The organism is Arthrobacter globiformis, from assembly GCF_003261175.1.
GTDB lineage: Bacteria > Actinomycetota > Actinomycetes > Actinomycetales > Micrococcaceae > Arthrobacter > Arthrobacter globiformis_A.
In genome coordinates this window covers 57,672-113,161 of the sequence record NZ_QLNP01000067.1, presented here as the reverse complement: position 1 = coordinate 113,161, position 55,490 = coordinate 57,672, and the positions used below count along the sequence as shown (strand labels likewise).

Genomic DNA, 55,490 nt, shown 5'->3' with positions numbered 1-55,490 from the left:
CTGCTGTGCACAGAAAACGAGCTTTTGTGCACACCCTCAGCCGGAACCATGCCCTGACCTGCGCAAATACTGTGCCCGAGGTGGGACTCGAACCCACACACCTTTCGATACCGCATTTTGAGTGCGGCGCGTCTGCCAATTCCGCCACTCGGGCGCGGAGTACACGGAGTAACAATCGTAGGCTCACAGCGAAGTGTGATCAACGCAGCCACTACCAGTGCGCGGAATTACTCTACATGCAGATAGGCTAAAAGCCAGAATCGCGCCACCGCCGCCGCAACAAGCCATGCCGATCCAAGTACTAGCGCGGGGCACAACTAAGATAGTCATAGTCCCGCCGTACCTTTTCAAGGAGATCCCGTGTCAGAACCGACGGAGTCAAACAAAACGTCCCAGCCGGCGCGCCGCGTAATTGTGGCCGAAGACGAAACCCTCATCCGCCTGGACATCATCGAAATCTTGCGGGGCGAAGGCTACGACGTCATCGGCGAAGCCGACAACGGCGAAAAGGCCGTGCAGCTGGCCGAGGAGCTCAAGCCGGACCTCGTCCTCATGGACGTGAAGATGCCCGTCATGGACGGCATCTCCGCCGCCGAGAAGATCGTCAAGGCACGCATCGCCCCCGTGGTCCTCCTGACGGCGTTCAGCCAGAAGGAACTCGTGGAGCGCGCCCGCGACGCCGGCGCCATGGCCTACGTGGTGAAGCCGTTCACCCCGGCCGACCTGATTCCCGCCCTGGAGATCGCGCTGTCCCGCCACGAGGAGATCAAAGCCCTCGAATCCGAGGTCACCGACCTGCAGGAGCAGTTCGCCACCCGCAAGCTCGTGGAACGCGCCAAGAGCCTGCTGACCACCAAGATGGGCCTGACGGAGCCGGAAGCCTTCCGCTGGATCCAGAAGACCTCGATGGACCGCCGCCTCAGCATGCGCGAAGTGGCCGAGACCATCATCAACCAGGTCAACTAACGCCCCAAGGGAAAACGAACAAGAAGGACCCCGGCAACGCGCCGGGGTCCTTCTACTTTCCCCAAACCCACGGGCCCAGCCCGGGAAACCAAAAAAGGAGGACCCCCGCCACCGACCGGTCACGGTCCAGGCGGGGATCCTCCCTCTCAGAATCTGGCTACTCAGTCGGAGCTGCTGAAGCCTTGTTCTTCTTCTTCTTTTCCGGCCACGGGCCGAGCTTCTCCCGCTTGCCGGCGGCTTCGCCGAGGCGCGTGGTGTCGGCGAGGTCGCCCACCTTGTGGACCTTCAGCGAGTTGGTCGAACCCGCCTTTCCGGGAGGGGAACCGGCAGCGATGACCACGAGGTCGCCGTCTTCCACCAGTCCCATGTCCAGCAGGCTGCGGTCCACCTGTGCGGTCATCTCATCCGTGTGGCCTACCGTGGCAACAAGCTGCGGCTGGATGCCCCAGGTCAGCGCCAGCTGGTTCCACACGTGCTCCACCGGAGTGAACGCGAAGACCGGCTTGATCGGGCGGAGGCGGGACAGGCGGCGTGCCGAATCACCGGACTGCGTGAATGTACAGATGTACTTGGCGTCCAGCTGGTCCGCGATCTCGACGGCTGCACGGGTGATGGCGCCACCACGGGTCTTGGGCTTGGTACCCAGCGGGGGGACGCGCTCCAGGCCATGCTCCTCAGTGGACTCGATGATCCGGGCCATGGTCTTGACCGTCTCGATCGGGAACTTGCCCACGCTGGTCTCGCCGGACAGCATGACCGCGTCGGCGCCGTCGAGCACGGCGTTGGCGCAGTCGGAAGCCTCTGCACGGGTCGGGCGCGGGTTGTCGATCATCGACTCAAGCACCTGGGTGGCCACGATGACCGGCTTGGCCCAGCGGCGTGCCAGTTCAATGGCGCGCTTCTGCACGATCGGCACTTCCTCCAGCGGAAGCTCCACGCCGAGGTCGCCACGGGCCACCATGATCGCGTCGAACGCGTCGATGATTTCGTGGAGCTGCTCCACGGCCTGGGGCTTCTCGATCTTGGCGATCACCGGAACTCGGCGGCCTTCTTCGTCCATGATCTCGTGCACGCGGGTAATGTCCGAGGCGTCACGCACGAAGGACAGGGCAACGAGGTCCACGCCGCGGCGCATGGCCCAGCGCAGGTCGTCCTCGTCCTTTTCGCTCAGAGCTGGGACGTTGACGGCGACGCCGGGAAGGTTGATGCCCTTGTTGTTGGACACGAACCCGCCGACGGTGACCTTGGCGACGACCTTGACGTCGTCTACCTCGATGGCCCGCAGCGCAACCTTGCCATCGTCGATCAACAGGGCATCGCCCGGGTTGACGTCCTCGGTGAGGCTCTTGAGCGTGGTGGAGCAGATCTCCTTGGTGCCGGGAACGTCCTCAGTGGTGATCGTGAAGATGTCCCCCACGGCCAGCTCGTGGGGACCGTCGACGAAGCGGCCCAGGCGGATCTTCGGGCCCTGCAGGTCGGCCATGATGGCCACGGCCTTGCCCAGATCGGACGCAGCCTTACGGACGTTTTCATAGGTGTTGTCATGCACGGAGTAGTCGCCATGGCTCATGTTCATGCGGGCTACGTCAACGCCGGCTTCCAGCACCGCAAGGGTGTTTTCATAGCTGGCAATGGCCGGTCCAAAGGTGGCCACAATTTTTGCGCGTCTCATATACCTACCCTATTTGTCACTTGCATTGGTTAAGTTGTCGCGGAGATGAATTCCCCGGATCGGCGCTAAAGGACAGCTATGGCGCGGTCCGTCGGAGCCACAGGCGCAGGAAGGATGGTGCTTCCCATCAGGTACTTGTCCACGGCGGCAGCGGCCGCACGGCCTTCGGCGATGGCCCACACGATCAGGGACTGTCCGCGGCCGGCGTCACCGGCCACGAAGACGCCCTCAGTGTTGGTCATGTAGTAGCCGTCGCGGGCCACGTTGCCGCGGCCGTCGAACTCAGCGCTGACCTGCTCGGTGATGCCGGCCGGTTCGGGCCCGGTGAAGCCCAGGGACAGGAACACCAGGTCGGCGGGGATGATCCGCTCGGTACCGGCCTTGGGCAGGCGCTTGCCGTCCACGAACTCGGTCTCTGCAACCTTGACGCCGGTCAGCTTACCGTCCTCGCCCACGAATTCAACGGTGGAGGCGAGGTACGTGCGCTCACCGCCTTCCTCGTGGGCACTGGCCACCTCGAAGAGGGTGGGGAACGTCGGCCACGGCTGGTGGCTGGCGCGCTCAACCGGGGGCTGCTTGCCGATAGCCAGGGTGGTCACCGAGGCGGCCTGGTGGCGGTGGGCCGTGCCGATGCAGTCCGCGCCGGTGTCACCGCCGCCGAGGATGACCACGTGCTTGCCGCGGGCGTCGATGTGGTTTTCCGGGGACTCCCCTGCCACCACACGGTTGGAGGGAACCAGGTAATCCATGGCGAAGTGCACGCCATCCAGGTCGCGGCCCGGGATGGGCAGGTCACGCGGCACGGTGGCGCCGGTGGCGATGACCACGGCGTCGTAGCGGCGGCGCAGCTGCTCCCAGGTGACATCCGTACCGACGGCGACGCCGGTGCGGAAGCGGGTGCCTTCAGCCTTCATCTGCTCCAGCCGGCGGTCCACCTGCTCTTTTTCCATCTTGAAGTCGGGGATGCCATAACGCAGCAGGCCGCCGATCTTGTCATCCCGTTCGTAGACGGCCACGGTGTGGCCCACGCGGGTAAGCTGCTGTGCGGCCGCCAGGCCGGCAGGGCCGGAACCGACGACGGCGACCGTCTTGCCGGTGAGGCGGTGCGGCGGCAGCGGGTTGACCCAGCCGTTGTCGAAGGCCTCATCGATGATGGACACCTCGACCTGCTTGATGGTCACGGCGGGCTGGTTGATGCCCAGCACACAGGACGCCTCGCACGGGGCGGGGCAGAGCCGGCCGGTCCATTCGGGGAAGTTGTTGGTGGCGTGCAGCCGCTCAATCGCTTCCTCGCCCTTGTCCCGCCACATGAGGTCGTTCCACTCGGGAATCAGGTTCCCCAGGGGGCAGCCCTGGTGGCAGAAGGGCACGCCACAGTCCATGCACCGGCCGGCCTGGCTCTTCAGGACACCCTTTTCCTGGGCCTCGTAAACTTCCTTCCAGTCCATGATGCGGACGGGAACGGGACGGCGCGGCTGGGTTTCACGCTGACGTACTTTCAGAAATCCGCGTGGATCAGCCACCGGTCACCTCCAGGATTCGAGACCAAACTTCTTCGCCGTCGGGGTCAAGGCCCTCTTCGATGGCGTCAAGACGGGTTTGCAGCACTGCGGCGTAGTCACGCGGCAGCACCTTGGTTATGCGGGCAGCGGTGTCGTCGAAGTTTTCGAGCAGACGCGCGGCCAGCTGGGATTCGGTTTCCTCCACGTGCTTGACCAGCAGGCCGTGGACGATGTCGCGGTCCTCGGCATCCAGTTCCAGGAGTTGGAGTTCGCCGGACTCGAGGGCCTGCTTGTTGACGCGTTCAGTCCGCAGGTCCAGCACGTAGGCCGTACCGCCGGACATGCCGGCGCCGAAGTTCCGGCCGGTGCGGCCGATGATCAGCGTCTGGCCGCCGGTCATGTACTCGCAGCCGTGGTCGCCGATGCCTTCAACAACCGCAGTAGCGCCCGAGTTGCGGACCAGGAAGCGTTCGCCCACCTGGCCGCGCAGGAACAGCTCACCGCTGGTTGCGCCGTAGCCGATCACGTTGCCGGCAACGACGTTTCGTTCGGCCTGGAACACGTTGGTGCGGTCCGGGCGGACGATGATCCGGCCGCCGGAGAGCCCCTTGCCGACGTAGTCGTTGGAGTCGCCGTACAGGCGCAGCGTGATGCCGGCAGGCAGGAAGGCGCCCAGCGACTGCCCGGCGGTGCCGTTCAGCGTGATGTCGATCGTGTCCGTGGCCAGCACGTCCGTGCCGAACGTCTTGGTCACGACGTGGCCCAGCATGGTGCCCACCGAGCGGTCGGTGTTGATGACGTCCACCGTGATCTTCACCGGTGCACGGTCGGTCAGAGCCTCGGCGGCCATGGTGATGAGCCGCTGGTCGAAGTGCTTGTCCAGCTCGTGGTTCTGGCCGGTCAGGTTCCGCAGCGGGGCGTCATCGTCGAACTCGAGGCCGTGCAGGATCGGATCCAGGTCCAGCCCTTCGGCCTTCCAGTGGCTGATGGCGTCCTGGGTGTCCAGCATTTCGGCGTGGCCGATCGCTTCCTCAATGCTCCGGAAACCGAGTTCCGCGAGGATCTCACGGACTTCCTCGGCGAGGAACTCGAAGAAGTTGACCACGAACTCCGGCTTGCCGCTGAAGCGGGCGCGCAGTTCGGGGTTCTGGGTGGCAACGCCCACCGGGCAGGTGTCAAGGTGGCAGACACGCATCATGATGCAGCCCTCAACCACCAGCGGTGCGGTGGCGAAGCCGAATTCCTCGCCGCCGAGCAGCGCGGCGATGACGACGTCGCGGCCGGTCTTGAGCTGGCCGTCCACCTGAACCACCACGCGGTCACGCAGGCCGTTAAGCATGAGGGTCTGCTGGGTCTCTGCGAGACCCAGTTCCCACGGAACACCAGCGTGCTTGAGCGAGTTCAGCGGCGAGGCGCCGGTTCCGCCGTCGTGCCCGGAAACAAGCACGACGTCGGCCTTCGCCTTGGTGACGCCGGCGGCAACTGTGCCGATTCCCACTTCGGAGACGAGCTTGACATGCACCCGGGCCGAGGGGTTGGCGCGCTTCGCATCGTAGATGAGCTGCGCGAGGTCCTCGATCGAGTAGATGTCGTGGTGCGGGGGCGGGGAGATGAGTCCGACGCCGGGCGTCGAGTGGCGCGTCCGGGCAACCCAGGGGTAGACCTTCTGGGCCATCAGCTGGCCGCCTTCGCCGGGCTTGGCGCCCTGGGCCATCTTGATCTGGATGTCGTCCGCGTTGCTCAGGTAGAGGCTCGTGACGCCGAAGCGGCCCGAGGCAATCTGCTTGACGGCGGAACGGCGCTCGGGATCGAGCAGGCGGTCCACATCCTCGCCGCCTTCACCGGTGTTGGACTTGCCGCCCAGCCGGTTCATGGCGATCGCGAGGGTCTCGTGAGCTTCCTTGGAGATGGAGCCATAGCTCATGGCACCCGTGGAGAAGCGCTTGACGATGCTGGAGACCGGCTCGACTTCCTCGAGCGGCACGGCCGGGCGCACGCCGTCCTTGAACTTGAGCAAACCGCGCAGGGTCATCAGGTTCTCGGACTGGTCGTCCACGCCCTTGGTGTAGGCCTTAAAGATGTCGTAGCGGCGCTCACGCGTCGCATGCTGCAACCGGAAGACGGTCTCCGGGTTGAAGAGGTGCGGCTCACCGTCGCGGCGCCACTGGTACTCGCCGCCGCCCAACAGGGGACGGTGCGGCTGCTCAATGCCGCCCTCGGGGTAAGCCATCTGGTGCCGCGCGGAAACCTCTGCCGCGATGACGTCCAGCCCCACGCCGCCCAGCTGGGAGTGCGTGCCGGCGAAGAATTCGTCCACCAGTTCCTGGCCCAGGCCAAGCGCCTCGAAGGTCTGGGCGCCGGTGTAGGACGCGACAGTGGAGATGCCCATCTTGGACATGATCTTCAGGACGCCCTTGCCGAGGCCCTTGATCAGGTTGTGGACGCCGTCCTGCGGGGTTACTCCCACAACGTCGCCGGCAGCGATGAGCTGTTCAACGGATTCCATGGCCAGGTACGGGTTTACGGCCGAAGCGCCGTAGCCCACGAGGACTGCCACATGGTGCGTCTCGCGGACGTCACCGGCCTCGACCACCAAGGCGGTCTTGGTGCGGTTGGCGCTGCGGAGCAGGTGGTGGTGCACGGCGCTGACCAGAAGCAGCGACGGGATCGGGGCCCACTGCGCGTTGGAGTCGCGGTCGGAGAGGACCACGTACTGCACGCCGCGGTTAATGGCCCCGGACACCTGCTCACAGATCTCGGTGAGCCGGGCACGCAGCGCATTCTCGCCGCCCTCGGGGCGGTAGAGGCCGCGGACCTTCATCGCGACGCGGTTGCCCTCCGCGTCCTCGATGTTGGCGATCTTCGCGAGTTGGTCGTTGTTGATCACCGGGAACGGCAGGGAGACCTGCGGCTGGCGCACCTGCTTGGTGTCCAGGAGGTTGCCGTTGGGTCCGATGGCGCAGGTCAGGGAGGTAACCAGCTCTTCACGGATGGCGTCCAGCGGCGGGTTGGTCACCTGAGCGAACGACTGCACGAAGTAGTCGAAGAGCAGGCGGGGGCGCTTGGACAGCACAGCCACCGGGGTGTCGGAGCCCATGGCGCCCAGCGGCTCGGCGCCGGTGCGGGCCATCGGGCCCAGCAGGATCTTGAGCTCTTCGGTGGTGTACCCGAAGGTGCGCTGGCGGATGTTCACGGACGCGGCGGTGTGCACCACGTGCTCGCGTTCCGGCAGCTCGTTGAGGTCGATCAGGTTGTCCTTGACCCACTCGGCCCAGGGGTTCGCAGCGGCGACCTCGGCCTTGACCTCGTCGTCGCCGATAATCCGGCCGGCCTCGGTGTCCACCAGGAACATCTTGCCGGGCGAGACACGGCCCTTCTTGACCACCTTGGAGGGTTCGACGTCGATCACGCCCACCTCGGAGGCGAAAACGACCAGGCCGTCCTCGGTGATCCAGTACCGGCCGGGGCGAAGGCCGTTGCGGTCCAGGGTGGCGCCCACGACGGCGCCGTCGGTGAACGACACGGCGGCGGGGCCGTCCCACGGCTCCATCAGGAGCGAGTGGTACTCGTAGAACGCCTTGCGCGCCGGATCCATCGTGGCGTGGTTTTCCCAGGCCTCGGGGATCATCATCATGATCGAATGCGTGATGGGGCGGCCGGACAGCCACAGCAGTTCAGCCACTTCATCGAAGGACGCGGAGTCGGATGCGCCCGGGGTGCAGATCGGGAACAGCTCTTCCGGCGAGTCGCCCAGCAGCGGGTTGGCAAGCTGGGACTGGCGGGCGCGCATCCAGTTCCGGTTGCCCTTGACGGTGTTGATTTCCCCGTTGTGCGCGATGGTGCGGAACGGCTGGGCCAGCGGCCAGGACGGGAACGTGTTGGTGGAGAACCGCGAGTGGACGATCGCCAGCTTGGTCTTGAAGCGCTTGTCCGAAAGGTCCGGGTAGAACGGCTCCAGCTGGGCAGTGGTCAGCATGCCCTTGTAGACGATGGTCCGCGAGGACAGCGACGGGAAGTAGACGCCGAACTTGTTCTGCGCGCGCTTGCGGATGCGCCAGGCGCGGCCGTCCAGGTCGTTGCGCTCCAGCTGCTCGCCGGTTGCCGAGGCGAAGAACGGCTGGGAGAAGTACGGCATGCAGGCGCGCGCCATGGCACCGACAAGATCGGCGACGACGGGAACCTCGCGCCAGCCAAGGACCGTCAGTCCCTCGTCGGCGGCCAGGCCCTCGATGCCGGCCTTGGCGGCGCTGGCCTCGCGCTGCTCAGCAGGCAGGAAGGCGGTACCCACCACATACTGGCCGGGGGCCGGAAGTTCGAATTCAGTGACGGCACGGAAGAACTCGTCCGGCACCTGCATCAGGAGGCCTGCGCCGTCACCGGTGCCCTCGTCTGCGCCGACGGCACCGCGGTGCTCGAGGTTGCGCAGGGCGGTAAGGGCGGCGTCGACGATGTCGTAGCCGGGCTCGCCGCGCAGGGTGGCGATAATCGCAAGACCGCAGGCGTCCTTCTCCTGCTCAGGGTTGTAGAGCCCGGCTGCCTCGGGGAGCGCTGCGAACCGCTTGAACGGCGACATGGCAGCGTCCGGCTGGTTCGGTTCGGACCAGCTGGGGCTTGAAAGAGTTTGGGTCATGGGAGACGTCCTTCCTCCTGATCGTGCGTATGGAAGGGACAACGTTGGCCCCACTCAGAGCGCCACTGTGATGGGCACAACAAAGTGTTACTGCTTACTGGAAATTGTAGGGCAGGCATACGTGCTGAACTAACAGTTACGCAGGCTTCCGCCCCGGGCTTGACCGGTCAACAGCTCTATGCTGACCGGAGTTGGCCTCTGCCACGACGCTGTGGGTGTCGGGCGCTCCGAGCGGTAACTCTCTGCTGCCCTGGTACCGGTGCCTTCTAGCGTGAGCTGTCGGCCTCCGGCACGGTCCCGGTGTCTGTGCCGCCGGACTTTCCGGCGTTCCGCGACTCCGCGGCGGTTGGGGTTCCGCCGGTGGATGCCGGGACTGCTTCCGTTTGGGCAGAAGTTAGCCCGGAACCGTTTTGGTTATCAGGGAGATTACCACGCGATTCACTATCTGAGACAACAGGGTCCGTATCACGGACTGGATGGCCGGTCACATTCGGCGTGGAACCGGGGTCCTTTGCCCCTTCCCCGGCCGTCTTTGAAACTACCGACGCCGAACCTTGCGTTCCGGCACCGGCCGGCGTCCCGCCGTCGGCCTTTGCGGCCTCAGCCGGGGCGGGCTCCCGGCCCGGCAGGTAGACACTGTCCGCGTTGCCGTCCTTGCGCCGGCCCTGCCAGATGAACACGGCCAGCGCGGCGAGGAACACGAAGATGCTGGTCCAGACGTTCAGCCGGGTGGTGACGCCGAACAGGCTGATCTGCTCGGCGTCGTCGATCCTCATGGCCTCGATCCAGACCCGGCCCAGCGTGTAGTACATGGCATACAGCCAGAAGAGCCGGCCGCGGCGGAAGTGGAACCGGCGGTCCAGGGCCAGCAGGATCAGCACGCCCGCGATGTTCCAGAGCGATTCGTAAAGGAACGTGGGGTGGAACAGGGTGTCCGCCGGGTAACCGACCGGGAAGTTGGCGTTGTCCGCGTCCACCTGGAGTCCCCACGGCAGCGTGGTGGGGCCGCCGAACAGTTCCTGGTTGAAGTAGTTTCCCCACCGGCCGAGGGCCTGCGCCAGCAGAAGCCCCGGAGCCGCGGCATCAAGGAAGGCCGTGAGCTTGACCCCTGCACGGCGGCAGCCGATCCAGGCGCCGAAGGCGCCCAGCACCACGGCGCCCCAGATTCCAAGGCCGCCGCGCTGGATCTGCGGGATCAGGGACAGGTCCCCGGTGCCGTCGAAGCCCGGACCGAAGTACGCGTCCGGGGACGAGAACACGTGGTAGAGCCGGCCGCCGATGATGCCGAAGGGGATGGCCCAGATGGCGATGTCCCAGACACTGCCTTCAGGCGCTCCGCGCCTGGCCCAGCGGACCGACGTCAGCCAGAGGCCGACGACGATGCCCGCCAGGATGCACAGGGCGTAGGCATGGATGCGGAGCGATCCCCACGGCAGCGGAATATCGAACCCGGACCAGTCCGGACTCGGGATGCTTGCGGGCACCATACCGGCTGGAAGCAGGCCAGCGGGTACCAGCGCGGCTGCGGCGAGGAGCGTCTGCATGGTTGCGTTACTTCCTGGTCAGTCCGGTACTGAGGTCTTTGGTCAGCTGCGCGACGGCGTCCACGCCGCCGTCGCGCACGGCCGCAACGAGCGCCGAACCGACGATCACGCCGTCCGCGTAGGCCGCGATTTCCGCGACCTGCTCAGCGGTGGAAACGCCGAGACCGACGCACACGCGTTCTGCGCCGGCAGCCTTGGCGGCGGCCACAACGTCCTCGGCCGCCGAGCTCACCGAGGAGCGGGCGCCGGTGACGCCCATGATGGAGACGGCGTAGACGAAGCCGCGGCTCGCGTCCACGGTCCGCCGCATGCGCTCGGGGGTGGAGGAGGGCGCCACCAGGAAGACACGGTCCAGGCCGTACTTCTCCGACGCGTCCATCCACTCGGCTGCCTCGTCCGGGATCAGGTCCGGGGTGATGAGCCCCGCTCCCCCGGCCTCGGCCAGGCGGCGCGAGAACTCATCCACGCCCATCCGGACCACGGGGTTCCAGTACGTCATGACCAGGACCGCGGCGTCCGTCTGGCTGGTGATGCCGGCGATAACGTCAAAGACCTGGCGGACGGAGAACCCCTTCGCAAGGGCCTCGGTGGTGGCCGCCTGGATGACCGGCCCGTCCATGACCGGGTCCGAGTAGGGGATGCCGATCTCGATCAGGTCGGCGCCGTTGCGCGCCAGGGCGATGCCGGCGGCAATGGTCTCCTCGACGCTGGGGTACCCGGCGGGCAGGTAGCCGATCAGGGCTGCACGGCCTTCCGCGCGAGCCTTGTCGATGGCGATGGCCGACTTGCTGGTGGCCGACTTGCCGGTGTCTGAATTGCTGTTGTCCTGGGCCGTGGTCACAGCTGCTCCCCTTCCTTGCCGATGGCTGCTTCGGCCGAGTCCTTGTCCAGGAGGTCGAACCACTCCGCGGCGGTGGCCACGTCCTTGTCTCCCCTGCCGGACAGGTTCACCACCACGATTTTGTCGGACGCGCCGGCGGCGCCGGCCTCCGCTGCCAGCCGCTGGCCCACTTTGATGGCGCCGGCGAGGGCGTGGGAGGACTCAATCGCGGGAATGATGCCCTCCGTGCGGCACAGGAGCTTGAAGGCTTCCATGGCTTCGCTGTCCGTGATCGGTTCGTAGCTGACGCGTCCGATGTCGGCGAGGTAGGAGTGCTCCGGTCCGACACCGGGGTAGTCCAGTCCGGCGGAAATGGAGTGCGACTCGATGGTCTGGCCGTCGTCGTCCTGCATCAGGTAGGACCGGGCGCCGTGCAGCACGCCGGGCCGGCCCAGCGTGATGGTGGCCGCGTGCCGGCCGGTCTCGACGCCGTCGCCGCCGGCCTCGAAGCCGTAGATCTTCACGGGGGGGTCATCGAGGAAGCCGTGGAAGATGCCGATCGCGTTGGACCCGCCGCCAATGCAGGCGCAGACGGCGTCCGGCAGCCGGCCGGCCTGCTCCAGGATCTGGGCGCGGGCCTCTTCGCCGATGACTTCGTGGAAGTACCGGACCAGGGCCGGGAACGGGTGGGCACCCGCTGCCGTGCCGAGCAGGTAGTGGGTGTCGCCGACGTTGGCTACCCAGTCCCGGAGGGCTTCGTTGATGGCGTCCTTGAGGGTCTGTGAACCGTTGGTAACGGGGATGACCGTGGCGCCCAGGAGCTCCATCCGGGCCACGTTCAGCGCCTGGCGGCGGCAGTCTTCGGCGCCCATGTAAACGACGCATTCCAGGCCCAGCAGGGCGGCAGCAGTGGCGCTGGCCACGCCGTGCTGGCCGGCACCGGTTTCGGCGATGACGCGGGTCTTGCCCATCCGCTTGGCAAGGAGCGCCTGGCCCAGCACGTTGTTGATCTTGTGCGAGCCGGTGTGGTTCAGGTCCTCGCGCTTGAGGAAGATCCGGACGCCGCCGGCGTGCTCGGCAAAACGCTTGGCTTCGGTCAGCAGTGAGGGCCGGCCGGAGTAGTTCTTGTTCAGGTCCGCGATCTGGGCGATGAACTCGGGATCGGCCTTGGCCTTCTCGAACGTGTCCTCGAGCTCGTCCAGGGCGGCGATCAGTGACTCAGGCATCCAGCGGCCGCCGTAGGCGCCGAAGTAGGGTCCCGGGGCGTGGCGCAGCGAGGTGCCTCCCTGCAGGAATGCATCCACCGTGCCCTCGTCAGAGCCGGCTGTTGGCGCGTCGGCCATCAGTCTCACCATCCTGTTCACTTTTTCTTGTTGATGTCAGGCGCCATCTGCCCGCGTATCGTGCGGACGGATGGCGCCACGGTTGGGTGGTAGCTCAGGCCCGGGCGGCGATGGCCGCGGCCCCGGCCGCCGTGAACTCCGCGATGCGTTCACGCGGGGTAGCGTCGCTGACGAGCGCCTCCCCCACGAGGATGGCGTTGGCCCCGTGCGCCGCGTAGTGCGCGACGTCGTCGGCGTTCCGAACGCCCGACTCCGCCACCACCACGGCGCCGGCCGGGATGCTGCCGGCGAGTGAGGCGAAAAGGGAGCGGTCGACGTCGAGCGTCTTGAGGTTGCGCACGTTGACGCCGATGATCCGGGCGTCGGCGGCCACGGCGCGCTCGACTTCCTCCGGCGTGTGCGTTTCCACCAGCACGTTCATGCCTAGCTCACGGCTCAGGACGCTGAATTCACGCAATTGCTGGTCGGACAGGGCTGCCACGATCAGGAGGATGAGGTCGGCGCCGTGGGCGCGGGCTTCCCAGATCTGGTACTCGTCCAAGGTGAAGTCCTTGCGCAGCAGCGGGACGTCCACCCGGGCGCGCACAGCATCCAGGTCAGCCAGCGAACCGTTGAAACGGCGCTGCTCGGTGAGCACGCTGATCACCGCGGCTCCGCCGTCGGCGTACTGCACGGCCAGCGACGCAGGGTCCGCGATGCTGGCGAGGTCGCCCTTGGACGGGCTGCGGCGCTTGATCTCGGCGATGACCTTGAGCTCGCCGCGGTCCGCGGACGTGCCGCCGAGGGCAGCCCAGGCGTCCCGGGCAGGAGCCGCCACCAGGGCGCGGTCCTTCAGCTCCGCGAGGGACACGAGGCGCTTCCGGTCCTCCATGTCCTCCCTGACACCGGCATTGATGTCGTCGAGAACCGTCACGTTTAGTGGCTGTTCTTGATCTTGCTGCCGCCCACGCCGTAGCCGGCCTTGCGCATGATGTAGCCGGCCAGCAGGCCCAGGAACATGACGGCGATGCCTGCCCAGAAGATCGGGCTGTTGGCGATGACGAACGCGATGGAGGCGATGAGGGCGCCGATGAGCATGACGATCACGCAGGTCCAGGCGGCCGGGCTGTTGCCGTGGCCCAGGTCGATGCTGTGGTCGATGCCGTGGTGCTCCTTGGGGGCAGCGGGCTTGGTACCGGAAACAGTGGCTTTGCTCATGTGAATCTCCTCAGGATCAATACTGCTTACATTCTGCCATTTTTTGCCGCGGCCTTCGGCATCGCGGCCGGGGCGCGTGGCTGCGTGACCCGCCGGCTCAGGTGGGGTCGTCGCCCCGGGAGAGCCTGTCCCAGCTGTCGATCTCGTCCACCGGGCCGCTCTGGCCGGCTGCGGGACCCGCGGCGGCGGCGTCGTACTTGGTGCGGGACTTCCAGTACCGCCCGGCCGGGACCACCAGCAGGCCGCCGGCGGCGAGCAGGGAACCTGCGACGACGGCCAGCAACGGGAAGGAACTGACGCTCACGTCCGCGCTGCCACCCGAAACACCGGTGGCCGCGGCGATGGATCCCTGGGCCGCGGCCAGCGGATCTGCGAGGACAGTGGCGGCTGCGGCAATGATGCCTACCGCCGCCAGCACGATGATGGCCGCGGTGACCCAGCGTGCGATCTTCCCGGCGATGGAGGCTGCGAGCCCGCCCGCCAGTGCGACGAGTGCCAGGGCCGTGACCGTGGTGGCGGCTTTGCTGCCCTGGACCTGGAGACCGCCTTCGCTTCCGGCGGCCTGGCCCAGCTGCTGGGGGTCGAGATGGACCGTCAGCCAGGTCTGCGTGGTGGTACCGAAGACCGCCAGCGCCAGGGCCGCGATCAGCAGCACCACCGTGGACTTGCGTGCCCAGCCCGGCACCGCGCCGCGCGTCTTCGCTGGGGTGGCGGGTCCCGCGGGTACCGCCATCAGGAGTTTGCCTCGGTTACGGAATCGGGGGCACTGACGGAGTCCGAAGTGATGTTGTGCAGCGAGCCGGCCGTGTGCACAGCCCGCAGCGGGGCCGCCGCCTTGTTGACGGTTTCCTGCGCCTCGGCCGGGTTGCTGGAATCCGCCACGATGCCGCCGCCGGCCTGGACGTAGGCGCGTCCCTCACGCAGCAGCGCCGAGCGGATGGCGATGGCCATGTCCATGTCGCCGGCGAAGTCCAGATAACCCACAACTCCCCCGTAGATGCCGCGCCGGTGGGGCTCGAGTTCATCCAGGAGGCGCAGGGCGCGGGGCTTCGGGGCGCCTGAGAGCGTTCCGGCCGGGAAGGTGGCCTTCAGGACGTCGTAGGCCTTGGCCGTGGGAGCCAGTCGTCCGACGACCGTGGAGACCAGGTGCATGATGTGGCTGAAACGCTCCACCTCCATGAACTGGGTGACGTCCACGGATCCCGCCACGCAGACCTTCGACAAGTCGTTCCGGGACAGGTCCACCAGCATGAGGTGCTCCGCCCGTTCCTTCTGGTCCGCGAGGAGCTCCTCGGCCATGGCCTTGTCCGCGTCCACGGTCTTGCCGCGCGGCCGGGACCCGGCAATCGGGTGGGTGATGACGTCCTCGCCGGTGACGGTCACGAGAGCCTCCGGCGACGAGCCGACGATCGAGTACTGGCGTCCGGCGGCGTCCTCGAGGCTGAAGATGTACATGTACGGGCTCGGGTTGGTGTTGCGCAGCACCCGGTAGACGTCCAAGGGCGACGCCCCGCACTCCATCTCGAAGCGTCGGGAGATGACCACCTGGAAGACTTCGCCGTCCACGATCGCCTCCTTGCCGCGGTCGAGGGCGGCGAGGTAGTCGGGCTCGTGCCAGCGCTCCTGGACGCTCGCGGCGAAATCGAGGGCCGCCGGCTCCAGCACGGACACCGGCTGGAGCACCGGGGTGCTGATGCGGGCCAGCAGTTCCTTTACCCGGGCGACGGCGTCATGCCAGGCCTCGTCCACGCGCTCGGAGCTGTTGTCGAAGTTGATGGCGTTGGCGATCAGCAGCACAGTGCCGTCCATGTTGTCGTGGACGGCCATGTCCGTGACGAGGTTCAGAGCCAGCTCCGGAAGCTGCAGGTCATCCTCGGGCGGGCTGGTCAGCTTTTCCCAGTGGCGGACCGTCTCCCAGCCCAGGAAGCCCACCAGCCCGGAGGTGAACGGCGGAAGCCCGTCGAACCGGTCGGTGCGCAGCGCCTCGATGGTGTCGCGGATGGCATCAACAGGGTTTCCGTCCACGGGCACCCCGGCCGGCGGCTCGCCCAGCCAGTGCGCCTGCCCGTCCTTGGTGGTCAGCGTGGCCCGGGACCTGGAACCAATGAAGGAATAGCGGGACCAGGCGCCGCCGACGGCCGCCGACTCCATCAGGAACGTGCCCGGCTGGCCCTGCGCCAGCTTCCGGTACAGCCCGATCGGCGTTTCGGCATCCGCCAGCACCTTCAGCCGGACAGGGATGACGCGGCTGTGGGCGGCGAGTTCCCGGAATTCTTCGAGGCCAGGGCTGATGATTCCGAGGTCCTGCATCGCTATTGGTTCTCCGTCTGTTCTTGGTGGTGCCCCTTGGGTGAAGGGCCGTTGGGTGGAGGTGCCTGCTGGGAAGAAGAGGCCTGTTGGGTGGAAGCGGCAGCTAGCTGGCCGGGCCCGACACAACGTCGAAGGCCCGGCCGTCGAAGCAGGTCCGTGTACCGGTGTGGCATGCTGCGCCCACCTGGTCCACGCGCACGAGGAGGGCATCGCCGTCGCAGTCCAGGGCCACCGACTTGACCCACTGCACGTGGCCGGACGTGTCACCCTTGCGCCAATACTCCTGCCGGGAACGCGAGTAGAACGTGACGCGGCCGGTGGTCATGGTCCGGTTCAGGGCTTCGTCGTCCATCCAGCCCAGCATGAGGACCTCGTTGGTGTCGAACTGCTGCACGATGGCAGCCACAAGTCCGGCACCGTCGCGCTTGAGCGCCGAGGCAATCCCGGCCGGAAGGGGGCTTCCGGGCACGAGGCTTTCGCCGGCGTCGGACAGAGGGGCACCGGCCGTGGAGGCGGGAGCGGGGCTGGGGGCGGGCTGCTCAGACATCACGTCAAGTCTAGTGCCCCCACCGGGACGCTGGCACGGGGGCCGTCTGTCACCCGGCAGCCGCTGCGAACAAGGGCACAAATTCACCTGGATCAACAGACTGCGCAACTCTCCCGGGGACGTGCTAGTTTTCCAAGTGATGCATTTCGTCGATCCGTCCCGAGAAGTTCTGGCCGAGACCCTGCTTGCGGCCGGTCCTGACTCCCCCACGCTCTGCAAGGGCTGGCAAACCAGGGACCTCGCAGCCCACCTGTACCTGCGGGAGCGGAAAGCTGCCGTCGGGCTGGGCCTGATCATCAAGAGCCTGTCCAAGGCCTCGGATAAGGCAACCGCCCGCCTGGCCGGAAAGCTCCGGACCGCCGACGAGTATGCCAAGCTCGTGAACTCCTTCCGCGCGGGACCGCCCGCGCTCTCGCCCATGAAGATCAAGGCGCTGGATGAGAGCTCCAACCTCATCGAATACTTCGTCCACACGGAGGACATCCGGCGCGCCGTCGACCGCTGGGCCCCCCGTGCCCTCGACGCGGAATACTCGGATGCCCTGTGGGATGAGCTCGTCAAGCGGGCAGCCATCCTCTACCGCGGCGTGGACCTCGGCATCGTCCTGGTCAGCCCCTCGGGCCCCAGGCACGTCGCCAAGCGCGCACCTGTGTCCGTGGCCATCGTGGGGGAACCCGGTGAGCTGCTGATGCACGCCCACGGCCGGACGCGCCATGCGCTGGTCACCTTCGAAGGCCAGCCGGACGCCGTCGCTCTCCTCCAGTCAGCCGAAGTAGGACTGTAACAAGAGCAACGCGGGGTCACTTAACGCCCAAAAACGTCGTGTTAATGGGCGTTAAGTGACCCCGCGTTGCTTGTTCTCAGCCGTGGGTGACGGTCAGCGGACCTCGAAGCCCGCGTCGCGGATTGCGGCCTTGACCTGGGACATCATGTCGTCCGGTCCCCAGTGGAAGATCGAAGCGGCCAGCACGGCGTCCGCGCCGGCCTGGACTGCGGGCGGGAAGTGCGCGGGTTCCCCGGCGCCTCCGGAGGCGATGATCGGAACCTTGACTGCGGACCGGACCAGCCGGATGAGCTCGAGGTCGAAGCCGTCCTTGGTGCCGTCGGCGTCGATCGAGTTCAGCAGGATCTCGCCAACCCCGCGGTCCGCCGCTTCCTTGGCCCACGCAATGGCATCAATTCCGGTGCCCTGCCGGCCACCGTGGGTGGTCACTTCAAAGCCCGACGGCGTGGGCTGGGATCCGGGGCGGACGCGCCGGGCGTCCACGGACAGCACCAGCACCTGGGAACCAAAGTGCCGGGTGATTTCGTCGATGACGTCGGGGCGGGCCACGGCGGCGGTGTTGATCGACGCCTTGTCGGCGCCGAAGCGCAGCAGCTTGTCCACCTCGGCCACGCCGCGGACGCCGCCGCCGACGGTGAGCGGGATGAATACTTCCTCGGCTGTGCGGCGGACGACGTCGAACGTGGTCTCCCGGTTGCCGGAGGACGCGGTCACGTCCAGGAAGGTGAGTTCGTCGGCGCCGGCATTGTCGTAACGGTGCGCCAGTTCCACTGGGTCCCCAGCGTCGCGAAGGCCTTCGAAGTTGATGCCCTTGACCACTCGGCCGGCATCAACGTCCAGGCAGGGGATAACGCGGACGGCTACAGCCATGACTTCTCCTGTTGTACTGCTGGGGTGTGCTGTCTGAGGGAAACCGGGTCAGATCCGGCAGGCGTGGATGCTGCTGACCAGGATGGCGCGGGCGCCGAGGTCGTACAGCTCGTCCATGATCCGGTTGGTTTCCTTCTTGGGCACCATGGAGCGGACGGCAACCCACTCGGAATCGCGCAGCGGCGAGACGGTGGGTGATTCCAGTCCGGGCGTGAGGCCGGCGGCCTGCTCCACGAGCTCCTTGCGGATGTCGTAGTCCATGAGCACGTACTGCCGCGCGACCAGCACACCCTGCAGGCGGCGGATCAGGACCTCGATCTCCTTGGCCGTGCCGTTGGCGGCCCCGCCGTCGCCAGTGCGGCGGATGAGGACGGCCTCGGACTTCAGGATCGGATCCCCGAAAATCTCCATGCCGGCGGCCTTGAGGGTGTTGCCTGTTTCCACGACGTCGGCGATGGCATCCGCGACGCCGAGGCGCACTGACGATTCCACGGCGCCGTCCAGCCGGACCACCTTCGCCTTGATGCCGCGCTCAGCCAGGTAATCGCGCAGGAGACCGTCGTAGCTGGTGGCAAGGCGTTTGCCTTCGAGTTCATCTACCGTGCGGAAGTCGCCGATCGGCCCGGCGAAGCGGAACGTTGAGGCGGCGAAGCCGAGCGGAAGCAGTTCCTCAGCCTCCACCTGCGCGTCCAGCAGGAGGTCGCGTCCGGTGATCCCGACGTCGAGCGTTCCCTGCCCGACGTAAACGGCGATGTCCCGGGGGCGGAGGAAGAAGAACTCGATGTCGTTGTCGGGGTCCACCATGACCAGCTCGCGGGAATCGCGGCGCTGGCGGTAGCCCGCCTCGGACAGCATCGCGGAGGCGGCTTCGGACAGGGATCCCTTGTTGGGTACGGCTACACGCAGCATTAGGAGGTCTTTCTGGTTTGGAAGTTTGTGTCAGGCAAGCGGGGCCACGCAGAGGCGGCTAGAGATGCTTGTAGACGTCTTCCAGGCTGAGTCCCTTGGCGAGCATCAGGACCTGCAGGTGGTACAGGAGCTGCGAGATCTCTTCGGCGGCGGCTTCGTCCGATTCGTACTCGGCTGCCATCCAGACTTCGGCCGCTTCTTCCACGACTTTCTTGCCGATGCCGTGGATTCCCGACTCCAGTTCAGCGACGGTGCGGGAGCCCTCGGGGCGGGTCGCTGCCTTCTCGCTCAGTTCTGCGAACAGCGTCTCGAAATTCTTCACGCCCTCCAGCCTACTTGCTTGGGGCGGGGGCCCGCCTGTCGGGCAGTTCCATGACGGCGGGGATGTGAGCGATTGCACACGCTGTATGCTCCCGCCCGCATCCCCGCACCTGCCCGGGAACTGGGGAAATACGTTCTAGTAGTTCTTGAGCAACAGTGCCGTGGACAGTGCGGCCGTGACGGCCTCATGCCCCTTGTCCTCGGAGGATCCAGGCAGTCCTGCCCGGTCCAGCCCCTGCTCTTCGGTGTCGCAGGTGAGCACCCCGAACCCCACCGGCACGCCGGTGTTGACGCTCACGTCGGTGAGTCCCGACGTCGCGGCCTGGCAGACGTAGTCAAAGTGCGGCGTACCGCCGCGGATGACGACGCCGAGGGCCACGACGGCGTCAAAGTGCGGTGCCAGCCGCGCGGCAGCGACCGGAAGCTCAAAGCTGCCCGGTACGCGCAGCACCGTCGGCTCGTTGATGCCGGCGTCCTTGGCAGCCCGCAGGGCGCCGTCCAGGAGGCCGTCCATGATCTGCGTGTGCCAGCTTGCCGCCACGATTGCCAGCTTCAACTGCGAGGTTTCAGCGGGGTCGAGGGTGGTCAGGTCAATCTGGGGTGCGCCGTGTCCGCTCATAAAGTCTTCGTAATCCGTTCAGTCTTGTTCGAGGTCGAAAGTGTCAGTGCCGGTGCGGGGCAGGCCCGCGGTCTGGGTGTCGAGGGTCAGCAGGTGGTCCATGCGGTCCTTCTTGGTCTGCAGGTACCGGAGGTTCTGTTCGCGGGACGGCACCTCGGTGGGCACCATCTCGACGACCTTGACGCCGGCCGTGGCCAGCCGGTTCTGCTTGTCCGGGTTGTTGCTCAGCAGCCGGATCTCGTGCAGGCCCATCTCGGCCAGGATCTGCGCCGCAGCCTTGTAGCAGCGGGCATCCACGGGCAGTCCCAGCTGTTCGTTGGCCTCGACGGTGTCGAACCCGGCCTCCTGAAGGGCGTAGGCCTTGATCTTGTTGGCCAGCCCGATGCCGCGGCCTTCCTGGCCGCGCAGGTACAGCAGCGTACCGCCGTTCTCGGCGATCAGCTCCAGGGCGTAGGCAAGCTGCTCGCCGCAGTCGCAGCGGTAGGAGCCAAAAACATCGCCCGTGAGGCATTCCGAATGCAGGCGCACGAGGGGCGCCTTCCCGTCTTTGGGCGGATTAGGGGAACTGACCGCGAGGTGTTCGGCGCCGGTCACCAGATCGGTCCAGGCCTGCGATATGAAACTGCCGAACGCCGTGGGCAGCTGCACCACGGGTCCTTTGCTCACCGGATGCGGCGACCGGCCGTTGCTGCTCGGTTCCGTTGCTTGCGATGCCGTCATCGTGTTTCCCCTTCTCCGGCCGGACTGACTTCCAAACTGCTCTCCTGTGAAGATACACGGTGGTCAGCTCCCAGATAGGCAACCAGGTCCTCAATCGAGATCAAGGGGCAGCCATGCTCGGCAGCGAAAACCCGGAGGCCGTCCAGCCGCATCATCTCACCGTCGTCGTACACCACTTCCGCGATCACGCCCACCGGCTCCAGGCCGGCAAGCCGGCAGAGGTCGACGGCCGCTTCGGTGTGGCCGGGGCGTTCACGCACTCCCCCATTAACGGCCCGCAGCGGAAAAATATGCCCGGGACGGGTGAGCGTGTCCGGGCCGCTCTGCGGATCGGCGATGACGCGGGCGGTAAGGGCCCGGTCGGTGGCCGAGATGCCGGTGCTGACGCCGGTGGCGGCGTCACAGGAGACGGTGTAGGCGGTGCCCTTCGCGTCCTGGTTGACCTCCACCATGGGCGGCAGTTCCAGCGCGTCGGCGCGTGCACCGTCCAGCGGCACGCAGATGACGCCGGAGCTGTACCGGATGGTCCAGCCCATGAGCGCCGGCGTGGCGTGCTGGGCCGCGAAGATGATGTCGCCTTCGTTTTCGCGGTCCTCGTTGTCCACCACCAGGACCGGGCGGCCGGCCGCCATGGCGCGGACGGCGTCCTCAATGGGATCGAGCCTCAGGGAAACCGAGGTGAGTGCGTCGGAAACCGCCGCGTCGAGCTTTGCCGTGCCGTTCACCGCTGAACCCCCGAATCTTCCGTGCCGAACTCCGTGCCTTGCCCGAATTCCGAACCTGCAGTGCGGAACGCAAGCAGCCGCTCGGTGTATTTGGCCAGCACATCCACCTCAAGGTTCACCTTGCTGCCGGCAGGCTTGGCTCCAAGGCCGGTGTCGGCCAGGGTGGTGGGGATGAGCCCAACCTCGAACCACGGCGCCGTCTCCGCTGCCGGGCTGACGTCGGTGACGGTGAGGGAGACGCCGTCGATGGCGATGGACCCCTTTTCCGCAATGTAGCGGGCAAGTCGCCGGGGCACCCCGAACCGGAGCCGTTCCCAGTTGCCCTGCGGCTCACGTTCGAGCAGTTCGCCGACGCCGTCCACATGGCCCTGGACCACGTGGCCGTCGAGGCGCCCGCCGGCGGGGACGCAGCGTTCCAGGTTGACGGGGTCGCCCGCCGCGAGCTCGCCGATGGTGCTGCGGATGAGGGTCTCGCCCATGACGTCGACGCTGAAGTCCTGGCCGTCGATGGCCGTGGCCGTGAGGCAGACGCCGTTGACGGCGATGGAGCCGCCCAGCGGCAGGCCGTCAGCGGTTCCGGGGGCGTGCAGGCGCAGCGTTGCGCTCGAGTCCCCGTTCCGGTCCACGGACAGGACCTTTCCCTGTTCGGCGATAATTCCGGTGAACATCAGTAGCCTCCCATGGCTGTGCCCGCTGCTGTGCGGGCAGGTAGTGAATCGGTTGACGTTGATTGTGTTGATGCTGATTGTCTCGATGTTGGCTGTGCCGTTGCGCGCGGGTCCTGGGGTACGGCGGCTGCCTCCGGGAGCAGGTGCAGGCGAAGGTCCCTGCCGAGGAACTGGACCGCGCCGCCGGACGCGGCATCCCACTCCCAGCGCTGCGCCTCCGCCAGCGTTCCGATGCCGAGGCCGTTGAGCGCCGGCGTTCCGGAGCCCAGCAGCGTGGGAGCCAGGTAGACGATGAGTTCATCCACGAGTCCTTCGCCCAGGAAGGCGCTGAGGATCTTCGATCCGCCCTCCACCATGACGTGCCGGGTGCCGGCGGTGAACAGCATGGCCAGCGCCTCGTGGGGATCCCGTGTGGGCAGGTGCAGCACCTTGCCGTCATCGCCGCGCACGGCGGCGTCTTCAGGCACGTCGCGAAGTCCCATGACGGCGCGCAGCGGCTGCTTTCCGGTGGCGTCGCCGTTGGCGTCGCGGGCTGTGAGGCGGGGGTTGTCCACCAGCACGGTCTGCGTTCCAACCAGGATGGCGTCGATGCGGCTCCGGATGCCGTGGTTGTCCGCCAGCGACTCCGGGCTGGAAATCCACTGGCTGGTGCCGTCCTCGGCCGCGATGCGGCTGTCCATGGTCTGGGCGATGTGCAGGGTGACGAACGGGCGCTTGGCGTCGACGGCTTGGAACCAGCGCCGGTTCAGCTCCAGCGCACGCTCGGCGGCCAGTCCGCTGCGCACGCTGACTCCCGCTGCCCGCAACGTGGCGGCCCCGCCGGCGGCGGGGTCATGGGGGTCGTCGACGGCGTACACGACGTTCGCTATCCCGGCGTCAATGATGGCCTGGGCACACGGCCCCGTGCGCCCCACGTGGTTGCACGGCTCCAGGGTGACCACCATGGTGGACCCGTGAAGGTCGACGCCGGCGCTGACAGCCACCGCTATCGCGTCGGCTTCGGCGTGCGCGGTGCCAGCACCGCGGTGGTAGCCGGTGGCCAACTGGCTTCCGTCAGGTCCGACGACGACGGCGCCCACCAGCGGATTGGCACCCCGGGGGCCCTGTAGGGCGGCTTCCAACGCCGTGTCCATGGCGGCTGTTTCAGCGGCGGTGAAGGCCGATACCGGCTGGTGGTTCGTTTGGAGGCCGGTCATTTGGACACCGCCGGATCCGGGAAGGCGGTCTCGACCTTGACGGTGGAGGGGCGCGCCTGGGCCTGGGCCTTGGAGGCCCGCCACCAGACGATGAAGCCGGCCAGGGTGAAGAAGCCGTAGAAAAGGTACATGAAGGCGCTGGCGAAGTATCCGGCGCTGAAGAGCAGCGGAACGCCCACCACGTCAACGGCAACCCAGATCAGCCAGAACTCGGTCCAGCCGCGGGCCATGCCGTACGTGGCAAGGAGCGAGCCCATAAACGTCCAGGCGTCGGCCCACACGGGCGGGTAGGAGCCCAGGGAGTCGAAGAGCGGGGTGAGGGCAGCGGTGCCGGCCGCCAGCGCGAGTACAAGCGCCACCCGGGTCCTGGCACTGGCCCACGTCGGTGCGATCGCCGTCGAGGAGCCTGACGCCCTGCGGCTCTGCTGCCAGCGCTGCCAGCCATAGACGGCCACGATGATGAACATGACCTGCCGCCCGGCCTGGCCCCAAAGGGTGGCCGGCGTGGCGGAGCCGAAGACATTGCCCAGGAAGACCGTCAGCAGAAGAAGGTTGCCGGCGATGCCCACCGGCCAGGCCCAGACCTTGCGCCGCATGCCGCCGAGGGCACTGGCCAGGCCGAAGATGTTTCCCAGCACTTCGCGGAGAATGAGCACTGATCCGCCAACGGGTATCTGTGCCTCGAAGAGCCAACGCAGGATGTCCATGCGTGCGTGTCGTTCCTTCCCTCAAGAGCCGAGACTGCTCCGGGGGTATACGACAGCGAAACGCAGCGGCGTCCTGGAACGCCACAAGTACAGCTGTACGTGCTTCTCTCATCCAGACTTTAACTGTCGGTACCGGAATTTCACCAGTTCAACCGTCCGCCGGGCTTCCGTGAAGGAACACCGGCTCGCGGGTCGCGGACTATCACCGCCGGTTCGGACTTACACCGACCCCGGAGCACGTATTGTGTGTTGCTATTCTGACACAACTCGGCGGGTGCCCAGGCTATTCCCGCTACAAACCGTCATGCGGCCGTCATGGAGGCCTGCGGGGCCTCCCATGACTGGCTTTTCACTGGGCTGGGTCCTCGGGAACGGAACGCTAAAGGCTGCCGGCCTTGCGCAAGCGGTCGATGGCGCCGGACGGGTCCGCGGCACCGTACACTGCGGAGCCGGCGACGAAGACGTTGGCCCCGGCTTCCGCTGCACGGACGATGGTTTCCTCGGTGATGCCGCCATCAACCTGGATGGCAACGTTCACGCCGGATCCCTCGATCGCGGCGCGCGCACGGCGGATCTTGGGCAGCGTGAGGTCAAGGAACGCCTGGCCGCCAAAGCCAGGCTCCACTGTCATGATCAGCAGCATGTCCAGCTCCGAAAGCATGTCCAGGTAGGGCTCCAGCGCGGTGGCCGGCCGCAGCGCCATTCCGGCCTTCGAGCCCCGGGCCCGCAACTCCCTGGCCAGTTTCACCGGCGCGATTGATGCCTCTGCGTGGAACGTCACGGAAGCAAGGCCGGCGTCCGCGTAAGCGGGCGCCCAGCGGTCGGCGTCGGAAATCATGAGGTGGGCGTCCAGCGGAACCGGGCTGACGGCCTGGATCCGCTGGACCACGGGAAGTCCCAGGGTGAGGTTGGGGACAAAGTGGTTGTCCATCACATCCACATGCACGGAATCAGCGTTGCTGATTTTCTGCAGCTCGGCTTCGAGGTTCACGAAGTCGGCGGAGAGGATGCTCGGGTTGATGCAGCACTGCGTCATGCGGGGTCCTTTCGCGGGACGGAAGTCCGGGGTGTGGAAACGGTCATCGGGAACTCGGCGCTTACAGGGAAGCCAGCCATTGCGGAGAACTCAGCGCTTCGGCGGAACTCAGCGCTTGCGGCGGATGAGGGCGAGGAACATCGCATCCGTGCTGTGGACGTGCGGCCACAGTTGGGCGGTCTTCTCATGCCCCGCCCCGAGGCCGCCGCCCAGGCTGACGGCGTCCAGCACGCTGCCGGCATCCAGAAGTTCCAGGTCATCGCGTTTGCGCAGGGCGTCGCTGACCACAGCGGTGGTTTCCGCCGGGTGCGGCGAGCAGGTCACGTAGGCCACCACGCCGCCGGGCCGCACAGCCGCCAGGGCTGAGTTCAGCAGCTCGCGCTGCAGCGGTCCCAGATCGGCAAGGTCCTTCGGCGTGCGGCGCCAGCGGGATTCGGGCCGGCGGCGCAGGGCTCCAAGCCCGCTGCAGGGAACGTCCACGAGCACACGGTCAAAGGCGGCCGGCTGCTCGGTACCAACCTCCCGGCCGTCGCCGGTCCTGACGGTCCAGACCTCAGACGGAACCGCCGACAGCGCCTGGCTGACCAGTTTGGCCCGGTGCGGGGCGGGCTCGTTGGCCAGCAGCGTGGCTCCGCGTTGGTTCGCCAGCGCGCCAAGCAGGGCTGCCTTGCCGCCAGGCCCGGCGCAAAGATCGAGCCACACTTCCCCGGCGCTTTCTGTGGCGTGGCCGCCAGCTCCTGACTCAAGGCTGGCCGCTGCCAACGCCCGGGCCACCAGCTGGGAGCCGACGTCCTGAACGCGGGTGGTGCCGGACCGGACGGACTCCAGCCGGCCGAGGTCACCGCCGCTGGAAAGGGCGGATCCCTCCACCAGTTCGCCGGGGACGGCTCCGTTCTCCAGGGCCTCGTCCAGGCTTCCCAGCCCGGGAAGCGCCACCAGATTGACCACGGGGGCCGCGTTGTCGGCTTCCAGGAGGTCATTGATCTCGCCAACCGGACGGCCGTGGGCCACCAGCGACTGCCGCAGTGCGCGGACAATCCACTCGGGATGGGCGTACCGGACGGAGGCAACCTTGGTCTCGTCCTGCTCGCCCGCAACCAGTTCCTCCAGCCACTCGTCCAGGCTGCGTGCCGCTACCTTCCGGAGGACGGCGTTAATCAGGGCGGATGGCCCGGCGCCGATGACTGCCCGGGCCAGGCCGACGGTCTGGTCCAGGGCCGCGTGGGCGGGTACGCGCATTGCCACCAGCTGGTGGACCCCGATGCGCAAGGCATCCAGGACAGCCGGATCCAGCTTGTCCAGGGCCCTGTCCACGCAGCGGGCGAGGATGGCGTCGTACGTGCCCTGGTTGCGCAGCGCGCCGTAGCTCAGTTCCGTGGCGAATCCGGCGTCGCGCCGGTCGAGGCCGTGCTGACGGATGCGTGCGGGCAGCACGAGGTTGGCATAGGCGTCCTCGGCCGCAACCGCACGCAGCACTTCAAAGGCCACCAGCCTGGCGGGGTCCGCCCTGCGGGTGCGCTGCGACGGGGCGTTCTCGGTGAAGCTGCGCTGCGGGCCGCGGTTCCGCTCCCTGCCCTGCGCATTGCGCCGGCTGGCTCCTCCGCCGCCCCGGCGCTGGTCAGAACTTCTGCCGGAGTCACTCATTGGAATACCACACTTTCGAGGGAGGCCTGGCCGCGTGCCCAGTCGGCTGCAGCCATCATTTTCTTGCCGGCAGGCTGCACCTTGGTGAGTTCGACGGCGTGCGAACCCGTGCCCACCAACACGCTCTTGCCGGCCAAAACCAGTTGTCCCGGCGGAACATCTGTAACGTCGGGACGGAGCCGCACCGGCTCAAGCTTCAGCCGCTGGCCATCAAGGGTGGTCCAGGCTCCCGGTTCGGGCGTCACACCGCGCGCCCGGCGCCCCACGGACAGGGCCGGCTCCGACCATTCGATGCGGCCGTCGTCGAGAGCAAGCTTGGGCGCGAGCGTCACTTCGCCCTGCTGGGGACGGGGAGAGGCCGCGCCGGACCCGACGGCGGACAGCGTCTGGGCGAGCAGGACGGCGCCACTGTGGGACAGCCGTTCAAGCAACGCCCCGGAAGTGTCCTCCGGGCCGACCGCTTCGGTCAGCGTGCCGATGACAGGGCCCGTGTCGAGCCCCTCCTCGAGCTGGAAAGTCACGGCACCGGTGATGTCATCACCCGCCATGACGGCCCGCTGCACGGGAGCCGCGCCGCGCCAGGCCGGCAGCAGTGAGAAGTGCAGGTTGATCCAGCCGTGCTGCGGAATGTCCAGGGCGGCCCGGGGCACAAGGCCGCCGTAGGCCACGATTGCCGCTACGTCGGGACGGGCTTCAGCGATCCGTTCGGTGACGGCTGCGTCCACCCTGGACGCGTGGATGACGTCGATGCCGAGCTCGGCCGCCCGGGCAGCAACGGGCGACGGCGTGAGCACACGCTTGCGTCCCACCGGCGCGTCCGGCCGGGTCAGCACCGCGACGATTTCGAAGCCGGCGGCCACCAGCGCATCCAGCGAGGGGACAGCTACGGACGGTGTTCCGGCAAAGAGGACCTTCATCCGGCAGCGCCGAAGCTGCCGGTTCCGGACGCTGCCGCCCCGAAGCTGCCGCCGCCGAAACTGGAGCGGACGGTCTTGGCGCGCTTGGCGGTGGTCTTTTCGGTGATGGAGTCGTAGTTGGCGTTGCGGATGGAGCGCAGGGCGGCCTTGCGGTCCTCGCCTTCGAGCCGGTCAGTGAAGAGGATGCCGTCCAGGTGGTCGGTTTCGTGCTGGAAGCAGCGGGCAAGCATTCCCTCCGCCTCCACCGAGACGGGGTTGCCGTTGATGTCGACGCCGGTCACGCGGGTGCTGCGGTAGCGGCGGACCGGGAAGCCCAGGCCGGGGATGGAGAGGCACCCCTCCACCTCGTCCGCCTGGAAATCTTCGCTGTTGTCCAGCACCGGGTTGACGACATGGCCTTCAACGCCGCCGATCCGGTAGGTGAAGACCCGGAGGCTGACCCCGATCTGGGGCGCGGCAAGGCCTGCGCCCTCCACATCCTCCATCGTTTCGGTCATGTCGGCAACGAGCCTGGCCAGCTCCGGCCCGAAATCCGTGACAGGGTCGGCAACCGTGCGAAGCACGGGATCGCCGATGATACGGATATTCAGAATTGCCATGTGCAGTCATGTCCTCACGGTGAACGGGTAAACGGATCCAGTCCAGTTTAGTGGCTGTCAGGAAAACACCGGCGGTGCCAGCGGCAGCAGCGCGGGTCCGGCGCTGACGGTGTCGGCGGACATTTCCCACACCCGCCGCAGGGCACAGAACTTCCACCAGTGGTGCTTCAGGACTTCGGGATTGGCGCGGACGGGCCGGACCTCGGTCTCACCAATGGCGACGGCGAGCAGGACCGGGGTATCGCCGTGCTGCCACGGTTCCCACTCCCCCGCCACGGGATCCACCAGGCTTTCCTCCGCCTTCATGCCGGCAACAAGCTGCATGACCACCTTGTCGTCCAAGGGCTTGACCTGCCCGTCACGCGTTGTGCCCTTGGTCTTGTAGTCGATGAGGCAGGTGCGTCCGTTGATCCTGGCGACGAGGTCCAGCGTTCCCGCATATCCCACCGTCTTGTTCCACACGGTGATCTCCGGGGCGATCGGCTCCACCCGGAACAACTCCCACCACTCATCGAAGCGGGCGGCAAAGGCTTCCTCGCCGTTGGAGGCCAGCGCGTCACGGGCTTCCTTCATCTGGTGCGGCCGGCCGAGGGCGCGCAGCGCCACCTGCTCGCAGTAGTTGTGCACCCGGTCCCCGCGCTGCGCGGCCTCATCCCGGTAGGTTTCGGCCGCCTTGGCTGCACGGTTCACCGCCTGCCGCACCCTTGCGGGGCTCCCCAGGATCTCCGGCAGCGAGGGATCCTTGGCCAGGCTGCTGGCACCCATGTAGCCGAACCAGCCGTCCAGTCCGTGGGGCTGCTGCCCGATAACGGTGGTTATGGAGGGAACCGTGAACTGCTCCGTGGTGGAGCGGGCGTACATGCGGCCATATTCCGTGGCGTGGGCGAGGAGTGGAGCGGTCATGGTGAGACTCTTTCACGGGGGTCAGACAGTAATGCGAATACCGAAAACTTCGGTGCGGAAACAGGGCGGAAACAGAAAAGCCCGCTCCTCCCAGTTCTATCTCCTGGGCTGAACGGACTCTCCATCGGTGGGCGATACTGGGTTCGAACCAGTGACCTCTTCGGTGTGAACGAAGCGCGCTACCACTGCGCCAATCGCCCCGATGCATTTGAATGCTAGCGGACGATCACGGGTTAACGGAAATCGGCGTGCTGACCCACGGAAAGAGTCAGTGGAGCAAGGTGTCCAAGGAGCGCCCGGGGCCTGAACACGTAACGGGGACAGCCAGCTCAGGCCCCGGAAACTACACCCCTGTAATTCAAGAATTCCCCTAAAATTCAAGGAAGTACGGCTTCTCCGGCCACCCCGCCAGTCCCCGATTTGGAGTTTCCCGGAACCTCCTATAGAGTTCTTACTCGTTGGAACGCGACGAACTGCCAAATACGGCAAGGAATCACGGCTCCGAAATGCGGACGTAGCTCAGCTGGTAGAGCACCACCTTGCCAAGGTGGATGTCGCGAGTTCGAATCTCGTCGTCCGCTCGCAGGACACTGTCATGGCACTGGTTCCCCGGAATCGGCCTACACGGTGGGTTGGCCGAGAGGCGAGGCAGCGGCCTGCAAAGCCGTATACACGGGTTCGAATCCCGTACCCACCTCGGTGAGAACCATGGTTTCCGGTATACCGGATGCAATGGGCGATTGGCGCAGCGGTAGCGCGCTTCCCTGACACGGAAGAGGTCACTGGTTCGATCCCAGTATCGCCCACCAGAGCAAGGAAACTTGCTTGTAGTTGAACGCTCGGCCATTCGGCCGGACTTCATAATTGCGGACGTAGCTCAGCTGGTAGAGCACCACCTTGCCAAGGTGGATGTCGCGAGTTCGAATCTCGTCGTCCGCTCTGATCCTTAGGATCCGAACCCAGGAATACTGCCGGTGTCACCGGCTCCGGGCGATTGGCGCAGCGGTAGCGCGCTTCCCTGACACGGAAGAGGTCACTGGTTCGATCCCAGTATCGCCCACCAAACAGAGCAGCTCTCCGGAGCTGCTTTTTTGTTGCCCTGATACTGTTTGACAAATTTTGTCAAGAACTCCTTGGCAGGCACGGCCTTCGACGCTAGGATCGAATGCGGAGGAGCGAACTGGCTCCGCGATTGAAGGGAGGTGCTCGTGGGTTTACTTGACGATCTAAAGGGCAAAGCTCAGGGTCTGATCCGCGGCAACGAGCAGTCCATTAAGGACGGCATCACCAAAGCGGGTGATTTTGTCGACTCCAAGACGGGCGGCAAATACACCAGCCAGGTAGATAAGGTCCAGACTGGCGCTTCCACTCTCGTTGATAAAGCCAATGAGAGGCCTACCCAGGGACCGGCGGACAACGTGCCGCCGGCTGAGAAGGCTCCGTAGCCAGGACTAACCGGGCTTCGCCCCTAAACGTCAAAAAGGTGCCGGTCCCGCCGAGAGGCGGTGCCGGCACCTTTCGCGTTCCCGAAAGAGACTTGCCCGTTCTACAAAGCCGCGCCTACGAGGGCTCGTGGTTCTGGCCCTCCCGGGCCAGCGCTGTGAGCCGCGAGACCGCCCGGAAGTACTTCTTCATATAGCCGCCGTTCATCATTTCCTCGGTGAACAGCTTGTCGAACGGCACGCCGCTGGCCAGGATCGGAACGTCCTTGTCGTAAAGGCGGTCAGCCAGCACCACAAACCTCAGCGCCACTGCCTGTTCGGTGATGGTTTCCACGTCCCGCCAGACGACACCGTCCACACCGTCAAGCAGCTTGCGGTAGCGGCTCGGGTGGACACCCGCGAGGTGTGAGATGAGGGTGCCGAAGTCATCCTCGGCGACGGTCTTGCCGTCGAACTCCGCCTTCATGTGGGCGTGAAGTTCGCTGTTTCGCAGCGGTGCCGGCGCGGCCGGCAGTCCGCGGTGGCGGAAGTCCTCGCCGTCGACCCTGATGACGTCGAACTGGTCCGCCAGGACCTGGATCTCACGCTGGAAATCCACGGCGGCAAAGCGGCCGTCGCCCAGCGAACCGGGCAGCGTGTTGGAGGTGGCTGCGAGCTTCACGCCCGCGTCGGCCAGTTCCCGCATGAGGCGGGACATCAGAACAGTGTCGCCGGGATCGTCCAGTTCGAACTCGTCAATGCACACAAGCTTGTAGGAGCTCAGCGCGTCGACGGTCTTCCGGAAGGACAGGGCACCCACCAGGTTGGTGTATTCCACGAAGGTGCCGAAGGCCTTGGGCCCGGGGGCAGCGTGCCAGAGTGATGCCAGCAGGTGGGTCTTCCCGACGCCGAATCCGCCGTCGAGGTAAATGCCGGCGCGGGTGGTGGCGTCCTTCTTGCCAAAGAGCTTCTTGAACAATCCCCCGCCGTCTCCCGCGCCAATTCCGCCGGCAAATGCCTGCAGCGCGTTCACTGCTGCCGCCTGGCTCGGCTGCTTCGGATCGGGCCGGTAACTTGCAAAGGACACCTGCCCGAACCTGGGCGATGGGTAGAAACCTTTGAGGAGCTCATCCACCGACACCGCCGGCGTCCGGGTGGCGAGCTTTTCGATCTGTACCAAGGTGGTCCATTCTGCTGGTGATTTGTCCCCAGCAAGAATACCGGCATTGGCCGTCCGCCCCGCGGGCAACGCCTTGCTACCGTCGATGCCGTGAGCAAGCACACACATTTCGTCCTGTTAACACACAGGAGCATTCATGCCGGCCCGTGGCTAGTGTTGGAGCAGTGACCCGCCGTCCCCCGGCGGTCTGACCTGACCGTTTCAGTGAAAGGCCATACGCATGTCCTACCCCGTTGAACAGAACGAGAAGTTCGCCGCCTACGCACACCCGGAGCGGCTTGTTTCCACCGAGTGGCTGGCTGCGGCCATCGACGCCGGCGCCCTTAACGACGGCAAGCTCGTCGTGGTGGAGTCCGATGAAGACGTCCTGCTCTACGAAACCGGCCACATTCCCGGCGCGGTCAAGATCGACTGGCACACCGACTTGAACGACGAAGTGACCCGTGACTACGTGGAAGGCAAGGCGTTTGCTGCCCTCGCCGCCGCGAAGGGCATCTCCCGCGACGCCACCGTTGTCATCTACGGCGACAAGTCCAACTGGTGGGCCGCCTACGCCCTCTGGGTCTTCAGCCTGTTCGGCCACGAGGACGTCCGGCTGCTCGACGGCGGCCGCGACAAGTGGATCGCCGAAGGCCGTGCGCTGACCACCGACATTCCCTCGCCGGCCGTGGCGGACTACCCCGTGGTGGAGCGCAACGACGCCCCCATCCGCGCCTTCATGGAAGACGTCCTGGCCCACCTGGGCAAGCCGCTGATCGACGTACGCTCCCCCGAGGAATACACGGGCCAGCGCACCCACATGCCCGCCTACCCCGAGGAAGGCGCGCTGCGCGGCGGCCACATTCCCACCGCGGCCTCGATTCCGTGGGCACGGGCAGCAGCAGAGGACGGCACCTACCGCAGCCGCGTCGAGCTTGAGGCGCTGTACCTTGGCGAAGCGGGACTCACCGAGGGCGACGACGTCGTGGCCTACTGCCGCATCGGGGAACGCTCCAGCCACACCTGGTTTGCGCTGAAGTTCCTCCTCGGCTTCGAAACCGTCCGCAACTACGACGGCTCCTGGACGGAATGGGGCAACGCCGTACGCGTCCCGATTGCCAAGGGCGCAGAACGCGGTTCAGTGCCGGCAGTTGCCGCGAGGTAAATCGTCCGTAAAAAAGCGGCGGACGGGGACAACCTGCGTAAGCTGGGAGTGATGAGTACTCAAGCACTTCCCACCGCACTGGCGGAGATTGTCGACGACTTCCAGGCACTGAGCGAGCCCGAGCGGCTGCAGCTCCTGCTGGAGTTTTCCCGCGGCCTGCCGGAGCTTCCGGAGCGCCTGAACGACCACCCCGAGCTCCTGGAGCAGGTGGTGGAATGCCAGTCACCGCTTTTCCTCACCATTGAGACGGAAAAGAACGACGGCGGGTCCCCCGCCTTCCGGTTGTTCTTCAAGGCGCCGCCGGAGGCCCCCACCACCCGTGGTTTCGCCGGTGTGCTCCATGAAGGACTCGACGGCCTGACCGCCGAGGAGATCCTGGCTGTTCCGGACGATATGCCGGAACTGCTCGGCCTGACCCGCGCCATCACGCCGCTGCGCATGCGCGGCATGACCGCGATGCTCGGTCGCATCAAGCGCAAGGTGGCCGCCGCAGCCCGGCTCTACGCCTAGGAGTTTGACCCCGGATGGCGCGCAAGAACACATCGCAGGGAACGCCTGCCACAGCCGTACTGGCTGCGGCAGGCGTTTCCTTTAGCCTGCACCCGTACAGCCACGACCCGGCCGCGGCCAGTTACGGCCTGGAGGCAGCCGAGGTCCTGGGGATGGATCCGGCAAGGGTCTTTAAGACGCTCATGGTGGAGGTGGACGGCAAACTGGCGGTCGGCGTCGTGCCTGTCAGCGGAAGCCTGGACCTCAAAGCGATAGCTGCGGCGCTGGGCAGCAAGAAGGCCGCCATGGCGGACCCTGCCGCGGCCGAAAGGCGCAGCGGCTACGTCCTCGGCGGAATTTCTCCCCTCGGACAGCGGCAGCCCTCCCCCACGGTCATCGACGAAACCGCCCTCACCTTGGACACGATCCTGGTGTCCGGCGGCCGGCGCGGCCTGGACATCGAACTGGATCCCCGCGAGCTTGTGCGCCTGACCAACGCCGTCACCGCCGCGATCGGAACAGGCTCTCCGGCAAGCTAAACCGGGTCAGGCTGAACCGGTTCCGGCTGGCCGGGATTGCGGCGCGGCGCTAGCTGCTGCTGCAGCCATGCCCGGACCAGCGCTTCCCAGCGGACCGGATCGGCGTTCCACTCCTTGGCATGGCGCGCCCCCTCGAACGGCTCGAACGTGACCATTTCCGGGTTCTTTTCGGCCAGCAGGGCAGAAGGCTGGTAGGGAACGTATTCGTCGTCCACGCTGTGGATGATGAGCGTCGGTGTCCGGAGTTCAACGGCCCGCGAAACCCAGTCCATTGATTTCAGGTCCACGGGCGCAGCAAGCCCGGTGAGCCTGCGGCCAACCTTGTGCCCCATCATCAGCTGGCCGTACCGGCCAACGGCCGACGGGATCCGGTTCAGCTCCGCGTGGTGGGCCAGCACGTTGACCCAGTCGATGACCGGCGCGTCCAAAACCATGGCCCGGATGACATGCCGGTGCTCGGAGAGGTCCGCCGTCTGCAGGCAGATGGCCCCTCCCATGGACCAGCCGAAAAGCACGACGTCCCTGGCGCCGCGGGCGAGGGCAAAGGCGATGGCGGCGTCGATGTCCTGCCACTCCGTGGAACCCAGTCCGTACCTGCCGTCGAATGCTGCCGGCGCCAATCCGTCGTTCCGGTAGGAAACCAGGAGATTGGGCAGTCCAAGTTCGTGGGCCACCCGCGCTCCACGGAGGCACTCCTGCCGGGTTGCCCCGCGCCCATGGACCATGATGGCCCACGTTTCGGCGCCGGCGTCACCGGGGATCAGCCAGCCGGGGGCAGTTCCGCCCTCAACCTCAATGTCGACGTCTTCGGACGCCAGGCCGACGTTGGAGGGATGCTGGTACGTGGCACCTCCCCACCAGGCGCGCCCCGCAGTTTCCAGGTTGCCGCTATAAACCGCCTCCACCTCGCGCAGCACGGTGCGCTCGGCCGGGGAATAGGACAGGATCCTGCCGATGCGGGCATGCCCGGCACCGGCGTCGAAGAAGAGGCTGTACGTTCCGTCGTGTGTTGTCTCCGGCGTGGCCGCGAGGATGACCTGCAGGTCCCTGCCCTCCCGGACGACCGCCAGGACTTCCTGGTCCGCCGCCCGCACGCGGGTGGGGGTCAGGACGCGGCGGGCGAAGTAGAGCGCCAGGGCGGACGATCCGGCACCGAGCAGGGCAGCGACGGTGCCGCCGGCAATGACTCCCCCGAGGGTCCACTTCGCCCTCACGGTCATCGCGTGGCCCTGGGTAGTAGCTAGGATAGTCAAAGCAGCCTGCGCGGAATCCATGCATCCCATCTTGACCGATCCGGTCCCGTCAGGCATATTCGCGGCCAAATGGATGCTGACAAATGGATGCGGGCCAAATACATGCAGGCGCTGGCGGGCGGGACTAGGCTGATGCCATGAGCGATCCAATCGTCATTCTGACTGAAGAGCCGCTGGGTGCGGACGACCGCGTGAACATCGAACGCCTGGTGGACGGAGGTGACGCGCCCCTGGTTGTGCTGGTGCCGGCCAATACCGAAAGGCATCTCCTGGTGGACTTTCTCGAGAACCTTTCGATGCTGGACATTGCGAAGGCTTTCCGCGAGCTGACTGCCCATGCCCCGGACCCCACGGAGGAACGGGCAGCGGCAGACGCCACGCTGGCCACTTCGGTCAGCGCCCTGGAAGGCATCGGCGGCGGCGTTGCAGGCGAGGTGGTGGACGGCGGCGCCGTCAACGGCCTCGTGGCCAAGGTCAAGGAGCTTGGCGCCGCCCAGGCCGTGGTCATCACCAGGCCGCATGCCGTCTCGGACACCTTCCATACCGACTGGGCCAACCGGGCGCAGGACAAGCTGGGCCTCCCGGTGCTGCATCTATATGCGGGCTCGGGATTTATCGGGGACTCCTGAGCGTTGGTCCCGTTATGAGCACTCCTGAGAAATCCGACCTCACCAACACCGCCGCTACTCCTGCTGCCGGCCGGTCTGACGACGACTGGCGCCGCGAACTGACGCCGGAGGAATACCACGTGCTGCGCCAGGCCGGCACGGAACGCCCTTACACCGGCGAATACTGGGACACCCACACGGCCGGCGCCTACAACTGCCGCGCGTGCGGGACCGAGCTCTTCACCAGCAAGGAGAAGTTCGATTCGCACTGTGGTTGGCCGTCCTTCTGGGCGCCCCTGGCCGAAGAGCGGGTGCGGTACATCCACGACCGGACCCTGGGCATGGAACGCATCGAGGTTCGGTGCGCCAACTGCGACTCGCACCTCGGGCACGTCTTCGAGGGCGAGGGCTACGGCACCCCAACGGACCAGCGTTACTGCATCAACTCCATCTCGCTGAAGCTGGTTCCGGCCGCCGACGACACCCAGGCCTGAGGCTGCCGGGCGCTGCGCCTAGCGGTTGTTCGGACGGACCTGAGCCCTAGAGTTTCTTATGCTTACGCCTTTCAACGATTAGGAACCCTGTCCGCTTGCTACGCTCGCCGTAGAAGCTCAGATACCCCGAAAAGCGAGGCCAGCGATGACCGTAACCGTACACACAGCACCAGCCCCAATCTCCGGGGAACACCCGGAATGGCAGCGCCTCAAGGCCGCGGCCATTGCCCTGCGGGAACTGCAGATGCAGGACGGCTCCATCCCTGACCAGGCCAGCCAAGCTGCAGCGCACGCCAACGTCGACGCCCTTGTCGGCGCCATCGAGGCGCTGGCACCGGCGTTCCCCCACGACGCCCTCTACCTGGACTTGCTGTGTCGCGACTTTGGCCGCTGGGCCGAGGAAGGGTTCGGCGTTCCGGATTTCCTGGACTCCCTGCTCGCGTTCCAGCCGCAGGCGGACCGCGAGAACGGTCTGCAGCACCTGGTGGTCTTCCCCATGTACACGCAGAACGGGAGCAGCAGCCGGCTCGTGGAGGCCGTCCTCATCGACGTCGTGTGGCCCGACTTCATTGCAGGGCTGGAACAGGGCGACTACTCGAACCGCCTGTTCGTGCCCATCCGGTTTATTGACTTCACGCCCGGGTACGACACCAACTCCGCCGTCCTGTTCCCCGAAACGGTGGGGGTTCGCGCGACGCCCCGGTTCACCTGGGGTGCCATTTTCGCGGACCGGGAAGCGGCACGCTTCCGCCGCGTCCTCCGGGCCGCGGCCGACATCACTTCGCTGGAGCTGCCGGCGGGAGCCGCGGAACTCCTCGAGGACCAGGAACTCACCGAAAAGACCTTCGTCATGTGGGACCTGATCCATGACCGCACGCACATGCGCGGGGACCTGCCGTTCGATCCCTTCATGATCAAACAGCGGATGCCGTTCTTCCTGTACTCCCTCGAGGAGCTGCGCTGCGACCTGACCGCCTTCCGGGAATCCGTGAAGATCGAAAAGGACGAAGCAGCGGACCCGGAAGCACGCCGGCATGCCAAACTCGTGCAGTACGCCGTCATTTTCGACCGCATCTTCCGGTTCGCCATCACCGGGAGCCGGGTGCGCAACTATGACGGGCTCGGCGGCCAGCTGCTCTTCGCGTGGCTGCACCAGCACCGCGTCCTCCACTGGACGGATAGCCGGTTGACCATCGACTGGGAGCACGTTGCCGGCGTCGTTGTGGAGCTGGGTGCCCGGATCGAGGAGCTTTACTGGCGCTCCATCGACCGGCCCAAGACCGCCCACTGGCTGGCGGCCTATGAGCTGGTCTCGGGCACCGTCACGCCGAACCCGGCATCAGTGTGGGCAAAGGGACCAGGCGCCCTTCCCCTCGACGGACCGCCGCGGGGCCTAACCGACCAGGTCCTGGACGACGAGTTTCCGCTGTCCATGTTCTATGAGGCCCTGGAGAAGAAGATGCGCCCCGTCATCGAATCGACCGCAGGAATCACCGGTTCCTCGGACCGTGCGCAGACGCCGCACCCTGCTCAGCAGGCGACCGGCCCGGCCGCGACAGCAGCATGAGCGGGGTCAGCATGACAGACAGCAGGCCCCTGCGCGTGCTGGTCACAGGCGGCAGCGGAGCTTCGGGGATCGCGGCCGCCCGTGCGCTGCTGCAGGCCGGGTTCGCCGTCTTCACGGTGGGATCGGACAAGGCGCGCATCGAGGAGGCCGGAGAAGCCGCCGGGGGCGCCACGCCGTTAGTGTATGACCTTGCCGACCTCGCCGCCGTGCGCGAACTGCAGCAGGAGCTCGCGCGCATCACCGGAAAGATCGACGGCGTCATCCACCTGGTGGGCGGATGGCGCGGCGCGCAGGGCATCACCAGCCAGACCGATGAGGACTGGGATTTCCTGGAACGCAGCGCCGTCACGACGCTCCGGAACGTCACCCGGGTCTTCTACGACGACCTCGCCGCCTCGCCCTGCGGGCGTTTTGCCATGGTGTCCTCGACGGCGGTGGGCAGTCCCGCCGCCGGCGTGGCCAGCTACGTGGCGGCCAAGGCCGCCGCGGAAGCGTGGACCATGGCAGTGGCCGAGGGCTTCCGCCAGGACAGCCAAGGCCAGGACGCCCAGGGGCACGAAGACCCGGCCCGCGGCACCCAGCACAGTGCCGCCGTCGTTTTCGTGGTGAAGGGCCTGGTGGACGCCGGCATGCGCAGCAGCCAGCCCGAACGGAAGTTCCCCGGCTACACGGACGTCGAGCAGCTGGCGGCGGCCGCCGTCGGACTCTTTAACCAGCCGGCCGCGGAACTGAACGGGCAGCGGCTGCTGCTGGCCCCGGTGCCCGCGGGCGCTGCGAGTACCCCTAGCGCCGCAACTACACAGAGCGCCCCAACTACCTAGACTGAAAGCGTGACCAAAGAGATGACAACAACTGTTGAAACTGCCGGCAGCGGCACCATGTCCAGGCTGCACGACCCGTCGGTGCGCGGCTTTGCCTCGGACAACTACTCAGGGGTGCACCCGGAGGTGCTGGCCGCGCTGGCCGCAGCCAACGAAGGGCACCAGGTCTCCTACGGCGAAGACGCCTACACGGCCCGCCTGCAGGAGCTGATGGAGGAGCACTTCGGGCCAGGTATCGAATGCTTCCCGGTCTTCAACGGCACGGGCGCCAACGTGCTGTCTCTGCAATCCCTCCTTCCGCGCTGGGGTGCGGTGGTCTGCGCGTCCACGGCACACATCAACATGGATGAGAACGGCGCCCCGGAGCGTGTGGGCGGCATGAAGCTGCTTCAGGTGCACACCCCGGACGGCAAGCTGACGCCTGAGCTGATCGACCGCGAAGCGTGGGGCTGGGGCGACGAGCACCGCGCCCAGCCGCTGGCCGTCTCCATCACCCAGACCACTGAACTGGGCACCTGCTACACGGTGGATGAAGTCCGGGCAATCGCGGAGCACGTCCACGCCAAAGGCATGAAGCTGCACATGGACGGGGCGCGGCTGGCCAACGCGGCCGCGCACCTGGGCGTTCCGCTGCGGGCTTTCACGCGCGACGCCGGTGTGGACATCCTGTCGTTCGGCGGAACCAAGAACGGGCTGCTGTTCGGCGAGGTGGTGGTGGCGCTGAATCCCGATGCCGCCCAGGGGCTGCTCTTCCTGCGGAAGATGAACATGCAGCTGGCCTCCAAGATGCGGTTCATGTCCGCGCAGTTCATCGCCCTGCTCGAAGGTGACCTGTGGCTCCGTTCGGCCGGCCACGCGAACGCCATGGCGGCGAGGCTGCGCGCCGCGGTGGATGACATTGACGGCGTGGAGCCCACGCAGAAAACGGAGTCCAACGGCGTCTTTGCGGTATTGCCCGCAGGCGTGGCGGACAGGCTCCGGGAGTCCTTCCGCTTCTACGACTGGAATGAAGCCACGCGGGAAGTGCGCTGGATGTGTTCCTTCGACACCAGCGAGGAGGACGTCGACGCCTTCGTAGCGGCCATAAAGACCGAACTCGCCCGGCACAGGTCCTCCCAGGCGGCAGCGCAGTAACATGCGCAGGATTGGGTGAGCAGGCGGCGAGCCTGCCGGAGTTGGCGGTTTCCATTGCGTAGCCTGCGATTGTGAACGCACTTGCCCAGGTTCCCGCGAATTTTCTGTATGCGCTGGGAACGCTCCGCAAAGCACGCTGCCGCAGCGAACTGCGCCTCGACGAGATCCCGGCGCCCGCCCGGCTGGCGCCATTCGCCGTGGCCCTCGGCGCCGAGGTCATCGTTCCCAGCGGCGGCAGGGCTGGCGGCGACATGGCTGGCGGCGAGCGCGACCGTTCACCGGTCCACGGGCCGGCGGCCATGGCGCTGGCCCGGTCAGCCGCCGCCGGAGCCTCCGCCGCCGATGACGCGGACGACGACGGCGACGAGCTCGCCACCGGGCGCTTCATCCTGCTGCACGACCCCGACGGCTCCGCGGTGTGGGATGGCGAATTCCGGATCGTCACCTACATTCGGGCCCAGCTCGACGCCGAGATGGGCAACGATGAAATGCTGGGCTCGGTCGCGTGGACGTGGCTCGTGGAAGCCCTCGAAACCCACCACGCCCCCTACCGCGCGGCCGGCGGCACCGCCACGCGCGTGCTGTCCGAAAGCTTCGGAACGCTGGCGGACCGGCCCGCCTCGATCGACATTGAACTGCGCGCCTCATGGACTCCCGCCGGCGCCGACGTCCAGGCGCACCTCGAGGCGTGGTCGGACATGGTGTGCACCTTCGCCGGCCTCCCGCCACTGCCCGAGGGCGTCTCCGCGCTCCCGCGCAGGCGCCGCAACTAGACTCTCCCCCGACCAACCCGCCCCTGCCCCACCCAGGACGCCTCCAGCAAAAAATGCTGCCCAAAGCGCAGAAGGTGCCTTCATGACAGCCAACTTCCTCATCGGTCTCCGGGAGAGCCTCGAGGCGACGCTCATCGTCGTCCTGCTGATGGCGTACCTCACCAAGAGTGGCCGGCGAGCGCTGCTCCCCCGGCTGTGGGCGGGCGTGGGAACGGCTGTCGCCGTGTCGGTCGGTTTCGGCGCCCTGCTGACCTTCGGTCCGCGCCGCCTGACCTTCGAAGCCCAGGAAGCGATCGGCGGCGGCCTGTCCATTGTCGCCGTCGGACTGGTCACCTGGATGGTCTTCTGGATGGCGCCCACCGCCCGCACGCTCGGCAGCGAACTGCGCTCCCGCGTCGACGGAGTGGCCGACGGCGCAGGCTGGGGTCTTGTGCTTGTGGCGGCTTTGGCGGTCGGCCGGGAAGGCCTGGAGACGGCGTTGTTCCTGTGGGCTGCGGCCCAGGCCGGCGGGGAATCCGGAACCCCTCTGTTCGGCGCCCTCCTGGGACTCGCCGTCGCTGCCGGGCTCGGTCACTTCCTGCACCGCGGCGTCCTGAAGGTCAACCTGTCCCGCTTCTTCACCTGGACCGGCGTCGCCCTGGTGGTCATCGCCGGCGGCGTCCTCGCCTAGGGCGTCCACGACCTGCAGGAGGCCGGCATCCTGCCGGGGCTGCACAGCCTCGCCTTCGACGTCTCAGCCGCCATCCCGCCGTCGTCCTGGTACGGCACCCTGCTGAAGGGGACCCTGAACTTCTCCCCTGCCACCACCTGGCTGGAAGCAGCCGCCTGGGTCCTGTACGCCATCCCTGTCATGTTCTTCTATCTCATCGCCAGCTTCCGCCCGGCGCTGCGGCGGGCGGAAGCGGCGCCCGCCGCAACGGCCGCCATCACTTCATAACAGACAGCCTCCTGACCAGTGGCGCCCGCCCCAAACCAAAAGCTGCACCCGAACACCCCGCTGCCCCCAACACCCGCTGCATCCCCAGCACATCCGCTGCATCCCCAACCCCCAAGGAATTCAGATGCCCGGCTTCTCTTCGCCCAAAACCCGCCGGACTGCCGGTGCCCGCCTCGCCGTCGTGGCAGCCACAGCAGTCCTCCCGCTGGCCCTCGCATCCTGCACCGACAACGCGAGCGCCAACGCATCCGGCACCACCGACGGGCCGATCCAGGTGACCAGTACCGATGCCGAGTGCAAGGTCTCCGCCGCGGAAGCACCGACCGGACCAAGGGAGAAGGCGCGCCCCTGTCGGGCGCCAAGGAGTTCACGGCCCCCGATTTCGCCATCAGGGGCAACGACGGCGAACCGCTCATTGGCATGGAGTCCCACGTCCGGCTGGCCCACGCGGACCAGAACGATGGGGTGCGGATGCTCCGCCGCGGGTACAACTACACGGACGGCTCGGAGGGACTGGGCCACCTCGACGCCGGGCTGTTCTTCATCGCCTTCGTCAGGGACCCGCGGACGCACTACGTGCCCATGCAGATGACCATGGCCAAGGAGGACGTCCTGGCCCTGGAATACCTCAAGCACACGAGTTCCGGTCTCTTCGCCGTGCCGCCGGGGGTCAAGCAGGGTGGCTTCCTCGGGGAAGGCCTCTTTACCTGAGTCGGCCTTACCCAGGTCCTGTTCCCGGGGCTCGGCGGCAGGTGAGCCGTGGCAATAACACCGCGCCGCCGTCGTTTCCGACGGCGGCGCGGGCCGCCGGAACGTCCCTTGGGCCTGCTGCCGGTAAACTAAGGACATCATGACCGCTCAAAATTCGGATAACACCACAGCCGGCGCTCCGGCTGCTGACACCACACCCCACATAACGGTGGAAGGCTTCGATAGCCTGGTCCCCGTTGTCATCGATCTCGATTCTCCCCGCGACGGCGTCCCTCTGGTCATCGAAACCCAGGCGGGACTGGAACGCTGCGCCGCCGCGATCGCAGCGGGCACTGGCCCAGCCGGCGTCGATGCAGAACGCGCCTCGGGCTTCCGCTACGGGCAGCGGGCGTTCCTCGTCCAGATCCGCCGGGAGGGTTCCGGAACATGGCTGATCGACCCCGAGCCGTTCGGGGACCTGCGCATCATCAACGATGCCCTGCGGGGCGTCGAATGGATCCTGCACGCCGCAAGCCAGGACCTGCCTTGCCTGTCGGAGCTGGGCATGTGGCCGGACAAGCTTTTCGACACTGAACTTGCAGCACGCCTGGCCGGCCTTCCCCGCGTCGGCCTCGCTGCCGTGATCGAGCAGCTGCTCGGTTTCGGACTCGCCAAGGAACACTCGGCGGCCGACTGGTCCACCCGGCCCCTGCCGGAACCCTGGCTCCGGTACGCCGCGCTCGACGTCGAAGTCCTGACGGAACTGCGCGAGGAACTCATCGAACTGCTCGAAGCGGACGGAAAACTCGAGTACGCCGAGCAGGAGTTCGCCGCGATCCTGTCCGCCGGGCTCGCAGCACCCAGGGTTGACCCCTGGCGCAAGACGTCCGGACTCCACCAGATCAGGGACCGCCGCCAGCTGGCCGCGGTGCGGGAGCTGTGGCTGGAACGCGATGCCCTGGCCCAAAAGCGCGATGTTGCCCCGGGACGCCTCATCCCCGACTCTGCCCTCGTGGCCGCAGCCAAGGCGATGCCGACGACGGTGCCGCAACTGCTCAGCACCAAGGGATTCCACGGCAGGGCCGCCCAGCGGGAAGCCCCCCGCTGGCTGCGGTGCATCGCTGCGGCCCGGGCGCTCGAAGACCTTCCCCCGCTCCATCTGCCCACCAACGCCCCGCCGCCGCCGCGGGTCTGGGCCGACCGCGATCTTCCCGCGGCCGAGAGGCTGCAGACCGCCAGGCCGTTGCTGCAGGAGAAGGCGGACGAACTCAAGCTCCCGCTCGAAAACCTGCTGACCCCGGACTACCTACGCCGCGTCGCATGGCGGCCGCCGGAGGACATCACCGAGGCCGCCATCGCCGAGGAACTGCGCGGGCTGGGTGCCCGGCAGTGGCAGGTGGGGCTGGTGGCGCCGCTGATCACCGCGGCGTTCCTCAACCCGCAGCCGCTTCCGCCGAAAGAGGCCAGGGAGCCAAAGGAAGCGTCCGCGTAGGAAGCTGCCTGAGCAGTCCGGTAGCGGGGCGGGACAACGATGGCGCGGCGTACGACGGCGGTGCTGCCCGCGGTTTGGGCTTTTCGCTCACCTGACTCCCCAACTGGGTGGCGGCTCAGCGCCTTTTGAGCGTTGGGAACGCCCTGCGCTGCTACCGGGTTTTTGTTCTCGAGCGGTTAAAAAATACTTTTCGATCCCGTCCGTCTGCGGGGTCCGATCCACCCTTAATTGTCACTGCCCCCTGTCATGCTGTGGGTATGGATAACGCAGTAGTTGCGGAGACGTTGGAGGCCATTGGTGCCTCCGCTCTTTCGCTGGCTGCTGAGCTCCGCCGGGCGGCTGATCCGGGCCCGGCCGGCGCGGACGTGCTGCCTTATAACTTGGAATCGCTGCAGGATGAGGCCGATCCGCTGGGGGAACAGGCGGATGCGTGCCTGGACGGTCTGGCTGCGGTGGCCGGGATGGAGGCGCGGCTGGCGGCCGTGAAGGTGAACCTGGCCGCCGGCTACGCCGCGGCGGAGGAGGCTTTGGCGCCACCTGGCGCATCCGTGCACGACCGCACCGTACGGCGGATGTCCGTGACGGCGGAGGTGGCGGGTGCGCTGACCGTGAGTGAGGGGTCGGCGGAGCGGTTACTGGTCGAATCCGCCAAACTGACCAGGGATCTGCCGTTGGCGTTCAGCGAGCTGGGGTCAGGAAAACTGTCCTGGCAGCACGCGCGCATCATGTGCGACGAAACCGACGGGCTGGATCCGGAAGCGGCCGCGGCGTTTGAGGCGCACTTCCTGGACCCTGACGCGCCCGGGTACGCGCGGGGTTGCCCGGCAGGGGAACTGACGCCGGCGAGGTTCCGGGCGAAGGCCCGGTATTGGCGGGAACGGCACCACCCGGTCAGCATCGAAAAACGCCATTGCAAGAGCGTGAAGGACAGGCGGCTGGAGTATGCCCCGGACCGGGACGGCATGGCCTGGTTCTCGGCGTACCTGCCCGCGGACCAGGCCGCCGGCATCTGGAACCGCACCACCGCCGCCGCCCGCGCCATGCAGGGCCCCACCGAAACCCGGACCCTGACCCAGCTCCGCGTCGACGCCTTCGCCACGTGGCTGCTCACAGGAGGCCACTTGGTTGACGGCGCGGTTGACGGCCCGACCGCAGAGCCGGTCCCCGTAGACTCCGTGCTGGCAGGTTCCGACCCCGCGGGCGCAGGCCCGGCAGGTACAACGCCCGCGGATTCCGTCCCCATAGGTGATGCGCCGTCCGGTGGCGTGCCGTCCCCGGCGGCCCAGGTGCTGGTCACCGTTCCGGTGTTCTCGCTGCTCGGCCTGTCCGATGAGCCGGCCACACTCGACGGGTTTGGGCCGATCCCGCCGTCGATGGCCCGCAGGCTCGTCGCCGGCGGCGCAACATCATTCCTCCGCGTGCTTGTTGATCCGCGGGACGGAGCACCGCTGGAGATCGGACGCACCAGCTACCGGCTAACCAAGCCGATGCGCCAATGGCTGCGGCTCCGCGACGCCAAATGCACCTTCCCGAACTGCAACAACCACTCCCTCGACAACGACGCCGACCACATCCTCGCCTGGGCCGACGGCGGCGGCACAGGCGTCGCCAACCTCGGCCAACCCTGCCCCAAACACCACCGGCTGAAACACGCCACGGCCTGGCAACCGGTCGGCGCTACCCGGGACGCCCCGCCGGGCTGGATTTCGCCCAAGGGACGGTCCTACCCCGCCGAGTACCAGGATTGGGAACCAACCACCTGGCCAGAACCGGCACCCACCGAAGACTGGCCCGTGCCACCGGGCCCGGACTGGCCCGATGTGTCGGAACTTCCCGACGACCGCGACGGGGTCGATGGCCCGCTGGCTTTCGACGGCCCTGAACCACCACTGCCACTGGATCCGTGGCCCTACTGGTCATCATCCACAGCAGCCTAAGAAGCCACCCGCCTCAACAGTCTTGCCGCGATCATGCATGCTGGGCGCAGCCCCCGAGCGAACCTCGGCGCCAGTTGCACCCAATGTTACTCGCTAGTAACATTGGGATTACTGATGCCCGGTACCGGCTGTCCGGTCCAGGCATGCCCGTCTCAGCGAGGAGCCATTGAATGAGCGCCGCAGATTTCCGCAAGCTTGCCGATCTCTTTCCGGATGAGGCGATCACTCATTCCTCGGTGAAGGACATCGAACTCCCCGCAACAGAAGGCCACCCCAGCCCGGGCGTCTTGGCCCTTATCACCCTGGACAACGGGCTCGGCCCTTCCAAGCCCACGACGCTTGGCCCCAATACCCTCGTTGAACTCGGCACCGTCCTCGAAGGGCTGCGCGAGCGGGCGGCCGCGGGCGAGATTGCGGCGGTCGCCGTGACGGGCAAGCCGAACTTCTTCGTTGCCGGGGCAGATCTGTCAGCGGTCACGAAGCTGCAGGAGCGCGAGCACGGTCTGTGGATGGCGCAACTGGGCCATGAGGTCTACTCCACACTGGCCAACCTCGGCGTTCCCAGCTTCGCGTTCATTAACGGCGTGGCTCTTGGCGGCGGACTTGAGATCGCGCTGCAGTCCACCTACCGCACGGTGTCCACAGGCGCCGGGGCGCTGGCACTTCCGGAGGCTTTCCTGGGGCTGGTGCCCGGGTGGGGCGGCGTGTACCTTCTGCCGCGGCTGATTGGGCCGGAGAACGCGGTGAAGGTGATGATCGAGAACGCGCTCAACAACAACCGCACCCTGTCCGGCCCGGAGGCCTTCAAACTCGGCATCGCAGATGCGCTGTTCGAGTCGGAAAATTTCCTTGAGCAGTCGGTCGCGTGGGCTGCGCGCGTTGTCGCCGACGCCGCGGGTTCGGGCAACAGAGGTTCCGGCACAGTACCGGAACGGCCCGCCGCCGTCGATCCCGCCGACCCTGCTGTTGCCGCCCGCTGGGCGGACGCGGTAGCCGCCGGCCGCGCCTACGTCGAAACCAAAACATCCAACGCCTCCCCCGCACCGGCTGAGGTGCTGAATATTATGGCGGCAAACCGCACCATGACTCAGGCGGAGTCCGCCGCGCTCGAATGCGAAACGCTGGCCGGCCTCATGCAGACCGACGAGTTCCGTGCCACCGTCTACGCTTTCCTGGACCTCGTGCAGAAACGGGCTAAGCGGCCCGCAGGCGCTCCCAGCCGCGAGCTCGCCCGGCCCGTAACGAAGATCGGCGTGGTGGGTGCCGGCCTCATGGCCAGCCAGCTTGCCCTGCTCTTCGCGCGCCAACTCGGCGTGCCCGTGGTCCTGACCGATATCGACCAGGAGCGGGTGGACAAGGGCGTTGGCTACGTCCACAACGAAGTGGACAAACTGGTGGCGAAGGGCCGGCTGAGCGCCGACGCAGCCACCCACGCCAAGTCGCTGGTAACGGGGTCCGTTTCCAAGGAACCGTTCGCCGACGCCGACTTCGTCATTGAGGCGGTGTTCGAGGAACTGAACGTCAAGAAGCAGGTGTTTGCCGAACTCGAGGCCATCGTCTCACCGGAGTGCGTCCTGGCCACGAACACGTCATCACTGTCCGTGACCGCCATGTCCGCAGACCTGCGGTATCCCGAGCGGCTCGTGGGCTTCCACTTCTTCAATCCCGTGGCCGTCATGCCCCTGCTCGAAATTGTCCGGGCGCCGAAGACCGACGACGCCGTGCTCGCCACCGCGTTCGAACTCGCCAGGGGCCTGAAAAAGACCGCCGTCCTGGTCAAGGACGCCCCCGCATTCGTGGTCAACCGCATCCTGCTGCGGCTCATGGGCGAAGTCACAGCCGCCTTCGACGAGGGTACGCCAGCCGACATCGCCGATGCCGCGCTGCGCCCCATGGGCCTCCCCATGACGCCGTTCACCCTCCTCGCCATGGTGGGACTGCCGGTTGCCCAGCACGTACAGGAATCCCTGCACGCGGCCTTCGGCGACCGCTTCCCGGTCTCGCAGAACCTGCAGAAACTGGTCGACAACAAGGTCAGCTCCCTGTGGTCCACGGCACCGGACGGCGAGCAGGAGATTCCGCCCGCCACCTCTGCCCTGATGTCCTTCGGCAGCACTCCGTCATCCGCAGAGGAAGTGCTGCGCCGGACCCAGGACGCGCTGGCCGAGGAGATCGGGCTGATGCTCGAAGAGGGCGTGGTGGCGGGGCCCGAGGACATCGACCTGTGCATGGTCCTGGGCGCCGGCTGGCCGATGTTCCTGGGCGGAATCACCCCCTACCTCGACAGGGTGGGAGCCTCGGAGCGCGTCAACGGCCGGCGCTTCCTGCCGCCGGGAGTGGCATCCCGTTCCTGACTGGCATCGGCAGCTGGAGGCGCGGTCAGAACTGCCGGAGCCGGCCGCCCTCCAGCCTGAGCAGCCGGTGGGCATGCGCCGCGGCGAACCTGAGGTCGTGCGTGACCATCACGACGGCGGCGCCGCGGCCCGCTGCCGCAGACACGGCGGCCGTGAGCCGCTCCAGGCCATGAGCGTCCAGGGCCACCGTGGGTTCATCCAGCGCGAGCACCGACGGTTCGCGGGCCAGGACTGTGGCCAGGGCCAGCAGCCGCTGGCCTGACGCCGGCAGCTCATGCGGGTGCGCGTGTCCGCTGTCCCCGAGGCCGACGGCGGCCAAGGCTGCTTTGGCACGTTCCGCCGCCGCCGTGCCGAAAATGGGGTGCAGCCCGAACAGCACCTCGCGCAGCACCGAGCGCTCGAACAGCTGGTCATGCGGGCGCTGGAAGAGGAGCCCCAGGCGGCGGGCCACCAGCCCTGTGGGAACACCGGCAATGGATTCGTCCGCAACGCGGACATCACCGCGAAACGGCCGGTGAAGGCCGTTGAGGAGCCGGAGCAAGGTGGACTTGCCGGCACCGTTGGGCCCGGTAATGGCCACGATTTCCCCGGGCACCACCTGCAGGTCCACGTCCTCCAAAAGCAGGCTGTCCTCGGTAGGCGAACTGCGGGACCGTCCCCCGAACCCAAAGGCCACACCCGCTAACTCCAAAGCCGGTTTAGTTCCAATGGCAGTGGCTCCGGCAGCAGCCTCCACCACCGGAAGCGTCAGCACCGGAGGCGGGGCCGGCATCGGATCCACCTCGGGCTTCCGGTTAGCGGACGGGATGATGACTTCAGGGGAAGCAACCACAACGCCGGATTCAGCCAGCACACCTCCCTGCAGGATCCGGGCGGGAGGTCCCGCTGCCGTCTCCTGCCCGTCCTTCAGTACCAGCCAGCGCTCCGCCGCGCGGGTCAGCGCGTCGGCGTGCTGGCTCAGCACCACAATGGCTGTTCCCCGGGCCAGCTCGGAACGGACCAGCTCGACAATGGTACGGATACCGGCCTGGTCAAGGGACTCCAGCGGCTCGTCGAGGATCAGGACGCCCGGACCGTCCACCACGGCGCAGCCCACGGCCAAGCGGCGGAGCTCGCCGCCGGACAGCGTCGCCGGATCCCGGTGCAGGAACCCGTCGAGACCGGTGCGGCGGGCAATATCGGCGACGGTCTGCACCATCTCCCCGCGGGGAACTCCGCGGTTTTCCAGGCTGAAGGCAAGCTCCTCCTCCACGGTTCCGCGGACCGCGGACAGCATGGAGGCCGCGTCCTGCGGGACGTAGCCGACGTGCCGTGCCCACGCCCCTGGATCGATCCGGGGATCATCCTGCGCTCCGGCAAAGCGCAGCGGACCGCTGCCTGCCGGATGCCCGGCCACCTCCAGTTGCAGGCTTCCCACCAGCGTTCCGTCCCGGCCGCCGAGCAGCCAGGCACCAAGGATGCGTCCCAGCGTGGATTTGCCGCTGCCGGATCCGCCCAGCACCGCCGTCAGCGTGCCGGGCGAGGCAACTACCTCCACCCCGCGAAGCGCGGGGCCCGGATCGCCGTGGTAGGAAAATGAGGCGACCGAGGCCAGCAGCGTGGTTGCGGCAGTCCTGTCAGCGATCATCCGGGGCCCCCGACGAACTGAGAGAAGGCGGACAGTGACCCCGCCGGTAGCGATTCAACGATGCGCCAGCCCACCGCCGTTAGGGCGAGCAGGATCGCGAAAACGCGGAAGGTCGCCTGCGCGGCTGAATCGTGGACCTCGGTGTAGCTGGTCCGGGGGCCCGTACTCCTGAACCCTCTCGCGTCGAGGGACTGGGCCCGGATGCCGGCGTCGTGGACCAGGCCCAGCACCAGCGGAACCATCTGCAGCCGGATGGCCGCAACCCGGCTGCCTATCCCCCGTCCCACCACGAGTCCGCGCGACTCCTGCGCCTGGCGGACCGTGCCCAGCCGCGCCGCGACCAGCGGGGCAAGAAGCAGCGTGGAGGCCAGCACATACCCGACCTGCGGCGGAACACGGCGGGCAACCAAGGCGGCAACGAGCTCCGGGATCCTGACGCTGAAGGAAAAGACCATCAGCACCAGGACGAAGGCTGCTGTGCGGAGCCCCATTTCCAGTGCAAAGGTCAGCCCCTCGGCCGTGACCCGGGCAGGGCCCCAGCTGGCCAGCACGGTGCGCCCCTCCGGGAAGAAGAGGCCGTGGATCACCAGCAGCGAAAGCCAGAAGGGCACCACGATGGTGGCCGCCGCCAGCAGAACCCGCCGCACGATGCCCGCGGCAGCGGAAAGCAGCACTGCGCCGACTGCCACGGTGAGGGATACCGCCCAACTGGAGGCCGCCGTCGTAATAGCAAGGACGGCGGCGGCGGCCGTCATCGCGGTCAGCGGGTTGAGGCGTGCGGCCACCTGGGCGGCGGTCCGGACGTCAGGAATTCCGCGCGGCCGGCTCCTTGCCGGCCAGGACGCGGAAGCGGCGGACAAACGGGAACTGGAACGTGGTGCGCCGCGGCAGGGCGTACACCAGCATGGCGGCAATGGCGAAGACGATGGCCTTGTCCATGGGATCCGAGATCAGCGCCTGCTTGGTGATGGCTGCCAGCAGCGTGTCGCCCATGGCACGGAAGGCACTGACGATCGCACCGGTGCCCGCACCGGAGGTGCCGCCGAAGACGAACGCGGCGATCGGCGCGGACACCACGCCGGCGATGATGCCGGTGGCGAAGCCGGCAACCGGGGCCAGGTAGAACCGGCGGAACAGCCCGTACCGGGCGGCGACACCTGCCAGGAAGCCGATCAGCGCGGCGCCGGCCGCGAAGGGCAGGACCGTGGGGTTGAAGAACGACCACACGATGCTGCTCAGGGCACCGGTGGCGGCGCCGGCCGCAGGTCCGGCTAGGACGGCGATCAGCACGGTGCCGATAGAGTCGAGGTAGAACGGCAGGCCGCTGGTACCCATGAGCTGTCCCAGCACGATGTTCAGGACAAGGGCCACCGGAATGAGCACCACGGTGGACGTGGGCAGGGTGGGAAGCACGCCCACGATCAGCAGCAGGGCGCCAAGAAGGAAGCCGCCCAGCGCGACGAGCGACGAAACGCTGCCGAGACCGCCCGCGATGTCGGCAGGCTGCGTGAGGACCAGAAAGATGAAGGTGGCGGCGATGGCAACGGCGCCGAGCAGTTCGAGGAGCCTCCGGCGGCGGACGGCCTTCCGGTCCGTGGGAGGAAGCGTAAGCGACTGCTGTGACATGGTGGATCCTCAGGCTGAAAACGGCGGGTTCCCCACCCGCGGTGTGATCTTCCGCGTGCGCGGAAGCAGGCGCCTATGTCACCTTGGCGCGGCTACCATCCTACCGACCCGCAGGCACGGCTAGCTACGGTCCGGCGAGAGGGGCTGCTGCCCCACTACCGCGGCCAGCCCGCCCACCGAGGAGATCAGTTCGTCGAAGCACTGCTCGGGATCGTTTGACGTGACGATCCTGGCATTGAACGGCTCCTTCCAGATGCCCCGAAAGTCGGCAACGGTGGTCCCCGCCAGGCGCGGCGATTCCGTTTCGACGTGCACGGTGGCCGGCCGTGTGCCGAACGGCGTGCGCCCGATGGCCGCAGCTGCTGCAAACGCGTCATGCATGTGCGCGATGTAGCCCTGGTCGTAGAGCCGGTGGAACTCCATGTAGAAGCGGATGGCATCCGAGAGGCACGCGACGAGCGGGTTGCCCGAGCCGCTGCGCTGGCCCTCCGGCTGTTCGGGCAGCACGAGTTCCGGTTCGGCTCCCGCGGCCTCGGCGAGCCGCTGCAGGTGCTCGGGCCGCAGCTCGATGCGTTCCGTAGTCTCGAGGGCGCACACCACCGGAAGGCTGTCCTCCGGTAGGCCGCTGTAGGCGGCGAAGACTTCCGCGGCCGCGTGCGGGTCCACGGAAACGTTCCACTCCGCCGTCGGCGTGGTGTTGCCCTGGTAGTTGAAGCAGCCGCCCATGATGACCAGCCCCTTGAGCAGCTTGGGAAGGTCCGGTTCCGCCCGCAGCGCCAGCGCGAAGTTGGTCAGCGGCCCGGTGATGAGCCCGGTGATCTCACCCGGATGTGCCCGGACGGTTTCCACCCACACCTCGACAGCATGCCGAGGTGAAATCTCCTGCTTCGGCGGCGGGAGCTCGGCATAGCCGATCCCCTGCGGGCCGTGGGTTTCCTCGGTGGTGACCAGCGGAATCTCCAGCGGCACCTCCGCGCCCAGGGCGACTTCAATGCCCGTCTGGCCGCAGAGTTCCAGCAGGGCGAGGTTGTTCAGTGCCACCTGGCGGGCGCCCACATTGCCCGCCGTGCAGGTGATGGCCTCGATCCGGACCTCCGGCCGGGACAGCAGATAGACCAGGGCGAGGGCGTCATCGATCCCGGTGTCAACATCCATGAGGATGGACGGCATCAGAACAGGGCCACCTTGGGGGTCTGGGGGAAGATGGCATCGAGTTCGTCGAGTTCGGCCCGGTCCGGCACCCAGGCCACCGCCCCGGCATTCTGCCGGACCTGCTCCGGACGCGTGGCGCCCGCAATCACGCTGCTGACCGACGGCTGCGCCGCAAGCCAGGAGAACGCCACCTGCACTTCTGTCAGGTCACGGGCGGCGGCGAAGGCGCTGAATGCCTTCAGCTGCTGCCAGTCGGCGTCGTGCACCAGGTTGGTCCGGGTGTGGCTGAGGCGTGAGCCTTCCGGCGCCTGGTCCTGAGCGTACTTGCCGGTCAGGAGGCCGTTGGCCAGCGGGAAATACGGCAGCACGCCCAGCCCGTACGCCTCTGCCGCCGGAGTGACTTCCTGCTCGGCGCGGCGGTCCAGGAGGTTGTAATGGTTCTGCGCGGAGACGAACCGGGCCCCACCGCGGGCGCGGGCCACGAATTCAGCCTCGGCGATCTGCCAGCCGGCGCGGTTCGAGTGGCCGATGTAGCGCACCTTACCGCTGGTGACGAGGTCGTTGAGCGCGTCGAGGGTCTCCTCGATCGGCGTCATGGGGTCGGGCGTATGGAATTGGTACAGGTCGATGTAGTCGGTTCCGAGCCGGCGCAGGGAGGCCTCCGCGGCGCGGATGACATAGCGGCGCGAACCCCGGGCGCCGAAGTCCTCGCCGTTGGCCCCGCGCATGTCCATGCCGAACTTGGTGGCCACCACGACGTGGTCGCGCCTGGCCCCCAAGGCCTTGCCGAGCATCGTTTCGCTGAGGCCCGGTTCACGCCCGTAGGTGTCGGCGACGTCGAAGAGCGTCACCCCCGCGTCGAGGGCGGCACGTACGACGGCGTCCGTACCCTCCTGCGATTCGGTCACCGTGTTTGGGCGTCCGAGGTTGTTGCAGCCGAGGCCCACGACGGAGACGGTCAGTCCTGATTTTCCAAGACGGCGGTATTCAGTCATGGAATCACCCTATAACGGCACCGGCGGCTGACGGCCCCAGCGGCAGCTCCCGCGGCCGGCCCTTCCGGCCGTCACCTCTGGGAAACCCCTTAGGCGGAGGCGAACTCGAGTCCGTGCTCCTCCAGCGCATCCTGGAGCTGGGCCAGGGTCCGCGGGCAGATCCCCGGCAGCGCCGCCAGCTGGCGCCGCCCGAACTGCGCCAGCTGCTCAAGGGACTCCACGCCGGAGTGGGCGAGGATTCTGCGGTCGGGCGAGGCGAGGCCCCGCGGAAGCGGCGTGCGTCCCGGCTGGGCTGACTTCTTTGTCATGACGTTCTGCCTTCCTGGTGCTGACTGCGTTAGGTTCTTGAAGTGCTTAGAGGGTGAAGCTTGCCACCTGCTTGGGTGAATGCTTGAGCTTGAGGGCCGAGGGGTCGCCGAACGGGGCGGCTCCAATGCTCAGCTTGGTGAAGTCCAGATCCTCGCCACGGATGCAGACCTTGATTGCGTTTACGGCCTTGTTCACATCCGGGCAAAGGCAGAAGATGTTGAGCTTGCCGTCGCTGAATTCCGAGCGGTCCACAATGCCCAGGCCGCGCCAGGCCAGATGGCCGGAAAGGGCGTCCTTCGCCTTTTCCTCCAGGTAGCGGTCGCGGCTGGTGCCCTCCCGGGTCTTGAGCGCGTACTGTGCCACTACCCAGTACTGCTCCTCGTCCGGAATCTCGGCGTAGCCATCCTCGGTGCAGGCCGCCCCGAAGGCGTCCATCAGGCGCTCAGCTGCCTCGGCGTCCGGCACGTCGGTTTCCTGGGTCTTGCTCTGGTGCCCCACGGCGCCATGGTTCATGACGAACTGGCTGTAGTCCTCGTCGTACCAGGCTTCCCGGAAGAGCAGCGCTCCTTCGTCGTCGCGCTTGTAGACCCGGATAATTCCGCTCATGCCCGTCCTTTCATAAACCAGCTGGTGTCGGTGCCGTCAAACGGAGCATCCTGGCCCTTGACGGCAAGGAACAGGGCGTCGCACTCGGCCTGCATGGCGTGCACCAGCGTCTCAGGGTACTCCATGCGGAGCCGGTGTTCGGCGAACTCGTCCTCGTCGTCGACGAACACGCCGCGCTGCACCGAACGGATCACGTCGAGGTCCATGTCGATGACGTGGAATTCAGTGACGCCCTGCTGGATCCTGCGCCACTCGTGGCCGGTGGCCAGGTCGACGTAGACGCGGAAGTCGCCCGAGTACGTGTCGTCGTAGAACGTGACCACGAACTCGCCGGTCCGCGGAACCAGCAGCACGGCATCGGACGCGGTGTAGAAGGCGGCGCCAGGCCGGGAACAGAACTCGTTGGCCGGCTGGAAGATCCACCAGCCGTGCTGGTCCGCGCCGAGGTACCTGCCGGGCACCACCCAGTGTGCCGAGCCGTCCCATTTGCGGTTGCGGGACACCACCAGTTCCCCTGGCTGCAGGGAATCGGGCTCCCTCACAGTTTGGGCAGGCTTCCGGTGGTGGGGTGTTCCTGGCCGGGCAGCGGACGGGCGAACGGGACCTTGGTCCCGAGGACCTGGGCAACGACGTCGTGGGTGATCTGCTGGGCGGTGAGGCCCACGCGCTCCAGCACCTGGCTCCGGGTGCCGTGGTCCAGGAATTCAACCGGCAGGCCAACCTCGTTCAGGGCCGTGTCCACCCCGGCGGCGCGCATCTCCTGGCGGATCCTTGACCCGACTCCCCCGGCGCGGACGCCGTCCTCGATGCAGATGACCAGCCGGTGCCTGGCGGCCAGGGCGATGATCGACTTCCGCACCGGGAGGACCCAGCGCGGATCCACGACGGTGGAGCTGATGCCCTGGGCGCCCAGCCGGTTGGCGACGTTCAGGGCCAGCTCCGACATAGCGCCCACGCTGACGATCAGGACATCGTTCTCCGTGGAGCCGTCCGGGCGGCGGGACAGCACGTCCACGCCGTCGGCCAGCCGTTCAATGGCCTCGACCTCGGCGCCGACAGTCCCCTTGGAATAGCGGATGACAGAGGGGGCGTCCTCGATGGCGACGGCTTCGCGGAGCTCTTCGCGCAGCCGCGAGGCGTCGCGCGGCGCAGCCAGGTGGAGCCCTGGAACGATCTGGACCATGGCCATGTCC

51 protein-coding genes, 7 tRNA genes, 2 pseudogenes and 1 riboswitch (1 of these 61 only partly in view) are annotated in these 55,490 nt (G+C 67.1%); of the genes and pseudogenes, 22 read left to right on the top strand and 38 right to left on the bottom strand.

Annotation, left to right across the window (positions count from 1 at the left end; translation table 11 throughout):
* Positions 1-72 precede the first annotated feature (72 nt).
* A tRNA-Leu gene (locus DBZ45_RS08765) sits at positions 73-154 on the bottom strand.
* Between the two features lie 206 nt (positions 155-360).
* Between DBZ45_RS08765 and DBZ45_RS08760 the strand changes: the two genes are divergently transcribed.
* On the top strand, positions 361-966 hold the full coding sequence (locus DBZ45_RS08760; protein ID WP_102973101.1) for an ANTAR domain-containing response regulator: 606 nt from the start codon (positions 361-363) through the stop codon (positions 964-966).
* 157 nt (positions 967-1,123) lie between these two features.
* Here DBZ45_RS08760 and pyk read toward each other — a convergent pair whose 3' ends face one another.
* From pyk to hisI, 11 genes are all read right to left on the bottom strand, one after another.
* Positions 1,124-2,638: a pyruvate kinase gene (gene pyk, locus DBZ45_RS08755; protein ID WP_111903533.1), complete on the bottom strand. Its 1,515-nt coding sequence runs from the start codon at positions 2,636-2,638 to the stop codon at positions 1,124-1,126.
* Between the two features lie 65 nt (positions 2,639-2,703).
* Positions 2,704-4,161 carry a glutamate synthase subunit beta gene (locus DBZ45_RS08750; RefSeq protein ID WP_111903532.1) on the bottom strand — a complete coding sequence of 486 codons (1,458 nt, stop codon included), beginning with the start codon at positions 4,159-4,161 and terminating at the stop codon, positions 2,704-2,706.
* Positions 4,154-8,770, bottom strand: coding sequence for a glutamate synthase large subunit (gltB, locus tag DBZ45_RS08745; RefSeq protein WP_111903531.1), 4,617 nt, complete (start codon positions 8,768-8,770; stop codon positions 4,154-4,156). Before gltB ends, DBZ45_RS08750 begins: the two co-directional genes overlap by 8 nt.
* Positions 8,771-9,036: 266 nt before the next feature.
* A complete protein-coding gene (gene lgt, locus DBZ45_RS08740; protein WP_111903530.1) occupies positions 9,037-10,314 on the bottom strand; it encodes a prolipoprotein diacylglyceryl transferase in 1,278 nt (425 codons plus the stop codon).
* Positions 10,315-10,321: 7 nt separating this feature from the next.
* A complete protein-coding gene (gene trpA, locus DBZ45_RS08735) occupies positions 10,322-11,155 on the bottom strand; it encodes a tryptophan synthase subunit alpha (RefSeq protein WP_111903529.1) in 834 nt (277 codons plus the stop codon).
* On the bottom strand, positions 11,152-12,477 hold the full coding sequence (trpB, locus tag DBZ45_RS08730) for a tryptophan synthase subunit beta (RefSeq protein ID WP_111903528.1): 1,326 nt from the start codon (positions 12,475-12,477) through the stop codon (positions 11,152-11,154). Before trpB ends, trpA begins: the two co-directional genes overlap by 4 nt.
* Positions 12,478-12,571: 94 nt before the next feature.
* A complete protein-coding gene (gene trpC / locus DBZ45_RS08725; protein WP_111903527.1) occupies positions 12,572-13,390 on the bottom strand; it encodes an indole-3-glycerol phosphate synthase TrpC in 819 nt (272 codons plus the stop codon).
* Positions 13,391-13,392: 2 nt separating this feature from the next.
* Positions 13,393-13,674, bottom strand: coding sequence for an HGxxPAAW family protein (locus DBZ45_RS08720; protein ID WP_111903526.1), 282 nt, complete (start codon positions 13,672-13,674; stop codon positions 13,393-13,395).
* A 97-nt stretch (positions 13,675-13,771) separates the two neighbouring features.
* Positions 13,772-14,407: a Trp biosynthesis-associated membrane protein gene (locus DBZ45_RS08715; protein WP_111903525.1), complete on the bottom strand. Its 636-nt coding sequence runs from the start codon at positions 14,405-14,407 to the stop codon at positions 13,772-13,774.
* Complete coding sequence (locus tag DBZ45_RS08710; RefSeq protein WP_111903524.1) at positions 14,407-15,984, bottom strand: anthranilate synthase component I; 1,578 nt, start codon at positions 15,982-15,984, stop codon at positions 14,407-14,409. The genes DBZ45_RS08715 and DBZ45_RS08710 overlap by 1 nt, the downstream gene beginning before the upstream one ends.
* Before the next feature lie 103 nt (positions 15,985-16,087).
* Positions 16,088-16,531 (bottom strand): phosphoribosyl-AMP cyclohydrolase, encoded by a 444-nt coding sequence (gene hisI, locus DBZ45_RS08705; RefSeq protein ID WP_111903523.1) that lies wholly within the window; start codon positions 16,529-16,531, stop codon positions 16,088-16,090.
* A gap of 139 nt (positions 16,532-16,670) precedes the next feature.
* On the opposite strand from hisI, the gene DBZ45_RS08700 reads away from it, so the two are divergent.
* Positions 16,671-17,315: a TIGR03085 family metal-binding protein gene (locus tag DBZ45_RS08700; RefSeq protein ID WP_111903629.1), complete on the top strand. Its 645-nt coding sequence runs from the start codon at positions 16,671-16,673 to the stop codon at positions 17,313-17,315.
* A 93-nt stretch (positions 17,316-17,408) separates the two neighbouring features.
* Here DBZ45_RS08700 and hisF read toward each other — a convergent pair whose 3' ends face one another.
* The 15 genes from hisF to DBZ45_RS08625 all read right to left on the bottom strand — a co-directional run bounded on the left by hisF (position 17,409) and on the right by DBZ45_RS08625 (position 29,349).
* Complete coding sequence (hisF, locus tag DBZ45_RS08695; RefSeq protein ID WP_111903522.1) at positions 17,409-18,185, bottom strand: imidazole glycerol phosphate synthase subunit HisF; 777 nt, start codon at positions 18,183-18,185, stop codon at positions 17,409-17,411.
* Positions 18,186-18,233: 48 nt separating this feature from the next.
* Positions 18,234-19,094, bottom strand: a complete 861-nt coding sequence (gene hisG, locus DBZ45_RS08690; protein ID WP_111903521.1) for an ATP phosphoribosyltransferase — start codon at positions 19,092-19,094, stop codon at positions 18,234-18,236.
* Between the two features lie 58 nt (positions 19,095-19,152).
* Complete coding sequence (locus DBZ45_RS08685) at positions 19,153-19,416, bottom strand: phosphoribosyl-ATP diphosphatase (protein ID WP_003801526.1); 264 nt, start codon at positions 19,414-19,416, stop codon at positions 19,153-19,155.
* A 135-nt stretch (positions 19,417-19,551) separates the two neighbouring features.
* Positions 19,552-20,034, bottom strand: coding sequence for a 6,7-dimethyl-8-ribityllumazine synthase (gene ribH, locus DBZ45_RS08680; RefSeq protein ID WP_102973087.1), 483 nt, complete (start codon positions 20,032-20,034; stop codon positions 19,552-19,554).
* An 18-nt stretch (positions 20,035-20,052) separates the two neighbouring features.
* Positions 20,053-20,754 (bottom strand): GTP cyclohydrolase II, encoded by a 702-nt coding sequence (gene ribA, locus DBZ45_RS08675; RefSeq protein ID WP_111903520.1) that lies wholly within the window; start codon positions 20,752-20,754, stop codon positions 20,053-20,055.
* Positions 20,751-21,422 (bottom strand): 3,4-dihydroxy-2-butanone-4-phosphate synthase, encoded by a 672-nt coding sequence (ribB, locus tag DBZ45_RS08670; RefSeq protein ID WP_111903628.1) that lies wholly within the window; start codon positions 21,420-21,422, stop codon positions 20,751-20,753. The genes ribA and ribB overlap by 4 nt, the downstream gene beginning before the upstream one ends.
* A gap of 53 nt (positions 21,423-21,475) precedes the next feature.
* Positions 21,476-22,147, bottom strand: coding sequence for a riboflavin synthase (locus DBZ45_RS08665; RefSeq protein ID WP_111903519.1), 672 nt, complete (start codon positions 22,145-22,147; stop codon positions 21,476-21,478).
* Positions 22,147-23,343: a bifunctional diaminohydroxyphosphoribosylaminopyrimidine deaminase/5-amino-6-(5-phosphoribosylamino)uracil reductase RibD gene (gene ribD, locus DBZ45_RS08660; protein WP_111903518.1), complete on the bottom strand. Its 1,197-nt coding sequence runs from the start codon at positions 23,341-23,343 to the stop codon at positions 22,147-22,149. The genes DBZ45_RS08665 and ribD overlap by 1 nt, the downstream gene beginning before the upstream one ends.
* Positions 23,340-24,050 (bottom strand): nicotinamide riboside transporter PnuC, encoded by a 711-nt coding sequence (gene pnuC / locus DBZ45_RS08655; RefSeq protein ID WP_111903517.1) that lies wholly within the window; start codon positions 24,048-24,050, stop codon positions 23,340-23,342. Before pnuC ends, ribD begins: the two co-directional genes overlap by 4 nt.
* Positions 24,051-24,145: 95 nt before the next feature.
* Positions 24,146-24,293: riboswitch (FMN riboswitch) on the bottom strand.
* A 136-nt stretch (positions 24,294-24,429) separates the two neighbouring features.
* Positions 24,430-25,086, bottom strand: a complete 657-nt coding sequence (rpe, locus tag DBZ45_RS08650; RefSeq protein ID WP_111903516.1) for a ribulose-phosphate 3-epimerase — start codon at positions 25,084-25,086, stop codon at positions 24,430-24,432.
* 108 nt (positions 25,087-25,194) lie between these two features.
* Positions 25,195-26,730, bottom strand: a complete 1,536-nt coding sequence (locus tag DBZ45_RS08645) for an RsmB/NOP family class I SAM-dependent RNA methyltransferase (RefSeq protein WP_111903515.1) — start codon at positions 26,728-26,730, stop codon at positions 25,195-25,197.
* A complete protein-coding gene (gene fmt, locus DBZ45_RS08640) occupies positions 26,727-27,647 on the bottom strand; it encodes a methionyl-tRNA formyltransferase (protein ID WP_111903514.1) in 921 nt (306 codons plus the stop codon). Before fmt ends, DBZ45_RS08645 begins: the two co-directional genes overlap by 4 nt.
* Complete coding sequence (gene def, locus DBZ45_RS08635) at positions 27,644-28,246, bottom strand: peptide deformylase (protein WP_111903513.1); 603 nt, start codon at positions 28,244-28,246, stop codon at positions 27,644-27,646. The genes fmt and def overlap by 4 nt, the downstream gene beginning before the upstream one ends.
* Positions 28,247-28,303: 57 nt before the next feature.
* Entirely contained in the window at positions 28,304-29,149 is an 846-nt protein-coding gene (locus DBZ45_RS08630) for a cytochrome (protein ID WP_111903512.1), read from the bottom strand.
* A 128-nt stretch (positions 29,150-29,277) separates the two neighbouring features.
* A tRNA-Val gene (locus DBZ45_RS08625) sits at positions 29,278-29,349 on the bottom strand.
* A gap of 308 nt (positions 29,350-29,657) precedes the next feature.
* Between DBZ45_RS08625 and DBZ45_RS08620 the strand changes: the two genes are divergently transcribed.
* The 6 genes from DBZ45_RS08620 to DBZ45_RS08595 all read left to right on the top strand — a co-directional run bounded on the left by DBZ45_RS08620 (position 29,658) and on the right by DBZ45_RS08595 (position 30,594).
* Positions 29,658-29,730 (top strand) — tRNA-Gly (locus tag DBZ45_RS08620).
* 45 nt (positions 29,731-29,775) lie between these two features.
* Positions 29,776-29,846 (top strand) — tRNA-Cys (locus tag DBZ45_RS08615).
* A 37-nt stretch (positions 29,847-29,883) separates the two neighbouring features.
* A tRNA-Val gene (locus DBZ45_RS08610) sits at positions 29,884-29,958 on the top strand.
* Between the two features lie 57 nt (positions 29,959-30,015).
* Positions 30,016-30,088 (top strand) — tRNA-Gly (locus DBZ45_RS08605).
* Between the two features lie 49 nt (positions 30,089-30,137).
* Positions 30,138-30,212, top strand: a tRNA-Val gene (locus DBZ45_RS08600).
* A 145-nt stretch (positions 30,213-30,357) separates the two neighbouring features.
* Entirely contained in the window at positions 30,358-30,594 is a 237-nt protein-coding gene (locus tag DBZ45_RS08595) for an antitoxin (RefSeq protein WP_111903627.1), read from the top strand.
* A 115-nt stretch (positions 30,595-30,709) separates the two neighbouring features.
* On the opposite strand, the gene zapE is transcribed toward DBZ45_RS08595, so the two are convergent.
* The gene (zapE, locus tag DBZ45_RS08590) at positions 30,710-31,750 is read right to left on the bottom strand and encodes a cell division protein ZapE (protein WP_111903511.1); all 1,041 of its coding nucleotides are present in this window, start codon (positions 31,748-31,750) and stop codon (positions 30,710-30,712) included.
* Positions 31,751-31,970: 220 nt separating this feature from the next.
* On the opposite strand from zapE, the gene DBZ45_RS08585 reads away from it, so the two are divergent.
* Genes DBZ45_RS08585 through ybaK form a run of 3 tightly spaced genes read left to right on the top strand, consistent with a single transcriptional unit; the run spans position 31,971 to position 33,922 of the window.
* Positions 31,971-32,894, top strand: coding sequence for a sulfurtransferase (locus tag DBZ45_RS08585; protein WP_111903510.1), 924 nt, complete (start codon positions 31,971-31,973; stop codon positions 32,892-32,894).
* Between the two features lie 51 nt (positions 32,895-32,945).
* Entirely contained in the window at positions 32,946-33,404 is a 459-nt protein-coding gene (locus DBZ45_RS08580; protein ID WP_190243062.1) for a SufE family protein, read from the top strand.
* Between the two features lie 14 nt (positions 33,405-33,418).
* A complete protein-coding gene (gene ybaK, locus DBZ45_RS08575) occupies positions 33,419-33,922 on the top strand; it encodes a Cys-tRNA(Pro) deacylase (protein WP_111903508.1) in 504 nt (167 codons plus the stop codon).
* Here ybaK and DBZ45_RS08570 read toward each other — a convergent pair.
* Positions 33,919-35,196 carry an alpha/beta hydrolase family protein gene (locus tag DBZ45_RS08570; RefSeq protein WP_111903507.1) on the bottom strand — a complete coding sequence of 426 codons (1,278 nt, stop codon included), beginning with the start codon at positions 35,194-35,196 and terminating at the stop codon, positions 33,919-33,921. The two genes, ybaK and DBZ45_RS08570, sit on opposite strands and share 4 nt — an antisense overlap.
* 116 nt (positions 35,197-35,312) lie before the next feature.
* On the opposite strand from DBZ45_RS08570, the gene DBZ45_RS08565 reads away from it, so the two are divergent.
* From DBZ45_RS08565 to DBZ45_RS08510, 11 genes and pseudogenes are all read left to right on the top strand, one after another.
* On the top strand, positions 35,313-35,804 hold the full coding sequence (locus DBZ45_RS08565) for a hypothetical protein (protein WP_102973073.1): 492 nt from the start codon (positions 35,313-35,315) through the stop codon (positions 35,802-35,804).
* A gap of 14 nt (positions 35,805-35,818) precedes the next feature.
* Positions 35,819-36,277: a peptide-methionine (R)-S-oxide reductase MsrB gene (msrB, locus tag DBZ45_RS08560; protein WP_111903506.1), complete on the top strand. Its 459-nt coding sequence runs from the start codon at positions 35,819-35,821 to the stop codon at positions 36,275-36,277.
* Between the two features lie 145 nt (positions 36,278-36,422).
* Positions 36,423-37,844, top strand: coding sequence for a DUF6421 family protein (locus DBZ45_RS08555; protein ID WP_111903505.1), 1,422 nt, complete (start codon positions 36,423-36,425; stop codon positions 37,842-37,844).
* 11 nt (positions 37,845-37,855) lie between these two features.
* Positions 37,856-38,665 (top strand): SDR family oxidoreductase, encoded by an 810-nt coding sequence (locus tag DBZ45_RS08550; protein ID WP_111903626.1) that lies wholly within the window; start codon positions 37,856-37,858, stop codon positions 38,663-38,665.
* 21 nt (positions 38,666-38,686) lie between these two features.
* Positions 38,687-39,799, top strand: a complete 1,113-nt coding sequence (locus DBZ45_RS08545) for a threonine aldolase family protein (protein WP_111903625.1) — start codon at positions 38,687-38,689, stop codon at positions 39,797-39,799.
* Between the two features lie 68 nt (positions 39,800-39,867).
* Positions 39,868-40,572 carry a DUF3000 domain-containing protein gene (locus tag DBZ45_RS08540; RefSeq protein ID WP_111903504.1) on the top strand — a complete coding sequence of 235 codons (705 nt, stop codon included), beginning with the start codon at positions 39,868-39,870 and terminating at the stop codon, positions 40,570-40,572.
* A gap of 82 nt (positions 40,573-40,654) precedes the next feature.
* Positions 40,655-41,509: pseudogene (efeU, locus tag DBZ45_RS08535) on the top strand (iron uptake transporter permease EfeU).
* Positions 41,510-41,833: 324 nt separating this feature from the next.
* Positions 41,834-42,220 (top strand): annotated as a pseudogene (locus DBZ45_RS08525) (Dyp-type peroxidase); the annotation flags it as partial.
* A gap of 139 nt (positions 42,221-42,359) precedes the next feature.
* The gene (locus DBZ45_RS08520; RefSeq protein WP_111903503.1) at positions 42,360-43,691 is read left to right on the top strand and encodes an HRDC domain-containing protein; all 1,332 of its coding nucleotides are present in this window, start codon (positions 42,360-42,362) and stop codon (positions 43,689-43,691) included.
* A gap of 257 nt (positions 43,692-43,948) precedes the next feature.
* On the top strand, positions 43,949-45,628 hold the full coding sequence (locus DBZ45_RS08515) for an HNH endonuclease signature motif containing protein (protein ID WP_111903502.1): 1,680 nt from the start codon (positions 43,949-43,951) through the stop codon (positions 45,626-45,628).
* Between the two features lie 170 nt (positions 45,629-45,798).
* Positions 45,799-47,982, top strand: a complete 2,184-nt coding sequence (locus tag DBZ45_RS08510) for a 3-hydroxyacyl-CoA dehydrogenase NAD-binding domain-containing protein (RefSeq protein WP_111903501.1) — start codon at positions 45,799-45,801, stop codon at positions 47,980-47,982.
* A gap of 25 nt (positions 47,983-48,007) precedes the next feature.
* Here the strand turns inward: DBZ45_RS08510 and DBZ45_RS08505 are convergent, their stop codons facing one another.
* From DBZ45_RS08505 to dxs, 9 genes are all read right to left on the bottom strand, one after another.
* A complete protein-coding gene (locus DBZ45_RS08505; protein WP_111903500.1) occupies positions 48,008-49,609 on the bottom strand; it encodes an ABC transporter ATP-binding protein in 1,602 nt (533 codons plus the stop codon).
* Positions 49,606-50,469 carry an energy-coupling factor transporter transmembrane component T family protein gene (locus DBZ45_RS08500; protein ID WP_317616952.1) on the bottom strand — a complete coding sequence of 288 codons (864 nt, stop codon included), beginning with the start codon at positions 50,467-50,469 and terminating at the stop codon, positions 49,606-49,608. The genes DBZ45_RS08505 and DBZ45_RS08500 overlap by 4 nt, the downstream gene beginning before the upstream one ends.
* Positions 50,414-51,235: an ECF transporter S component gene (locus DBZ45_RS08495; protein ID WP_111903498.1), complete on the bottom strand. Its 822-nt coding sequence runs from the start codon at positions 51,233-51,235 to the stop codon at positions 50,414-50,416. The genes DBZ45_RS08500 and DBZ45_RS08495 overlap by 56 nt, the downstream gene beginning before the upstream one ends.
* Positions 51,236-51,355: 120 nt before the next feature.
* A complete protein-coding gene (locus tag DBZ45_RS08490; protein ID WP_111903497.1) occupies positions 51,356-52,405 on the bottom strand; it encodes a nucleoside hydrolase in 1,050 nt (349 codons plus the stop codon).
* Positions 52,405-53,382, bottom strand: coding sequence for an aldo/keto reductase (locus tag DBZ45_RS08485; protein ID WP_111903496.1), 978 nt, complete (start codon positions 53,380-53,382; stop codon positions 52,405-52,407). Before DBZ45_RS08485 ends, DBZ45_RS08490 begins: the two co-directional genes overlap by 1 nt.
* Positions 53,383-53,471: 89 nt before the next feature.
* Positions 53,472-53,690: a hypothetical protein gene (locus tag DBZ45_RS08480; protein WP_111903495.1), complete on the bottom strand. Its 219-nt coding sequence runs from the start codon at positions 53,688-53,690 to the stop codon at positions 53,472-53,474.
* A gap of 46 nt (positions 53,691-53,736) precedes the next feature.
* Positions 53,737-54,297 (bottom strand): hypothetical protein, encoded by a 561-nt coding sequence (locus DBZ45_RS08475; protein WP_111903494.1) that lies wholly within the window; start codon positions 54,295-54,297, stop codon positions 53,737-53,739.
* Positions 54,294-54,839 carry a DUF402 domain-containing protein gene (locus DBZ45_RS08470; RefSeq protein WP_111903493.1) on the bottom strand — a complete coding sequence of 182 codons (546 nt, stop codon included), beginning with the start codon at positions 54,837-54,839 and terminating at the stop codon, positions 54,294-54,296. The genes DBZ45_RS08475 and DBZ45_RS08470 overlap by 4 nt, the downstream gene beginning before the upstream one ends.
* Positions 54,836-55,490: the final stretch of a 1-deoxy-D-xylulose-5-phosphate synthase gene (dxs, locus tag DBZ45_RS08465; protein WP_111903492.1), read on the bottom strand. It continues 1,319 nt past the right edge of the window; 655 of the gene's 1,974 nt are visible here — the last part of the coding sequence; the start codon falls outside the window, past its right edge; the stop codon is at positions 54,836-54,838. Before dxs ends, DBZ45_RS08470 begins: the two co-directional genes overlap by 4 nt.

Excerpts from the sequence above, each read along its gene's own strand:
- pyk (WP_111903533.1), bottom strand. The coding sequence starts at position 2,638 with ATGAGACGCGCAAAAATTGTGGCCACCTTTGGACCGGCCATTGCCAGC.
- gltB (WP_111903531.1), bottom strand. The coding sequence starts at position 8,770 with ATGACCCAAACTCTTTCAAGCCCCAGCTGGTCCGAACCGAACCAGCCG.
- lgt (WP_111903530.1), bottom strand. The coding sequence starts at position 10,314 with ATGCAGACGCTCCTCGCCGCAGCCGCGCTGGTACCCGCTGGCCTGCTT.
- trpB (WP_111903528.1), bottom strand. The coding sequence starts at position 12,477 with ATGGCCGACGCGCCAACAGCCGGCTCTGACGAGGGCACGGTGGATGCA.
- DBZ45_RS08720 (WP_111903526.1), bottom strand. The coding sequence starts at position 13,674 with ATGAGCAAAGCCACTGTTTCCGGTACCAAGCCCGCTGCCCCCAAGGAG.
- DBZ45_RS08715 (WP_111903525.1), bottom strand. The coding sequence starts at position 14,407 with ATGGCGGTACCCGCGGGACCCGCCACCCCAGCGAAGACGCGCGGCGCG.
- DBZ45_RS08710 (WP_111903524.1), bottom strand. The coding sequence starts at position 15,984 with ATGCAGGACCTCGGAATCATCAGCCCTGGCCTCGAAGAATTCCGGGAA.
- hisI (WP_111903523.1), bottom strand. The coding sequence starts at position 16,531 with ATGTCTGAGCAGCCCGCCCCCAGCCCCGCTCCCGCCTCCACGGCCGGT.
- DBZ45_RS08700 (WP_111903629.1), top strand. The coding sequence starts at position 16,671 with ATGCATTTCGTCGATCCGTCCCGAGAAGTTCTGGCCGAGACCCTGCTT.
- hisF (WP_111903522.1), bottom strand. The coding sequence starts at position 18,185 with ATGGCTGTAGCCGTCCGCGTTATCCCCTGCCTGGACGTTGATGCCGGC.
- hisG (WP_111903521.1), bottom strand. The coding sequence starts at position 19,094 with ATGCTGCGTGTAGCCGTACCCAACAAGGGATCCCTGTCCGAAGCCGCC.
- ribH (WP_102973087.1), bottom strand. The coding sequence starts at position 20,034 with ATGAGCGGACACGGCGCACCCCAGATTGACCTGACCACCCTCGACCCC.
- ribA (WP_111903520.1), bottom strand. The coding sequence starts at position 20,754 with ATGACGGCATCGCAAGCAACGGAACCGAGCAGCAACGGCCGGTCGCCG.
- DBZ45_RS08665 (WP_111903519.1), bottom strand. The coding sequence starts at position 22,147 with ATGTTCACCGGAATTATCGCCGAACAGGGAAAGGTCCTGTCCGTGGAC.
- ribD (WP_111903518.1), bottom strand. The coding sequence starts at position 23,343 with ATGACCGGCCTCCAAACGAACCACCAGCCGGTATCGGCCTTCACCGCC.
- pnuC (WP_111903517.1), bottom strand. The coding sequence starts at position 24,050 with ATGGACATCCTGCGTTGGCTCTTCGAGGCACAGATACCCGTTGGCGGA.
- rpe (WP_111903516.1), bottom strand. The coding sequence starts at position 25,086 with ATGACGCAGTGCTGCATCAACCCGAGCATCCTCTCCGCCGACTTCGTG.
- DBZ45_RS08645 (WP_111903515.1), bottom strand. The coding sequence starts at position 26,730 with ATGAGTGACTCCGGCAGAAGTTCTGACCAGCGCCGGGGCGGCGGAGGA.
- fmt (WP_111903514.1), bottom strand. The coding sequence starts at position 27,647 with ATGAAGGTCCTCTTTGCCGGAACACCGTCCGTAGCTGTCCCCTCGCTG.
- def (WP_111903513.1), bottom strand. The coding sequence starts at position 28,246 with ATGGCAATTCTGAATATCCGTATCATCGGCGATCCCGTGCTTCGCACG.
- DBZ45_RS08630 (WP_111903512.1), bottom strand. The coding sequence starts at position 29,149 with ATGACCGCTCCACTCCTCGCCCACGCCACGGAATATGGCCGCATGTAC.
- DBZ45_RS08585 (WP_111903510.1), top strand. The coding sequence starts at position 31,971 with ATGTCCTACCCCGTTGAACAGAACGAGAAGTTCGCCGCCTACGCACAC.
- DBZ45_RS08580 (WP_190243062.1), top strand. The coding sequence starts at position 32,946 with ATGAGTACTCAAGCACTTCCCACCGCACTGGCGGAGATTGTCGACGAC.
- ybaK (WP_111903508.1), top strand. The coding sequence starts at position 33,419 with ATGGCGCGCAAGAACACATCGCAGGGAACGCCTGCCACAGCCGTACTG.
- DBZ45_RS08570 (WP_111903507.1), bottom strand. The coding sequence starts at position 35,196 with ATGGATTCCGCGCAGGCTGCTTTGACTATCCTAGCTACTACCCAGGGC.
- DBZ45_RS08565 (WP_102973073.1), top strand. The coding sequence starts at position 35,313 with ATGAGCGATCCAATCGTCATTCTGACTGAAGAGCCGCTGGGTGCGGAC.
- msrB (WP_111903506.1), top strand. The coding sequence starts at position 35,819 with ATGAGCACTCCTGAGAAATCCGACCTCACCAACACCGCCGCTACTCCT.
- DBZ45_RS08555 (WP_111903505.1), top strand. The coding sequence starts at position 36,423 with ATGACCGTAACCGTACACACAGCACCAGCCCCAATCTCCGGGGAACAC.
- DBZ45_RS08550 (WP_111903626.1), top strand. The coding sequence starts at position 37,856 with ATGACAGACAGCAGGCCCCTGCGCGTGCTGGTCACAGGCGGCAGCGGA.
- DBZ45_RS08545 (WP_111903625.1), top strand. The coding sequence starts at position 38,687 with ATGACAACAACTGTTGAAACTGCCGGCAGCGGCACCATGTCCAGGCTG.
- DBZ45_RS08520 (WP_111903503.1), top strand. The coding sequence starts at position 42,360 with ATGACCGCTCAAAATTCGGATAACACCACAGCCGGCGCTCCGGCTGCT.
- DBZ45_RS08515 (WP_111903502.1), top strand. The coding sequence starts at position 43,949 with ATGGATAACGCAGTAGTTGCGGAGACGTTGGAGGCCATTGGTGCCTCC.
- DBZ45_RS08510 (WP_111903501.1), top strand. The coding sequence starts at position 45,799 with ATGAGCGCCGCAGATTTCCGCAAGCTTGCCGATCTCTTTCCGGATGAG.
- DBZ45_RS08505 (WP_111903500.1), bottom strand. The coding sequence starts at position 49,609 with ATGATCGCTGACAGGACTGCCGCAACCACGCTGCTGGCCTCGGTCGCC.
- DBZ45_RS08495 (WP_111903498.1), bottom strand. The coding sequence starts at position 51,235 with ATGTCACAGCAGTCGCTTACGCTTCCTCCCACGGACCGGAAGGCCGTC.
- DBZ45_RS08490 (WP_111903497.1), bottom strand. The coding sequence starts at position 52,405 with ATGCCGTCCATCCTCATGGATGTTGACACCGGGATCGATGACGCCCTC.
- DBZ45_RS08485 (WP_111903496.1), bottom strand. The coding sequence starts at position 53,382 with ATGACTGAATACCGCCGTCTTGGAAAATCAGGACTGACCGTCTCCGTC.
- DBZ45_RS08480 (WP_111903495.1), bottom strand. The coding sequence starts at position 53,690 with ATGACAAAGAAGTCAGCCCAGCCGGGACGCACGCCGCTTCCGCGGGGC.
- DBZ45_RS08475 (WP_111903494.1), bottom strand. The coding sequence starts at position 54,297 with ATGAGCGGAATTATCCGGGTCTACAAGCGCGACGACGAAGGAGCGCTG.